The sequence below is a fragment of the Streptomyces sp. NPDC001678 genome (assembly GCF_042892945.1).
Taxonomy (GTDB): domain Bacteria; phylum Actinomycetota; class Actinomycetes; order Streptomycetales; family Streptomycetaceae; genus Streptomyces.
Window position 1 is genome coordinate 444,232 of the sequence record NZ_JBIAUP010000003.1, and the last position, 55,707, is coordinate 499,938.

The 55,707-nt window shown below is 72.5% G+C and carries 53 protein-coding genes and 1 tRNA gene (2 of these 54 cut by a window edge); 39 read left to right on the top strand and 15 right to left on the bottom strand.

What is annotated here, in order from left to right; all coding sequences use genetic code 11:
- Together dnaJ and ACFYZR_RS08800 are read left to right on the top strand one after the other, a co-directional pair.
- A protein-coding gene (gene dnaJ, locus ACFYZR_RS08795; RefSeq protein ID WP_391907031.1) for a molecular chaperone DnaJ crosses the window boundary here: on the top strand, positions 1-531 show its 3' end. 654 nt of this gene lie to the left of the window's left edge; the window shows 531 of its 1,185 coding nt (coding positions 655-1,185); the start codon falls outside the window, past its left edge; it ends in the stop codon at positions 529-531.
- 3 nt (positions 532-534) lie between these two features.
- Complete coding sequence (locus tag ACFYZR_RS08800; protein WP_391907034.1) at positions 535-996, top strand: heat shock protein transcriptional repressor HspR; 462 nt, start codon at positions 535-537, stop codon at positions 994-996.
- 61 nt (positions 997-1,057) lie between these two features.
- Here ACFYZR_RS08800 and ACFYZR_RS08805 read toward each other — a convergent pair whose 3' ends face one another.
- Positions 1,058-1,534, bottom strand: coding sequence for an ATP-binding protein (locus ACFYZR_RS08805; protein ID WP_391907037.1), 477 nt, complete (start codon positions 1,532-1,534; stop codon positions 1,058-1,060).
- Between the two features lie 231 nt (positions 1,535-1,765).
- Between ACFYZR_RS08805 and ACFYZR_RS08810 the strand changes: the two genes are divergently transcribed.
- Positions 1,766-2,617 carry a helix-turn-helix domain-containing protein gene (locus ACFYZR_RS08810; RefSeq protein WP_391907040.1) on the top strand — a complete coding sequence of 284 codons (852 nt, stop codon included), beginning with the start codon at positions 1,766-1,768 and terminating at the stop codon, positions 2,615-2,617.
- Positions 2,618-2,626: 9 nt separating this feature from the next.
- Positions 2,627-2,881: a DUF397 domain-containing protein gene (locus tag ACFYZR_RS08815; RefSeq protein ID WP_391907043.1), complete on the top strand. Its 255-nt coding sequence runs from the start codon at positions 2,627-2,629 to the stop codon at positions 2,879-2,881.
- Between the two features lie 613 nt (positions 2,882-3,494).
- Here the strand turns inward: ACFYZR_RS08815 and ACFYZR_RS08820 are convergent.
- Positions 3,495-4,877 (bottom strand): serine hydrolase domain-containing protein, encoded by a 1,383-nt coding sequence (locus ACFYZR_RS08820; protein ID WP_391907046.1) that lies wholly within the window; start codon positions 4,875-4,877, stop codon positions 3,495-3,497.
- Between the two features lie 86 nt (positions 4,878-4,963).
- Here ACFYZR_RS08820 and ACFYZR_RS08825 point away from each other — a divergent pair, with 86 nt between their 5' ends.
- The gene (locus ACFYZR_RS08825; protein WP_391907048.1) at positions 4,964-5,659 is read left to right on the top strand and encodes a TetR/AcrR family transcriptional regulator; all 696 of its coding nucleotides are present in this window, start codon (positions 4,964-4,966) and stop codon (positions 5,657-5,659) included.
- 72 nt (positions 5,660-5,731) lie between these two features.
- On the opposite strand, the gene ACFYZR_RS08830 is transcribed toward ACFYZR_RS08825, so the two are convergent.
- Both ACFYZR_RS08830 and ACFYZR_RS08835 read right to left on the bottom strand, forming a co-directional pair.
- The gene (locus ACFYZR_RS08830) at positions 5,732-6,136 is read right to left on the bottom strand and encodes a pyridoxamine 5'-phosphate oxidase family protein (protein ID WP_391907051.1); all 405 of its coding nucleotides are present in this window, start codon (positions 6,134-6,136) and stop codon (positions 5,732-5,734) included.
- Positions 6,137-6,198: 62 nt separating this feature from the next.
- On the bottom strand, positions 6,199-7,254 hold the full coding sequence (locus ACFYZR_RS08835) for a hypothetical protein (RefSeq protein WP_391907053.1): 1,056 nt from the start codon (positions 7,252-7,254) through the stop codon (positions 6,199-6,201).
- A gap of 218 nt (positions 7,255-7,472) precedes the next feature.
- Here ACFYZR_RS08835 and clpB point away from each other — a divergent pair, with 218 nt between their 5' ends.
- Both clpB and ACFYZR_RS08845 read left to right on the top strand, forming a co-directional pair.
- A complete protein-coding gene (gene clpB, locus ACFYZR_RS08840; protein ID WP_391907055.1) occupies positions 7,473-10,133 on the top strand; it encodes an ATP-dependent chaperone ClpB in 2,661 nt (886 codons plus the stop codon).
- 78 nt (positions 10,134-10,211) lie between these two features.
- Positions 10,212-10,745 (top strand): YbjN domain-containing protein, encoded by a 534-nt coding sequence (locus ACFYZR_RS08845; RefSeq protein WP_391907057.1) that lies wholly within the window; start codon positions 10,212-10,214, stop codon positions 10,743-10,745.
- A gap of 28 nt (positions 10,746-10,773) precedes the next feature.
- Here ACFYZR_RS08845 and ACFYZR_RS08850 read toward each other — a convergent pair whose 3' ends face one another.
- Complete coding sequence (locus tag ACFYZR_RS08850) at positions 10,774-12,000, bottom strand: hypothetical protein (protein ID WP_391907060.1); 1,227 nt, start codon at positions 11,998-12,000, stop codon at positions 10,774-10,776.
- 275 nt (positions 12,001-12,275) lie between these two features.
- On the opposite strand from ACFYZR_RS08850, the gene ACFYZR_RS08855 reads away from it, so the two are divergent.
- From ACFYZR_RS08855 to ACFYZR_RS08865, 3 genes are all read left to right on the top strand, one after another.
- A complete protein-coding gene (locus ACFYZR_RS08855; protein WP_391907335.1) occupies positions 12,276-13,469 on the top strand; it encodes an aminotransferase class I/II-fold pyridoxal phosphate-dependent enzyme in 1,194 nt (397 codons plus the stop codon).
- 368 nt (positions 13,470-13,837) lie between these two features.
- The gene (locus ACFYZR_RS08860; RefSeq protein ID WP_391907063.1) at positions 13,838-14,356 is read left to right on the top strand and encodes a DUF2617 family protein; all 519 of its coding nucleotides are present in this window, start codon (positions 13,838-13,840) and stop codon (positions 14,354-14,356) included.
- Between the two features lie 127 nt (positions 14,357-14,483).
- Entirely contained in the window at positions 14,484-16,043 is a 1,560-nt protein-coding gene (locus ACFYZR_RS08865; RefSeq protein ID WP_391907065.1) for a polyamine aminopropyltransferase, read from the top strand.
- 38 nt (positions 16,044-16,081) lie between these two features.
- On the opposite strand, the gene ACFYZR_RS08870 is transcribed toward ACFYZR_RS08865, so the two are convergent.
- Positions 16,082-16,993 (bottom strand): helix-turn-helix domain-containing protein, encoded by a 912-nt coding sequence (locus ACFYZR_RS08870; protein WP_391907068.1) that lies wholly within the window; start codon positions 16,991-16,993, stop codon positions 16,082-16,084.
- Between the two features lie 142 nt (positions 16,994-17,135).
- Between ACFYZR_RS08870 and ACFYZR_RS08875 the strand changes: the two genes are divergently transcribed.
- From ACFYZR_RS08875 to ACFYZR_RS08925, 11 genes are all read left to right on the top strand, one after another.
- The gene (locus tag ACFYZR_RS08875; RefSeq protein WP_391907070.1) at positions 17,136-17,786 is read left to right on the top strand and encodes an NAD(P)-dependent oxidoreductase; all 651 of its coding nucleotides are present in this window, start codon (positions 17,136-17,138) and stop codon (positions 17,784-17,786) included.
- A gap of 89 nt (positions 17,787-17,875) precedes the next feature.
- Positions 17,876-18,682, top strand: coding sequence for an SRPBCC domain-containing protein (locus tag ACFYZR_RS08880; RefSeq protein ID WP_391907072.1), 807 nt, complete (start codon positions 17,876-17,878; stop codon positions 18,680-18,682).
- Between the two features lie 136 nt (positions 18,683-18,818).
- On the top strand, positions 18,819-19,616 hold the full coding sequence (locus tag ACFYZR_RS08885) for an aldose 1-epimerase (RefSeq protein ID WP_391907075.1): 798 nt from the start codon (positions 18,819-18,821) through the stop codon (positions 19,614-19,616).
- Between the two features lie 10 nt (positions 19,617-19,626).
- Entirely contained in the window at positions 19,627-20,175 is a 549-nt protein-coding gene (pyrE, locus tag ACFYZR_RS08890) for an orotate phosphoribosyltransferase (RefSeq protein ID WP_391907078.1), read from the top strand.
- Positions 20,176-20,427: 252 nt separating this feature from the next.
- The gene (gene fbaA / locus ACFYZR_RS08895; RefSeq protein WP_391907081.1) at positions 20,428-21,450 is read left to right on the top strand and encodes a class II fructose-bisphosphate aldolase; all 1,023 of its coding nucleotides are present in this window, start codon (positions 20,428-20,430) and stop codon (positions 21,448-21,450) included.
- 120 nt (positions 21,451-21,570) lie between these two features.
- On the top strand, positions 21,571-23,130 hold the full coding sequence (locus tag ACFYZR_RS08900) for an MFS transporter (RefSeq protein WP_391907083.1): 1,560 nt from the start codon (positions 21,571-21,573) through the stop codon (positions 23,128-23,130).
- A gap of 48 nt (positions 23,131-23,178) precedes the next feature.
- The gene (locus tag ACFYZR_RS08905; RefSeq protein ID WP_391907086.1) at positions 23,179-23,592 is read left to right on the top strand and encodes a DUF3151 domain-containing protein; all 414 of its coding nucleotides are present in this window, start codon (positions 23,179-23,181) and stop codon (positions 23,590-23,592) included.
- A gap of 200 nt (positions 23,593-23,792) precedes the next feature.
- The gene (locus ACFYZR_RS08910; RefSeq protein WP_391907089.1) at positions 23,793-24,614 is read left to right on the top strand and encodes a tryptophan 2,3-dioxygenase family protein; all 822 of its coding nucleotides are present in this window, start codon (positions 23,793-23,795) and stop codon (positions 24,612-24,614) included.
- Positions 24,607-25,836: a kynureninase gene (gene kynU / locus ACFYZR_RS08915; protein WP_391907092.1), complete on the top strand. Its 1,230-nt coding sequence runs from the start codon at positions 24,607-24,609 to the stop codon at positions 25,834-25,836. Before ACFYZR_RS08910 ends, kynU begins: the two co-directional genes overlap by 8 nt.
- Positions 25,837-26,077: 241 nt before the next feature.
- Positions 26,078-27,340 carry a sensor histidine kinase gene (locus ACFYZR_RS08920; RefSeq protein WP_391907337.1) on the top strand — a complete coding sequence of 421 codons (1,263 nt, stop codon included), beginning with the start codon at positions 26,078-26,080 and terminating at the stop codon, positions 27,338-27,340.
- Positions 27,337-27,996 (top strand): response regulator, encoded by a 660-nt coding sequence (locus ACFYZR_RS08925; RefSeq protein ID WP_391907095.1) that lies wholly within the window; start codon positions 27,337-27,339, stop codon positions 27,994-27,996. The genes ACFYZR_RS08920 and ACFYZR_RS08925 overlap by 4 nt, the downstream gene beginning before the upstream one ends.
- Before the next feature lie 140 nt (positions 27,997-28,136).
- On the opposite strand, the gene ACFYZR_RS08930 is transcribed toward ACFYZR_RS08925, so the two are convergent.
- Positions 28,137-29,042: a diacylglycerol kinase gene (locus tag ACFYZR_RS08930; RefSeq protein WP_391907098.1), complete on the bottom strand. Its 906-nt coding sequence runs from the start codon at positions 29,040-29,042 to the stop codon at positions 28,137-28,139.
- A gap of 177 nt (positions 29,043-29,219) precedes the next feature.
- On the opposite strand from ACFYZR_RS08930, the gene ACFYZR_RS08935 reads away from it, so the two are divergent.
- From ACFYZR_RS08935 to ACFYZR_RS08970, 8 genes are all read left to right on the top strand, one after another.
- Positions 29,220-30,506 (top strand): adenylosuccinate synthase, encoded by a 1,287-nt coding sequence (locus ACFYZR_RS08935; protein ID WP_391907100.1) that lies wholly within the window; start codon positions 29,220-29,222, stop codon positions 30,504-30,506.
- Positions 30,507-30,608: 102 nt separating this feature from the next.
- Positions 30,609-31,472, top strand: a complete 864-nt coding sequence (locus ACFYZR_RS08940; RefSeq protein WP_391907103.1) for a helix-turn-helix domain-containing protein — start codon at positions 30,609-30,611, stop codon at positions 31,470-31,472.
- Between the two features lie 15 nt (positions 31,473-31,487).
- Positions 31,488-31,676: a DUF397 domain-containing protein gene (locus ACFYZR_RS08945; protein ID WP_391907104.1), complete on the top strand. Its 189-nt coding sequence runs from the start codon at positions 31,488-31,490 to the stop codon at positions 31,674-31,676.
- Between the two features lie 212 nt (positions 31,677-31,888).
- On the top strand, positions 31,889-32,299 hold the full coding sequence (locus ACFYZR_RS08950; protein ID WP_391907107.1) for a hypothetical protein: 411 nt from the start codon (positions 31,889-31,891) through the stop codon (positions 32,297-32,299).
- Positions 32,299-32,610 (top strand): hypothetical protein, encoded by a 312-nt coding sequence (locus tag ACFYZR_RS08955; protein WP_391907109.1) that lies wholly within the window; start codon positions 32,299-32,301, stop codon positions 32,608-32,610. Before ACFYZR_RS08950 ends, ACFYZR_RS08955 begins: the two co-directional genes overlap by 1 nt.
- A gap of 124 nt (positions 32,611-32,734) precedes the next feature.
- Positions 32,735-32,977, top strand: coding sequence for a type II toxin-antitoxin system HicB family antitoxin (locus ACFYZR_RS08960; RefSeq protein WP_189455760.1), 243 nt, complete (start codon positions 32,735-32,737; stop codon positions 32,975-32,977).
- Positions 32,977-33,192 carry a type II toxin-antitoxin system HicA family toxin gene (locus tag ACFYZR_RS08965; RefSeq protein WP_189455762.1) on the top strand — a complete coding sequence of 72 codons (216 nt, stop codon included), beginning with the start codon at positions 32,977-32,979 and terminating at the stop codon, positions 33,190-33,192. The genes ACFYZR_RS08960 and ACFYZR_RS08965 overlap by 1 nt, the downstream gene beginning before the upstream one ends.
- A gap of 251 nt (positions 33,193-33,443) precedes the next feature.
- Positions 33,444-34,025, top strand: coding sequence for a Uma2 family endonuclease (locus ACFYZR_RS08970; protein ID WP_391907113.1), 582 nt, complete (start codon positions 33,444-33,446; stop codon positions 34,023-34,025).
- Between the two features lie 27 nt (positions 34,026-34,052).
- Here ACFYZR_RS08970 and ACFYZR_RS08975 read toward each other — a convergent pair whose 3' ends face one another.
- Both ACFYZR_RS08975 and ACFYZR_RS08980 read right to left on the bottom strand, forming a co-directional pair.
- Positions 34,053-35,855, bottom strand: coding sequence for a protein kinase (locus tag ACFYZR_RS08975; RefSeq protein WP_391907116.1), 1,803 nt, complete (start codon positions 35,853-35,855; stop codon positions 34,053-34,055).
- Between the two features lie 171 nt (positions 35,856-36,026).
- Positions 36,027-36,230 carry a cold-shock protein gene (locus ACFYZR_RS08980; protein WP_391907119.1) on the bottom strand — a complete coding sequence of 68 codons (204 nt, stop codon included), beginning with the start codon at positions 36,228-36,230 and terminating at the stop codon, positions 36,027-36,029.
- 333 nt (positions 36,231-36,563) lie between these two features.
- On the opposite strand from ACFYZR_RS08980, the gene ACFYZR_RS08985 reads away from it, so the two are divergent.
- The 4 genes from ACFYZR_RS08985 (at position 36,564) to ACFYZR_RS09000 (ending at position 42,223) form a co-directional block, all read left to right on the top strand.
- Positions 36,564-37,919 carry an aspartate aminotransferase family protein gene (locus ACFYZR_RS08985; protein WP_391907122.1) on the top strand — a complete coding sequence of 452 codons (1,356 nt, stop codon included), beginning with the start codon at positions 36,564-36,566 and terminating at the stop codon, positions 37,917-37,919.
- 196 nt (positions 37,920-38,115) lie between these two features.
- Positions 38,116-38,790, top strand: coding sequence for a GntR family transcriptional regulator (locus ACFYZR_RS08990; RefSeq protein ID WP_391907125.1), 675 nt, complete (start codon positions 38,116-38,118; stop codon positions 38,788-38,790).
- Positions 38,791-38,934: 144 nt separating this feature from the next.
- The gene (locus ACFYZR_RS08995) at positions 38,935-41,421 is read left to right on the top strand and encodes a dolichyl-phosphate beta-glucosyltransferase (RefSeq protein WP_391907127.1); all 2,487 of its coding nucleotides are present in this window, start codon (positions 38,935-38,937) and stop codon (positions 41,419-41,421) included.
- A 151-nt stretch (positions 41,422-41,572) separates the two neighbouring features.
- The gene (locus tag ACFYZR_RS09000; protein ID WP_391907130.1) at positions 41,573-42,223 is read left to right on the top strand and encodes a hypothetical protein; all 651 of its coding nucleotides are present in this window, start codon (positions 41,573-41,575) and stop codon (positions 42,221-42,223) included.
- 114 nt (positions 42,224-42,337) lie between these two features.
- Here the strand turns inward: ACFYZR_RS09000 and ACFYZR_RS09005 are convergent, their stop codons facing one another.
- The gene (locus ACFYZR_RS09005) at positions 42,338-43,066 is read right to left on the bottom strand and encodes an SLATT domain-containing protein (protein ID WP_391907340.1); all 729 of its coding nucleotides are present in this window, start codon (positions 43,064-43,066) and stop codon (positions 42,338-42,340) included.
- A gap of 304 nt (positions 43,067-43,370) precedes the next feature.
- On the opposite strand from ACFYZR_RS09005, the gene purD reads away from it, so the two are divergent.
- The 6 genes from purD to ACFYZR_RS09035 all read left to right on the top strand — a co-directional run bounded on the left by purD (position 43,371) and on the right by ACFYZR_RS09035 (position 51,740).
- The gene (gene purD, locus ACFYZR_RS09010) at positions 43,371-44,618 is read left to right on the top strand and encodes a phosphoribosylamine--glycine ligase (protein ID WP_391907134.1); all 1,248 of its coding nucleotides are present in this window, start codon (positions 43,371-43,373) and stop codon (positions 44,616-44,618) included.
- A 320-nt stretch (positions 44,619-44,938) separates the two neighbouring features.
- A complete protein-coding gene (locus tag ACFYZR_RS09015; protein WP_391907137.1) occupies positions 44,939-46,615 on the top strand; it encodes a hypothetical protein in 1,677 nt (558 codons plus the stop codon).
- 179 nt (positions 46,616-46,794) lie between these two features.
- Positions 46,795-48,273 carry a N,N-dimethylformamidase beta subunit family domain-containing protein gene (locus tag ACFYZR_RS09020; protein ID WP_391907140.1) on the top strand — a complete coding sequence of 493 codons (1,479 nt, stop codon included), beginning with the start codon at positions 46,795-46,797 and terminating at the stop codon, positions 48,271-48,273.
- A gap of 69 nt (positions 48,274-48,342) precedes the next feature.
- Positions 48,343-49,245: a phosphoribosylaminoimidazolesuccinocarboxamide synthase gene (locus tag ACFYZR_RS09025; RefSeq protein WP_391907142.1), complete on the top strand. Its 903-nt coding sequence runs from the start codon at positions 48,343-48,345 to the stop codon at positions 49,243-49,245.
- Positions 49,246-49,656: 411 nt separating this feature from the next.
- Positions 49,657-50,355, top strand: a complete 699-nt coding sequence (locus tag ACFYZR_RS09030; RefSeq protein WP_391907145.1) for a response regulator transcription factor — start codon at positions 49,657-49,659, stop codon at positions 50,353-50,355.
- Positions 50,352-51,740: a sensor histidine kinase gene (locus ACFYZR_RS09035; RefSeq protein WP_391907148.1), complete on the top strand. Its 1,389-nt coding sequence runs from the start codon at positions 50,352-50,354 to the stop codon at positions 51,738-51,740. The genes ACFYZR_RS09030 and ACFYZR_RS09035 overlap by 4 nt, the downstream gene beginning before the upstream one ends.
- Positions 51,741-51,811: 71 nt before the next feature.
- On the opposite strand, the gene ACFYZR_RS09040 is transcribed toward ACFYZR_RS09035, so the two are convergent.
- The 5 genes from ACFYZR_RS09040 to ACFYZR_RS09060 form a co-directional block, all read right to left on the bottom strand.
- Positions 51,812-51,884: transfer RNA gene (locus ACFYZR_RS09040), tRNA-Gly, on the bottom strand.
- Positions 51,885-51,918: 34 nt separating this feature from the next.
- Positions 51,919-52,533: a response regulator gene (locus tag ACFYZR_RS09045; protein ID WP_391907150.1), complete on the bottom strand. Its 615-nt coding sequence runs from the start codon at positions 52,531-52,533 to the stop codon at positions 51,919-51,921.
- Complete coding sequence (locus ACFYZR_RS09050; RefSeq protein WP_391907152.1) at positions 52,530-53,843, bottom strand: sensor histidine kinase; 1,314 nt, start codon at positions 53,841-53,843, stop codon at positions 52,530-52,532. Before ACFYZR_RS09050 ends, ACFYZR_RS09045 begins: the two co-directional genes overlap by 4 nt.
- 40 nt (positions 53,844-53,883) lie before the next feature.
- A complete protein-coding gene (locus ACFYZR_RS09055; RefSeq protein WP_391907342.1) occupies positions 53,884-54,699 on the bottom strand; it encodes an ABC transporter permease in 816 nt (271 codons plus the stop codon).
- Positions 54,700-54,758: 59 nt separating this feature from the next.
- Positions 54,759-55,707 carry the 3' portion of an ABC transporter ATP-binding protein gene (locus ACFYZR_RS09060; protein WP_391907155.1) on the bottom strand. It continues 2 nt past the right edge of the window, so the window shows 949 of its 951 coding nt (coding positions 3-951); its start codon straddles the right edge of the window (only 1 of its three bases is visible, at position 55,707); its stop codon occupies positions 54,759-54,761.

Sequence of the window (55,707 nt, forward strand, 5' to 3'; positions counted from 1 at the left end):
CGCGGGCTCATCCCCGAGAACCCCTGCGACGTCTGCCACGGCAGCGGCCGGGCCAAGTCCTCCCGCACCATGCAGGTCCGCATCCCCGCCGGAGTCTCCGACGGGCAGCGGATCCGCCTGCGCGGCAAGGGCGCCCCGGGCGAGCGCGGCGGCCCCAACGGCGACCTCTACGTCGTCGTCCACGTCGGCACCCACCCGCTTTTCGGGCGCAAGGACGACAACCTCACCATCACCGTGCCCGTCACCTTCACGGAGGCGGCCCTCGGCGGCGAGGTACGGGTCCCCACCCTCGGCGGCCCGCCGGTCACCCTCAAGCTGCCCGCCGGCACGCCCAACGGCCGGACGATGCGCGCCCGCGGCAAGGGCGCGGTCCGCAAGGACGGCACCCGCGGCGACCTCCTGATCACCATCGAGGTCACCGTGCCCACCCAACTGAGCGACAAGGCCCGGGAAGCCCTGGAGACCTACCGCGAGGCCACGGTTGACGAGGACCCGCGCGCGGAGCTGTTCCAGGCCGCGAAGGGAGCGTGACCCATGGAAGGAATCGGCCGCCGACGCAATCCTTACGAGCTCACCGAGGAGTCGCCGGTCTACGTCATCTCCGTGGCGGCCCAGCTGTCGGGTCTCCACCCGCAGACCCTGCGGCAGTACGACCGCCTCGGCCTGGTCTCCCCCGACCGCACGGCCGGGCGCGGCCGCCGCTACTCGGCACGCGACATCGAGCTCCTGCGCACGGTGCAGCAGCTGAGCCAGGACGAGGGCATCAACCTGGCCGGCATCAAGCGCATCATCGAGCTGGAGAACCAGGTCGCCGCGCTGAGCGCCCGTGTTGCTGAGTTGCAGTCCGTCGTCGACGGCGCGGCGGCGGCGATGCAGCAGCGGGAGGCGCAGGTTCACGCGTCGTACCGGCGTGACCTGGTCCCGTACCAGGACGTCCAGCAGGCCAGCGCGCTGGTCGTGTGGCGTCCCAAGCGGGAGCAGAAGAAACACGGCTGATCTTTTCGGCTCGGCCCGCGGGCCCGTCACCCACGTTGTGGGTGACGGGCCCGTCGCGCGTTCATGGGGCCGCCGTCGCCCACGCGGCGGGCACCCTGTGGCTGATCTCGCACCAGACGGTCTTGGTCTCGTCGCCGTGGAGGTCGCGGTGGAGCGGGACGTAACCCCACCGGTCCGCGAGCGTCTGGAGGAGGCGGAGTCCACGGCCGTTGCTGTCGAACGGGCGCGGTGCCGGTTGGAGGGCGGGCGTTTTCGCGCACGTGTCCCGTACGGCGACCCGCAGGGTCCCCCACCGCGACCAGGCGAGCGTCAGCTCGGCGGTGCTGGTGGTGTGCACGATCGTGTTGGTCAGCATTTCTCCCGCCAACAGCTCGGTTCGGCCGATGAGTTCGCGTAGATCGTGGGCGATGAGGGTGGCCCGGATGGTCGTGCGGGCCACTTGGACGGCGCGGGGGGTGTGGGGGATGAGCAGGCGGTACTCGAACGGTTCGACGTCCGGGGCGGGGGATGGCTTCTGGGTAGGAAGGTGCAGCAGCATGTCGCCTCCTGCGGTGGGGTGTTGGCGGCCGGGCCGCCGGTGTCCTTGCCGCCGCGCCACTGCGTGGGCAGGGCAGGGCGGTGCGCTTCCGGGTGGCCGGATGTCGCCGCGTAGTGAGCGGCGGAGCACTCAACGTAGGGGCTAAGTTTGGCCCTGGGCAACCTGGTTGGGAAAGTTCGCCCGATGGGGGCGCGGCGTGCCACAGTGTCGCGAGAGCACGAGGAGAGGTTCATGCCACCGAGGACGAACCCCACTGCCCGCCAGGTGCGATTGGGGTCAGAGCTAAGGAAGTTGCGGGAGCGAGCCGGGGTTGCCGCGCGTGACGCCGCCCGAGTGGCTGGCGTGGATCAGGGCAAGATGTCGCTCTTCGAGTCCGGCCGTGCGGCGGTGAGCGAGGAGCGTCTGCGCAGACTGGTCGACCATTACGGTGTAGCGGATAGCGCGTTGGTGGATGCGCTGGTTGCCTTGGCGATCGAACGTGGACGTGGCTGGTGGGAAAAGTACCGCGGCGACGTCGGCCCCAATGTATTGGACCTGGCTGCGTTGGAGTGGCACTCGCGTGCAATGCAAAGCCTGCAGATCATGCATGTGCCGGGCATCTTGCAGTGCGAGTCCTACACCCGAGCCCTTTTTGTCTACTTGAGCTCGCACTACACGCCGGACAGGGTCAATGCCACGGTCAGATTCCGCATGCAACGGCGGAAGGTTTTGGACCGCGAAAACCCGCCCACATTCACGGCAATCATCCATGAGGCAGCGCTCCGTATGCGGGTAGGGGACCGCAAGGTCGCGAGAGAGCAGCTGGACCACGTGCTAAGCGAGGCCGAACGGCCCAATGTCACGATCCGTGTCGTCCCGTTCGAGGCGGAGCGCTTCGCGGGTATGGGCTACTCGATGCTCTACCTGGCTGCTGACGTTCCTCGGCTCGACACCGTCCAGGTCGATCACGTCCATGGAACCGTGTTTTTCGGAGCGGAAGAGGAGCTAGATCGCTACCGCAATCGCTGGCGGCAGGTGGAGGAGTCGGCGCTCAGCCCCGTGGAGACACGGGACTTTCTTCACCGCGTTGCAAGCGAGCTGTAGGGGTAGGTCATGAGTTGGACTGGATGGCAGAAATCGACCTTCTCGGGGACGGGCCCTGACAATGACTGCTTAGAGGTCGCTTCCGTACGCGCCTGGCGGAAGAGCTCGTTTTCTGGAGCTGGCCTCAACAACGAGTGCCTGGAGGTCGCGGCCGTAAGCGACGCCTTCGCCCTGCGCGAGAGCGACGAGCCCGGCACGGTCATAGCGACCGGACCGGCCTCGTTCGCGGCACTCATACGCACCGTAAAGGCGCCCCGCGCCTGACACCCCCCTTGGGGGGCTGGGGGCGGAGCCCCCAGTTACGGGAAGGGGCGGGGTGGGGGAGAAAACCTTGCCCACCCCGCCACGCGCGCGGATACGAACCGTTCCCGCGCCGCTGCGCGGCTTGGGCGGCGGAGGCGCAGCGGGCTGCGCCCTCGGGCCCGCCCGCTGCGCGGGCGGAAGGGCGGGCGCGGCATCCATCGGTCGCCCGGAAGGCGCGCGGGCAGCGAGCCTCACCGCTGCGCGGATCGGGGGCCCGGCTAGCCGTAAGACAGCACGATCCCGCACCCGAAGGGCCCCAAATCGCCCACCCGAAGAGGGATTTCGCTGCCGCACGCACCCTTGGGGCCCATGGGGCGGAAGAAACGCGACCAGGCCCCGCCGATGCGCCGATGCGCCGATGCACGATCCCGCTGTCTCACGGCGCCAGACTCGGCGCCGCTGCCCGGTTCACCCCGCTATGCCGCCCCCGCGACATGCCTCCGCTGCGCTCCGGCAGCGCAACGTCGTCTGCGGGTGCGTCGTGGCTGGTCGCGCAGTTCCCCACGCCCCTTCGGGGCGCCCGCCGGGCGCCCCCGCCGGCGCCCGGCGCGTACCGGGAGGAGGGGGGAGTCCCCTACCCCCGCCCGAAGAGCCGCCCCGCAAGGTCGACCCCGACAACGACCCCGCCCGCGTCCCGCGTGAAGAAACCGCGCTGCCCCTCCAAACCACCCTCCGTGATGACGTATTCGTCGCCGTCGCCCGGCAGGAGGCCCATCGCGACCGCCGGGTAGTCCGGCGGCATCTCCATGTCCGACGCCGCGCGGATCTCCGGCTTGATGCCGACCGCCAGCGTGAGGCGGGAGCCGTCGGTGGCGATGTCGAGATCCATCGCGTCGTTCTCGTAGTGGCCGACGACCTCCCACGCCCGCGCCTCGTCGTACGGCAGCGGCTCGGGGGCGTGCTCGACGAGGCCGAGGTGGTGCTCCAGGGCCCAGCGCACGGCGGTCTGGTTGAAGACGTAGCCGTCGGGGCCGGCGTTGGAGAGGGCGACGACGGCGAAGTCCCGTTCGGGCACGATGAGGAGCTCTGCGAACTGGCCGTTGCCCGAGCCGCCGTGGCCGATCGTGCGGACGCCGTCGACCTCGCGCAGGAACCAGCCGATGCCGATGCCGTCGCCGAGGGTGCTGCCGCGCAGGGCGATCGTCTCCTGCCGCATGCGTCCCAGTGCGTCCGTGGACAGGACGCCGTCCCCGGTGCCGAGGTGGAAGCGGGCCCAGCGCAGGAGGTCGCTCACCGAGGACGCGGCGCCGCCCCCGGGGTTGTTGGCGCGGTCGCCGGGGCGGAAGGCCTTCCAGGGGCTCGCGGACCGGATCGTCCCGTCCTCGCCGCGGTTGTGGCCCACCGCGAAGCGCCGGATCATCACGTCGTCCGGTTCGAAGAAGGTGTTCGCGAGCCCGAGCGGTTCGAGGACGAGCGAGGCGACGGCCTTCTCGAACGGCAGGCCCGTGACGGCCTCGACGACCCGGCCGGCCAGGTTGTAGCCGGCCTGGCTGTACGAGGCGCGGGCGCCGAGCGGCGCGATGAGGGGCAGGTCGGTCATCCTCGCCACGTACGAGGACAGGGAGCCGTCACCCTCGCCGTTGTCGAGCAGGGCCCAGTCGAGCCCTCCGGTGTGGTTGAGGAGGTTCATCACGGTGATGTCCTCCGCCGTCCGCTCGTCGGCGAGCCGGAGCTCGGGGACGTAGCGGCGCACCGGCGCGGCCAGGTCGACCTTGCCCTCCTCGGCGAGGCGGGTCAGCGCGGTCGCCGTGAAGGTCTTGGTGACCGAGGCCAGGTGGAAGAGCGTCTTCTCGTCGACCGGCAGCGGGTTCTCCAGGCTCGTCACGCCGTAGGAGGCGCAGCTCTCCCGCCCGTCCACCAGGACGCCCACGGCCACGCCGGGGACGCCCAGCTCCCGGGCCGTCGTCTGGACGAAATCGGACAGCTTCTCCTGCGACACCTGCGACACCTGCGACATCGCTTCCCCCTCGCTCCGCTTTCTTGAACTAAGTGCAAGTGGAGCGTAGAGCAGGTCCTGTACTTAGTTCAAGTAGGGTGATGGTCATGCCTCGGAACACCCTGACCGCAGACCAGATCGTCCGCGCCGCCATCGCCCTGCTGGACGAGGAGGGGCTGGACGGTCTCAACATGCGCAGCCTGGGCGCACGCCTCGGCTCGGCCCCCACGGCGATCTACTGGCACATCAAGACCAAGGACGAACTGGTCCGGCTCGCGGCCGACGCGGTCTGGCACGAGGTGGCGCTGCCGGACCTCGACGCCGACGCCGCCGACGCCGGCGACTGGCGTACGGCCGCCACCGCCATGGCCACCGGCATGCACGCGATGCTCACCCGGCATCCGTGGCTCGGGCAGGCGTTCGGCAGCCATCTTCTCTACGGGCGCGGCAAGGCCCGTTACGACGACCGCAGCCTCGCCCTCTACGAGAAGGCGGGATTCCCTCCCGCCGACGCGGACCGGGCGGCCGCCACCGTGTTCCTCTTCGTGCTCGGCAGCGCCCTCGGGCCCGCCTCGGAGGTCTCGCTGAAGCGGCGGCTGGGCGGCAAGGACGGTGACGCGGAACAGCAGCTGGCCGACGCCATGGCGCGGGCCGCCGAGGTCGCCATGGACTTCCCCCGCCTGCGGGAGCGCCTCGGCACCGCCGCCGCCACCGGCTATGCCGCCGCGCCGGACGACACGTTCGCGTTCGGCCTGCGGGCCGTCCTCGACGGGTTCGCGGCCCGGCTCGCCGACGGCAGCTGAAATCTTCTTCCCGGTGCCTGTTCCGGGGGAGGGTGGCGCTGCCTTACGGCTAGGCCGCGCCGACCCCGGCCGCTACCCCCGCCCCAGCGCCCGCGTGACCGCGATCTCGATGACCACCCGGTCGGGGTTCGGGCGCGGCACGCGCTCGTACCGTTCCGCGTAGCGGCGTACCGCGTCGGCGACGACGTCGGCCTCGGTGCGGACGACGGCGCGGCCTTCGAGCGTGGCCCAGCGCTTGCCCTGGTGCTGGGACACGGCGACCCGGGCGCCCCCGGGGCCCGCGGCCTGGACGTTGGCGACCTTGCGGCCGCTCTTGTCGCAGATGACCCGGGCGATCCGCGCCTCGGGGTCGTATGTGACGCCGACGGGCACGACGTGCGGGGAGCCGTCGGGGCGCAGGGTGGTGAGGGTGCAGACGTGCCGCTCGCGCCAGAAGGCGAGGTAAGCGGGGTCGGGGTCGCGGAGGTCGATCGCCATGGCGGCCAGGGTAGACCCGGGCGGCGCGGGCCGTGGGGACCAGGCCCGAGCCGCCCGAGGGCTCACGCGCCGGGCGTGTAGGGGATGGTCATCGAGAACTTCGACTCCGCCCCGGCCGCGTTGACCGCCGTGACGGCGTAGTAGTAGGTGGCCCCGGGGGCGGGGCCGTCGCCGTAGGAGTTGTTCGTCAGGAGCTCGGGGTTGAGCTTGGTCGAGTTCTCCATGGTCATGTCGCGGGAGAGCGACCGGTAGACGTTGTAACCCACGATGCGCGGTTCGCCGGCGGGCGGATCGATCGGCGCCCAGCTGAAGCCGATCCTCGTCTTCCCCTCGTGGCCCCCCATCCAGACCGGGGCCGGGGGCGGGGTGCCCCGGTTGATCGGGCCGGGGGTGTAGTCCGGCTTGACGGACTCGGAGAAGGGGGAGAGGGCCGGCGCGACGGCGACGACCGCGTAGTAGTAGTCCTCGTTCCCTTCGCCCGTCAGTTCGATGTCGTCGGACCGTCCGCCGGCTTCGTGGACGAGCTCGGCGCCGGTCTCGAGGCGGACCGGCGCGGTCTTGGAGCGGTAGATCATCCAGTGGTCGGGGCGGTCGCCCACCTCGGGCTGGGTCCACTCCATGTGCAGGAGGCTGCCCTTGAGCGTGGCGCTGACGTCGACCGGGGCCGCGTGCCAGGGGCGGACGACGTCGACCGGCGTGGAGCGGCGGGTCTCGCGGCCGTCCTTGCCGACGGTCGTGACGGCGTAGCTGTAGTGGACGCCGCCCGATTCGATCTCGGTCGTGTCCGTGTAGGAGGGGGAGGCCGCCTTGTCCACGGTTCCGAGCATCCGGGCCGCGTCGGGGCCGTCGCCCGTGCGCCAGCGGTAGACCCGGTAGCCCGTGGTGGCGGCGTCCGTGTCCGCCTGCCAGGTGAGCTGGAAGCCCTGCTTCCAGTTCACGTACTCGGCCTTGAGGCCCTTCGGCGCCGCCGGAGCGGAAGCCGTCGCGACGGCCGCGACGGGCGCCGCCTGCGCGGCGGTCGCGAGGACGGCCGGCGTCGCGGCCGTCGTGGCGAGGACGAGCGCGGTGCCGATGGCCGCGCGGCTCGAGGGGCGCGATCCCCCGTGGAATCGGAACATGGTGAAAGTCCCTGTTGTGAGAACGGTTGGCGCCGTTTGGTGGGGGGAACGCCGTAAACGATCTTGGCACAGCTCCACCAGGAAAGGGGAATGGCTGTACTTTTCGGGCGTGAGGGCTGCGCGGGCAAGGTTGAGTGGAATAGACTCAACTTATTGCATGTTCCGGCAGGCAAGACCTGCGAGCATCAAGACCCGAGCACGAGGAGGAGCCCGTCACCGTGGACGCCGAGCTGACGAACAAGAGCCGGGAGGCGCTGAGCGCCGCTAATGACCGCGCCGTGTCGGCCGGGCACGCCGACCTGACGCCGGCCCACCTCCTGCTGGCCCTGCTGGCCGGCCAGGAGAACGAGAACGTGATGGATCTCCTCGCCGCCGTCGAGGCCGACGCCGCCGCGCTGCGCGGCGGGGCCGAGCGGCTGCTGGCGGGGCTGCCGAGCGTTCAGGGGTCGACCGTGGCGCCGCCGCAGCCGGACCGGGAGCTGATGGCCGTCCTCGCGGACGCGGCGGACCGCGCCCGTGACCTGGGCGACGAGTACGTCTCGACCGAGCATCTGCTGATCGGCCTCGCCGCGCGCGGCGGCCGCAGCGGTGAGCTGCTGGACCAGCAGGGCGCTTCCGCCAAGAAGCTGCTGGAGGCGTTCGAGGCCGCCCGTGGCGGCCGGCGGGTGACGACTCCCGACCCGGAGGGCACGTACAAGGCGCTGGAGAAGTTCGGCACGGACTTCACGGCCGCCGCGCGTGACGGCAAGCTCGACCCCGTCATCGGCCGGGACCACGAGATCCGGCGCGTGGTGCAGGTGCTCTCGCGGCGGACGAAGAACAACCCCGTGCTCATCGGTGAGCCCGGCGTCGGCAAGACGGCCGTCGTCGAGGGGCTCGCGCAGCGGATAGTGAAGGGTGACGTCCCCGAGTCGCTGAAGAACAAGCGGCTGGTCGCGCTCGACCTGGGCGCGATGGTCGCGGGCGCGAAGTACCGGGGTGAGTTCGAGGAGCGGCTGAAGACGGTCCTGGCCGAGATCAAGGCGAGCGACGGCCAGATCATCACGTTCATCGACGAGCTCCACACGGTCGTGGGCGCCGGCGCCGGCGGGGACTCCGCCATGGACGCGGGCAACATGCTCAAGCCCATGCTGGCGCGCGGCGAGCTGCGCATGGTCGGCGCGACGACGCTGGACGAGTACCGGGAGCGGATCGAGAAGGACCCCGCGCTGGAGCGCCGCTTCCAGCAGGTGCTGGTGGCCGAGCCGTCCGTCGAGGACACCATCGCCATCCTGCGCGGCCTCAAGGGCCGTTACGAGGCGCACCACAAGGTGCAGATCGCCGACTCCGCGCTGGTCGCCGCCGCCACGCTCTCCGACCGGTACATCACCTCCCGCTTCCTGCCCGACAAGGCCATCGACCTGGTCGACGAGGCCGCGTCCCGGCTGCGCATGGAGATCGACTCCTCGCCCGTGGAGATCGACGAGCTCCAGCGCGCCGTCGACCGGCTGAAGATGGAGGAGCTGGCCCTGCGCAACGAGTCCGACGAGGCCAGCAAGGAGCGCCTGGCCAAGCTCCGCCGCGACCTCGCCGACAAGGAGGAGGAGCTGCGCGGGCTGACCGCCCGCTGGGAGAAGGAGAAGCAGTCCCTCAACCGCGTCGGTGAGCTCAAGGAGCGCCTGGACGATCTGCGGGTGCAGGCCGAGCGCGCCCAGCGCGACGGCGACTTCGACGCCGCCTCCAAGCTGCTCTACGGGGAGATCCCGGCCGTCGAGCGCGAGCTGGAGGAGGCCGCGAAGGCCGAGGTGGAGGCCGAGCAGGAGGCCGCCGCCAAGGACCTCATGGTCAAGGAGGACGTCGGCCCGGACGACATCGCCGACGTCGTCGCCTCCTGGACCGGCATCCCCGCCGGCCGGCTGCTGGAGGGCGAGACGCAGAAGCTGCTGCGGATGGAGGAGGAGCTGGGCAAGCGGCTGATCGGCCAGGCCGAGGCCGTACGCGCCGTCTCCGACGCCGTGCGGCGCTCGCGGGCCGGGATCGCCGACCCCGACCGGCCCACCGGCTCGTTCCTCTTCCTCGGCCCCACCGGCGTCGGCAAGACCGAGCTGGCCAAGGCGCTCGCCGACTTCCTCTTCGACGACGAGCGGGCGATGGTCCGCATCGACATGAGCGAGTACGGCGAGAAGCACTCCGTGGCCCGCCTGGTCGGCGCGCCCCCCGGCTACGTCGGCTACGAGGAGGGCGGCCAGCTCACCGAGGCCGTGCGCCGCCGCCCGTACACGGTGGTGCTGCTGGACGAGGTGGAGAAGGCCCACCACGAGGTCTTCGACATCCTGCTCCAGGTCCTGGACGACGGCCGGCTCACCGACGGCCAGGGCCGGACGGTGGACTTCCGCAACACCATCCTCATCCTCACCTCCAACCTCGGCTCGGCCTTCCTGATGGACCCGCTGCTGAAGGAGGAGCAGAAGAAGGAGAAGGTGCTGGAGACCGTCCGCGCCTCCTTCCGCCCCGAATTCCTCAACCGGCTCGACGACACCGTCGTCTTCCACCCGCTGGGCACCGATCAGCTGGAGCGGATCGCCCGCATCCAGATCGGCCACCTCCAGCGCCGCCTCACCGACCGCCGGCTCACCCTGGACGTCAGCGAGGCCGCCCTGCGCTGGCTCGCCTGGCTCGGCCACGCGCCGGAAGCGGAAGGCGCCGCCCAGCCGGACCTCGCCTACGGCGCCCGGCCGCTGCGCCGGCTGGTCCAGACGGCCATCGGCGACCGCCTCGCCCGCGCGATCCTCTCCGGGGAGGTACGGGACGGCGACACGGTCCGCGTCGACGTGGCGGACGGGGCGGAGGAGCTTACCGTTTCGCCCGTTCGGGAAGAGGCGTCCGAGAAGACGCCATGACATCCGGCGGGGCGGGGCTACCAGGCCCCGCCCACGATGGGGGAGTATGGCGGGAGACCGTACGAAGGGAAGCAAACGGTGAGCATCGACCCGTCCTCGATTCCGAATTTCGGGAACCAGCCCGAGCCGCAGCCTGAGGCGGGCCCGACCGGCCCCGTCATCCCGGATCAGGACCTGATCAAGCAGCTCCTGGAGCAGATGGAGCTCAAGTACGTCGTGGACGACGAGGGTGACCTCGCCGCGCCGTGGGAGCAGTTCCGGACGTACTTCATGTTCCGGGGCGAGGAGGAGCAGCAGGTCTTCTCCGTGCGCACGTTCTACGACCGTCCGCACGACATCGAGGACAAGGGCAAGCTCCTCGAGGCCATCGACGACTGGAACCGCCGCACGCTGTGGCCGAAGGTCTACACCCACACCCACGACGACGGCACCGTCCGTCTGATCGGTGAGGCGCAGATGCTGATCGGCGTCGGTGTGGCCCTGGAGCACTTCGTCTCCAGCACGGTCAGCTGGGTGCGCGCCTCGATCGAGTTCGACAAGTGGCTCGTCGAGCAGCTGGGCCTGGAGGCCGACGCGGAGTCGGGCGACGACAAGCCGGACGACGAGGCCTGAGCCTGTCGCGTCAGCGCCGTCACAGCGGCTACATCGGGACCCTGGCCACGGTCAGCAGATAGGTCCCGTAGAGGAACGAGAGCCCGGCCAGCGCGCCGATCGTCACGACGACGGTGCGCGGCCGGGCTCTCGCCATCGCCACGGCGGCCGGCAGCAGCAGCGGGAAGGCCGGCAGCAGGAACCGCGGCTTGGAGGCGAAGTAGCTGGAGCCGCCGACCGCGATGACGGCCAGCACCAGCACGTACACCAGCAGTGCGGCGGGCGGCCGGTCCAGGGCCAGGAAGACCAGGGCGACGAGGGCGACGGCGAGTGCCGCCAGGGTGACGTAGTACGCCATGGAGTCCCTGCCGGTGAACAGGTGCCGGGTGAAGAGGAACGCGTCGCGCCCGAAGTCGAAGCGCGAGCCCCACAGCCGCTGCACCCTGAAATAGCCCAGCGGCCCGCCCCCGGAGCGGAAGCCGGCCCAGACGACATAGCCCGCCCAGCCCAGCGGCGCCATGGCCGTGCCCGCCCAGATCCGCCGGTTCCGGCGGGCGTCCGGATCGCGCCACAGGGCGCCGGCGGCGGCCACGGCGATCGCGGCGGCCACGGCGATCGCGTTGGGCCGGGAGAGCCCGGCGAGCAGCGCCAGCGCCCCGGCCCAGACCCAGCGCCGGGTGCACAGGGCGTAGAGCGACCAGGCGGCCAGCGCGGTCATCAGCGACTCGGTGTACGCCATGGTCTGCACGATCGCGTGCGGCAGCAGTCCCCAGAGCACCACCAGCACGGTCCCCACACGGCGGCCGTGCAGTCGCTCGCCGACCGCGTAGACGCCCCAGGCGGCGGCCCCGGCGGCCGTCCACGCCACCAGCAGACCGGCCGTGACGACGGTGACCGGCAGCACGGCCACGACGCCCCGGACCAGCCCGGGGTAGAGGGGGAAGAAGGCCAGGTCGTTGTAGAAGACGCCCTTGGTGGTGGGCGAGGGGACGACCAGGCCGTAGCCGTGGCGGGCGATGCCCGCGTACCAGATGCCGTCCCAGAGGTGGCCGAGCAGGGTGCGCGGGTGCTTGCCGATCCACCAGGCCCACGAGGCCATCACCGTCATGCCGGTCAGCCGGGCGGCGGCGTAGAGCCCGAGCGCGGGCAGGGCCCGGCGCAGCGCCGCGCGCACACGGTCGGTACGGCCGGGACGGCGGCGGCCCTGGGGGGCGCGGCGCGGTTCGGGGGCCCGGACGGGCACTGCGTCGCGGTGGACGGCGGGGCCGGCGGACACGGGGTACCTCCGGTGCGGGACGGGACGGTCGAGGCATACCGACCATGCGGCGGCATACCGACCATGCGGCGCGGCCCTCGCGCGCGCGACCGGGAAACGCCCGTAAGCGGTGTGCCTTCCACCCGCTCGGGCGCACCCCGGAGTGTCGGCGTGCCGGGGGCCGCGCGGTGTGCTGGGCGGTCCGGTGTGCTGGGCGGCGCCGCGTGCCCCGCCTATCGTGATCTCGATCGTCCGGACCGGAATGACCCGATGGGACAACGGGAGTGGGGATGAGCATGGACACCAGGGAGACGGGCTGGCGCCCGGCGGAGCGGGTGCGGGGCATGGGGGAGTCGGTCTTCACGGAGATGACCGAGCTGGCGCGGCGGACCGGGGCGGTCAACCTGGGCCAGGGCGTGCCCGAGCTGGACGGCCCCCGCCCGCTGCTGGAGGAGGTCGCGGCGGCGGTGCTGGCGGGCGCCAACCAGTACCCGCCCGCCTACGGTTTCCCCGCGCTGCGCGAGGCCGTCGCCGGGCACCAGCGGCGGCGGTACGGGCTGGAGTACGCGCCGCAGGGCGAGGTGCTGGTGACCACCGGTGCCACGGAGGCGATCGCGGCGGCGCTGATGGCGCTGTGCGATCCGGGTGACGAGGTCCTCGCCTTCGACCCCTGCTACGACGCCTATCCGGCGGCGGCCCGCTTCGCCGGGGCCCGGCTGGTGCCGGTGCCGCTGGCCGAGGAGACCGACGGGGAGGGGCGGCCCGGCTTCGCGCTGGACCTGGACGCGCTGCGGGCCGCCGTCACCGGCCGTACCCGTGTCCTGATGCTCAACACCCCGCACAATCCCACCGGGAAGGTGTTCACGGCGGCGGAGCTGACGGCGATCGCGGAGCTCTGCCGGGAGCGCGATCTGACGGTGGTGACGGACGAGGTCTACGAGCACCTGGTCTACGACGACGCGACGCACCGGACGATCGCCGCCCTGCCGGGGATGCGGGAGCGGACCCTGACCATCTCCTCGGCGGGCAAGACCTTCAACGTCACGGGGTGGAAGGTCGGCTGGGTGTGCGGCCCGGCCCGGCTGGTGGCGGCGGTGGCTGCGGCGAAACAATTCCTCACCTATGCGTCCGGCACGCCCTATCAGGAGGCGCTCGCGCGGGCATTGGGGGGCGTGGAGGAGTGGGCGGGGGAGCTCCGGCGGACTCTGCGCCGTAACCGGGATCTGCTGAGCGAGGGGCTCACCCGGGCCGGTCTGCGCCCCTATCGCGCGGAGGCGGGCTATTTCCTCCAGGCGGACATCCGCGCGTGGGGGCACGCGGACGGCGTGCGATTCTGCCGTGAACTGCCGCTGCGCGCCGGGGTGGTGGCGATTCCCACCTCCGCCTTCCACCTCGCTCCGGACGCCCCCTCCCATCTGGTGCGTTTCTCCTTCTGCCGACAAGAGAAGTCCGTGGTCGAGGCCGTGGAGAAGCTGATCGCCGCCGCCTGATCGGGAGATTTGCAAGGGGCTCATGCCCAGCCGCATATGCGTCCGGCGGGTTTTCCGTATCCGCCGGACGCCGATGTGTTGAACTTATGTGCGCCGGTCTGTTGAACATTTGAACTGCACGGCCCTCGGGTGGATGGAAAGTTGCAGATGATGGGTAAAACCGCTGTGGGCGCCGCTCATTCGTGATTCCCTCTCAATCAGAGCCACGTTGAGACAATCCCCCGGAATCCCCGGCACACCGGAATGGCCCCTGCCGGTACCGGTCCGCGGGACCTCGAATGTGGGCATGAGCCGGCGCCTCGATCAGGAATCTGGTCCTCCTCGGGGCGGGCCGGCCCACCCTCCACTGCCGCTCGCGGAGCCGACCCATGCTCACCACCCTCAAGACCACCTACACCGATACCCGCGCCGCCGATCTCGCCTGGTGTCTGGGGAAGGACCCCCTGCCCGCGCTGGCGGTGCTCGATCTGCAACTCGACGGCTCGGCGGTGCAGTTGCGCCTGCTGGGCGCCTCCCACCAGGTCATACTCGAGGAGGAGGACGGAGTCTGCTCGGAGACGGTCGCCTGCATACCCGGCAGCCAGACCCCGCTGCCCCTGGGCGTCGCCAAGCGCGTGGGCGCGTGGGAGTACGAGTTCGCGGCACGGGTGGAGACCCTCTCACGATGTTCGTTCGCGGGCCGCGCCCAGGAGCTCCTGGCGCTGGTCGCCGAACACCCCCAAGGGCTGGCCGGAACGTTTCCCGGTGATCCCCACGCCTTCACGGCCCTGCTCGCCCAGCGCCGCGACGGCCAGATCGGCTGGCGCACCTGGCACGCGTACCCCCAGGAGGGGCGGCTGGTGGCCACCCGGACCCGGGTGGGCGTGCGGATGACCGCCCCCCTGTGAGAGACGACCGCCCCTCTGTGGGAGATGACCGCCCCTCTGCGGGAGCCGCTCGAGAGTCGCCCAGGCGCGTGAATTTAAACCCGTGTGGGTGACAAGGGGGTCCTGGTTCGTGACGTAGCGTTACCGCATGGTCCTCCACCGCCCGGTACCGGCGCGGCTGCCCGTACCGGCCGGGCTCGGCCGTCTCGCCGTGCTGACCACGGTCTTCGTCTGCGCCGCCTGCGGGCTGGTCTATGAGCTGGAGCTGGTCGCCCTCGCCTCCTACCTCCTCGGCGACTCCGTCACCCAGGCGTCCGTCGTGCTGTCGGTCATGGTCTTCGCCATGGGCATCGGCTCGCTGCTCGCCAAGCGGCTGCGCGCCCGCCCGGCGCTCGGCTTCGCCGTCGTCGAGGCGGTCCTCGCGCTGACCGGCGGCCTCTCCGCCATGGCGCTCTACGCCTGCTTCGCCTGGTACGGACAGGCCCGGCTCGCCCTGGTGGGCTTCTCGCTCACGATCGGGGTGCTCATCGGCGCCGAGGTGCCGCTGCTGATGACGCTCATCCAGCGCATCCGCCGCCAGGACGCGGGCTGCGCGGTCGCCGATCTCTTCGCCGCCGACTATGTGGGCGCCCTGGTCGGCGGGCTCGCCTTCCCCTTCCTTCTGCTGCCCGTGCTGGGCCAGTTGACGGGCGCCCTGGTCACCGGCGCGGTCAACGCCGTGGCGGGCGGGGCGCTGGTGCTCTGGCTCTTCCGGCGCGATCTGTCGCCGCGGGCCCGCTGGGCGCTGCTCACCGCCAATGGCCTGGTGCTGGTGGTGCTGGCGGCGGGCTCGGTGCTCACCGGCCCCTTCGAGCGGGCCGCCCGGCAGGCCGTCTACGGCGCGGATGTGCGGGTCGCGGTGCGCTCGGGGGTCCAGGAGGTCGTGCTGGCCGGCGGGGACGGCGACGGGCGGCCGCTCTCCCTCTTCCTCGACGGCCGGCTGAAGGTCAGCGGGGGTGACGAATCCCGCTATCACGAGGCGCTCGTCCACCCCGCCATGGCCGGGGAGCACCGCCGGGTCCTCGTCCTCGGCGGCGGCGACGGCCTCGCCGCGCGCGAGGTGCTGCGCTACGCCGACGTCCGCTCCGTGACCGTCGTCGAGCTCGACCCCGAGGTGCTGCGGCTGGCCCGGACCGACCCCGGCCTCGCCGCCCTCAACCGCCGGGCGTACCGCGATCCACGGGTGCGGGTGGTGACCGCCGACGCCTTCGACTGGCTGCGCGAGGGCGGGTCTGCCGCAGGCCCGTACGACGTGGTGATCTCCGATCTGCCCGACCCCGGGCTCACGCCCAGCACCAAGCTCTACTCCCAGGAGTTCTACGGGCTGGTGACGCGCGTCCTCGCCCCGGGCGGCCGAATAGCCGTGCACGGGGGAGACCTCGACGCCCGGCCGCATGTCTTCTGGACCGTCGACGCGACGCTGCGGTCCGTGGGGCTGCGCACCGCGCCCTATCGCGCGGCCGTCCCCCAGGGGCGCGGGGCGCCCGAGCGGGACTGGGGGTTCCTGCTGGCCGCGCGGGCGCCGGTACGGCTGGCGCTGGCCGAGGCCCGGCCGCCCCTGCCGTCCCTCACCCCGGAGACGCTGCGTGCCGAGGGCCTGGCGGCCGAGCGCCGCAAGGAGGTGGGCGCGCTGCCGTCGACGCTGATGCACCCGCGCTACGCGGGCTGACCGCTTACGCCGGCTGACCGCTTACGCCGGCTGATCGCTTACGCGGGCTGACCGCGCAGGGCCGTCCGGAAGGCGCCGGGGGTGTCTCCCGCGCGCTGCTGGAAGAACTTGGAGAAATTGGCGGCGTCGGCGAAACCGAGCCGTTCGGCGATCCGCGCGGCGGGCAGCTCGCTGTGCGCCAGCAGCCGTTTGGCCTCCAGCATCACCCTGCGGTCGACGAACTCCTTCGCCCCGACCCCCGCCGCCGCCAGGGTGGCCCGGGACAGGGTGCGGGGCGCGTAGCCCAGGGCCCGGGCGTAGTCGGCCACCCGGCGATGCGCGGCGAAGTCGCGTTCCACGGCGGCGCGGAAACGCATAAAGGCGTCCCCGGGGGCGGGCAGGCCGCTCACGGGAGCGGAGGCGTGCGTCAGCCGCAGCACCAGCACCGAGAACAGATGCCGCAGCACCTCCGTGCGGACGGCGGAGGCCAGCCGCTCGCCGGTGCGGTAGTCCGTCGCCAGGTGGCGCACGGCGCAGAAGACGGCCTCCCGGTCCTCGCCCCCCGGCCGCCACAGCACCGGCCCGAACGGATCGTCCGCCGCCTCGGAGACCGCCGTGCCCGGAGGAATGAAACCCGGCTGGACGAGGACAACCGTGCCCTCGATCGCGTCGACGTCGCCGAACTGCTGGACCTGACCGGGGCGCACCCACAGCACCGAGCCCGCGTCGAGGGTGTGGGTGCGGAAGTCGACGGTGTGGACGGCGGAGCCGGCGTCGACGGCGACGATCTGGTGGAAGTCCAGCCGCTGCGGCCTGTGCAGCAGCCCCTCGGCGGCCCGCTCGCGCAGCTCGGCCACGGTCATCACCTCCAGCCCGGGCGGGGCGCCGGGCGGGGGCTCATAGGCGAGCTCCAGGATGCCGCCGTCGCTCTCGACGGACGCGCATGGGGCAGTGTGTCGCTTTTTCACCATGGGAAGACGCGAGCCTACCTGGCCGGGTGGGGCAGTCGCTCCTAGCGTGGTCATTGCGCACCACTCGTACGCACCACTGGTACGCACCCCCACACATCCACGTCACCACACGTCCTTGAACCGTGCGACAGGAGACACCCCCATGGCGAAGATCGCCCTCTTCGGAGCCACCGGCACCATCGGCAGCCGCGTCCTGCGCGAGGCACTGGACCGCGGCCACCAGGTCACAGCCGTCGTCCGCGACCCCGCCAAGCTCACCGAGCAGCACCCGAACCTCACCGTCACCACCGGTGACATCCTCGACCCGGCCTCGGTCGCCGCGGCGGCGGAGGGCCAGGACGTCGTCGTCAGCGCCGTCGGCGGCGGCGACGGCCCCGGCCACGTCGCCACCATCGAGCCCGCGGCGAAGTCGCTGGTCGCCGGCCTGCGCACGCTCGGCGACAAGGCCCCCCGGCTGATCACGGTCGGTGGCGCGGGCTCGCTGCGCACCCCGGACGGCAAGCAGGTCTGGGACGCGGAGGGGCTGCCGGAGTTCCTGCTCCAGATCATGCACGCGCACGGCGACGCGCTGGACTTCTACCGCACGGTCTCCGACGTCCGCTGGACCAATGTCTCCCCGGCCGCCCTGATCGAGCCCGGCGAGCGCTCGGGCACCTACCGCACCGCGCTGGACGACCTCGTCGTGGACGCGGAGGGCAAGAGCCGGATCTCCGCCGAGGACTACGCGGTGGCGCTCATCGACGAGATCGAGACGCCGAAGCACGTCGGAGAGCGCTTCACCGTCGGAGTCTGACCGTCTTCTGACGGAAAGTTCGATCGGATTCGACTCGGATTCGACCGGGGCGGGCCTGGTGCGGGGCCCGATGGGTAGGCTCGCTAGCTATGGAGCATGAGGTGTTCGTTCCGTTTCCCGTCGGTGCGGTGCGGCGGGTCCTCTCCGACCCCGCGCGCGTCGCCCGCTGTGTCCCTGGCCTCCAGCAGGACGCCTCGTCCGGCGCCGCCCTCACCGGGCGGCTCCGGCTGCGCATCGGCGGATCCACGATCACCTACCGGGGTGAGATGCGGCTGACCGAGCGGGACGGCTCGTACGAGCTCTCCGGCGAGGGCACCGAGGCCCGGGGCTCCGGCACGGTGACGCTCGCGCTGAGCGCCCAGCCGGAGGAGGCCCCCGGGGGCACCCGGCTGAGCTGCACGGGAACGGTCGGCGGCGCGGGCCGGCTCGCGGAGTTCGACACGAAGACCGCCGAGTCGGTGGCGCGGCGGCTGCTCGACCGCTTCGGCGCGGCGCTGGCGGAGGAGTTGCGGGAGGACGCGGCGGACGCGGCGGAGGTGTCGGCGGTTTCGGCGCCCGCGCCCGCGCCGACACCTCCGACACCGGTGTCGGACGGTGACGCCGAGTCCGACGGCGACGGCGACGGCGAGGAGGACGGGCCGCTCGGCGGGGCGGCTGGCTTCGAGGACGACGTCCTCGACGGCGAGCCCCCGGCGGAGGCGGCGCATGCCCGCCGCACGATGATCGGTCGCAGTGCGGAGGAGGTCGACCACGCGCCGCCGCGTGGGCGCTACGCGCCCGTTCCGGCGCCGGAAGCTGCCACCAGCACTGCGGTGCTGCGGTGGGCCGCGCCGGCCGCCGCGATCGCCCTCGCGGGGGCGGTGGTGGTGACGCGCGCGCTGCGCCGTAGGCGCTGACGCGCCGGGTGCCCCCGGTGGGCGCTGAGCGCTGTTGCCGGGTGCGGGCCGGTTTGTGCCCACCCGTTCCGCCCCAGCGGAACGATTGCCCACAAACCGGCAGGTCGGCGCAAGCCCCAGGCCCTAGGGTCAAGGCGTGAGCGAAAACGTAACGTTGGCGGCCGGTGCCGCCGAAGTGACCGTGGACCCGGGCAATGGATGCCGGCTCGCCGGCCTCAGGATCGGCGGAGTCGAACTGCTCCGCCAAGGCCCCCGCTATGGCGCCTTCCCCATGGTCCCGTGGTGCGGCCGCATCGCGCTCGGCCGCTTCCGCGACGGTGGCGAGATCCACCAGATGCCCATCAACTCCGCCCCGCACGCCATCCACGGCACCGGCCGGGACACCGCCTGGCGCACCGTCCGCGCCGATGACGGCTCCGCCGCGTTCACCTACGACCTCGCCGACCCCTGGCCGTACAGCGGCCGGGTCACCCAACTGGTGGAGCTGACGGAGGAATCCCTCACCCTCACCATGGGCGTCGAGACCTATGACGACTCCTTCCCGGCGCAGGCCGGCTGGCACCCCTGGTTCCTGCGGAACCTCGGGGTGGGCAAGGACGTGGAGATCGGCTTCCAGCCGTCCTGGCAGGAGGAGCGCGGCGACGACCACCTCCCCACCGGACGCCGGATCGATCCCCGGCCCGGCCCCTGGGACGACTGCTTCGGGATGCCCGACGGCGTCGACGTCACCCTCACCTGGCCCGGTGCCCTGGAGCTGAAGGTCACCAGCCGCGCCGAGTGGGTCGTGGTCTACGACGAGCAGACCGAAGCGGTGTGCGTGGAGCCGCAGTCCGGCCCGCCCAACGGGCTGAACACCCACCCCCGCCTCGTCACCCCGATCGACCCCCTGGAGATCGCCACGACCTGGACCTGGCGGTCCCTGGGCCTGGCCTAAGCTCATGGACATGAGCGAAGCGCGCGAGGCACTGCTGGGCCAGATCAAGGACAAGGCCGTGATCCACGGCAAGGTCACCCTCTCCTCCGGCATGGAGGCCGACTACTACATCGACCTGCGCCGGGTCACCCTGGACGGCACGGCCGCGCCGCTGGTCGGGCAGGTCATGCTCGACACGACGGCCGACCTGGAGTTCGACGCCGTGGGCGGTCTGACCATGGGCGCCGACCCGGTGGCGACCGCGATGCTGCACGCCGCCGCGGCGCGCGGGAAGTCGCTGGACGCCTTCGTCGTGCGCAAGGCCGCCAAGGCCCACGGTCTCCAGCGCCGTATCGAGGGCGCCGAGGTCAAGGGCCGCCGTGTCCTGGTGGTCGAGGACACCTCCACCACCGGTGGCTCGCCGCTCACGGCCGTCGAGGCCGTGCGCGAGGCCGGTGGCGAGGTCGTCGCGGTCGCCACGATCGTGGACCGGGCGACCGGTGCCGCCGAGAAGATCAGCGAGACCGCTGGCGTCCCCTACGTCTACGCCTACTCCCTGGACGAGCTCGGCCTGGCCTGACCTACTGGGTCCGGCCTATAGGCCTGACCTGCTGCTTCTCGGGAATTCGCGCGAAAGTGCGAACCCGTGCGGCCCTGAAGGGCGCGGTGTTTCACGTGAAACACCGCGCCCTTCGGTTATTCCGTTCAAGATCCGTGACCATCACCATGTGGAGCAATTTCGGGAGTCTGGGAAGATGGGTTCGACGATGACCGTCGCCCCCTAGGTCAGGGCCCGTTTAGCCCGTACCCGCACATCACAAGGAGCGGACAGATGCCCATCGCAACCCCCGAGGTCTACAACGAGATGCTCGACCGGGCGAAGGCAGGCAAGTTCGCCTACCCGGCCATCAATGTGACCTCGACGCAGACTCTGCACGCCGCTCTGCGCGGCTTCGCCGAGGCGGAGAGCGATGGCATCATCCAGATCTCCACCGGTGGTGCGGAATTCCTGGGTGGCCAGTACAGCAAGGACATGGTCTCGGGCGCCGTCGCCCTCGCCGAGTTCGCGCACGTCGTCGCCAAGAAGTACCCGGTGAACATCGCGCTGCACACCGACCACTGCCCGAAGGACAAGCTGGACGGCTATGTCCGTCCGCTGCTCGCGATCTCCCAGGAGCGCGTCGCCGCCGGTCAGAACCCGCTCTTCCAGTCCCACATGTGGGACGGCTCCGCCGAGAAGCTCGACGAGAACCTGGCCATCGCCAAGGAGCTCCTCGCCGAGGCCGTGAAGGCGAAGATCATCCTTGAGGTCGAGATCACCCCGACCGGTGGCGAGGAGGACGGCGTCTCCCACGAGATCAACGACGACCTCTACACCACCGTCGCCGACGTCGAGCGCACCGCCGAGGCCCTGGGCCTGGGCGAGAAGGGCCGCTACCTGCTGGCCGCCTCCTTCGGCAACGTCCACGGCGTCTACAAGCCGGGCAACGTCGTCCTCCGCCCCGAGCTGCTCCGTGAGCTCCAGGACGGCATCGCCGCCAAGCACGGCAAGGCCGACCCGTTCGACTTCGTCTTCCACGGCGGCTCCGGCTCCACCGAGGAGGAGATCCGCACCGCGCTGGAGAACGGCGTCGTGAAGATGAACCTCGACACCGACACCCAGTACGCCTTCACCCGCCCGGTGGCGGCCCACATGTTCAAGAACTACGACGGCGTCCTGAAGGTCGACGGCGAGGTCGGCGACAAGAAGACCTACGACCCGCGCACCTGGGGCAAGCTCGCCGAGGCGAGCATGGCCGCGCGCGTCACCAAGGCCTGCGCCGACCTGCGCTCCACCGGCACCAAGCTGAAGTAACCCACCACGGGTCAGGGGCCCGGCGCGGTCCGCGAAAGCGGACCGCGCCGGGCCCTTTCGCATGCCCCGTCGCACATGCCTCGTATGGCCGACCCGGCCCGGGCGAGAGATGATCCGGACATGAGCGACTCCGCACGGGACCCCGGGCGGGTGTCCCCCCAGCCGGAGGAGCCGGCGGCCGGCCCGGGCGCCGGGCCGCCCGGCACCGCCGCCGTCCGCCTCGGCACCCCCACCGGCCGGTGGGTCGTGCTGACGACCGTCCTCGGCTCGGGCATGGCGCTGCTCGACAGCACCGTCGTCAATGTCGCCCTGCCCCACATCGGCCGGGACCTGGGCGCCGACCTCGCCGCCCTCCAGTGGACGGTCAACGCCTACATGCTCACCCTCGCCGGGCTGATCCTCCTCGGCGGTTCGCTGGGCGACCGCTACGGCCGCCGCCGGGTGTTCGTGATCGGCGTGGTGTGGTTCGCCCTGGCCTCGCTGCTGTGCGGCATCGCGCCCGACGCCGGGGTGCTCATCGCCGCCCGGGCCCTCCAGGGCGTCGGCGGCGCGCTGCTCACCCCGGGCTCGCTCGCGGTGCTCCAGGCGGTCTTCCACCCCGACGACCGGGCGGCGGCGGTGGGCGCCTGGTCGGGGCTGGGCGGGGTCGCCGCGGCCGTCGGCCCGTTCGTCGGCGGCTGGCTGGTGGACGGGCCCGGCTGGCGCTGGGTGTTCCTGATCAACCTCCCGCCCGCCGCCGTGTGCGTCCTCGTCGCCCGGCGGCACGTCCCCGAGACCAGGGATCCCACGGCCCGCGGCCGCTTCGACGCCGCCGGTGCCGCGCTGGGCGCCCTCACCCTCGCCGCCGTGACCTACGCGCTGATCGCCGCCCCCGACAAGGGCCTCTCGGCCTGGGTGATCGTCCCCGCGGTCGCGGGTGTCCTGCTGGGGGCGGCCTTCATCCGGGTCGAGCGGCGCCGGCCCGATCCGATGCTGCCGCTGGAGATCTTCCGCGTCCGGCTGTTCTCGTCCGTCAACGTCGTCACGTTCTTCGTCTACGCGGCCTTCAGCGGCTTCTTCTTCCTCTCCGTCCTCCAGCTCCAGGTCGTCGTCGGCTGGTCCGCCCTGGAGGCCGGTACGGCCCTGCTGCCCACGACCGTGCTGATGCTGCTGCTGTCCTCCCGCTCGGGCCGAATAGCCCAGCGCGTCGGGCCGCGCGTCCCGCTCACGGTCGGGCCGCTGCTGTGCGCGGTGGGGATGCTGCTGATGACGCGCGTCGGGCACGGCGCCTCCTACTGGCGGGACGTGCTGCCCCCGCTCGTCGTCCTCGGCCTGGGCATGGTCACGCTGGTCGCGCCGCTCACCGCCACGGTCCTGGCCTCCGTCGACGTGGCCCGGGCCGGGCTGGCCAGCGGCATCAACAACGCCGCCGCCCGGGCCGCCGGACTGATCGCCGTGGCCGCGCTGCCGCTGGCGGCGGGCATGGGACCGGACGCCTACCGGGACCCGGCGGCCTTCTCCGGCGCGTTCGACCTGGCCATGGTCTACTGCGCCGGAGCGCTGGTCATCGGCGCCGGACTCGCCTGGTGGACGATCCGCGAACCGAAGGCGGCGTCCTGCCACCCGGAGTGCGCCTTCCACTGCGGGGTGACGGCACCGCCGCTGGACCCGGGGGACGCCGCCGGGAACGCGAACCGATGACCCCTGGGGAGCTCCGGCACCCCGTACGGCTGCGGCAGACTGGGCCCCATGTCCATTCACGAGAACCTGCTCGGGGGACCGCCCCCGACCCATCTGCCCGACGACCCCGAGCCGCGCGAGCTCCTCGCCTCCGGCGCGGCCCCCGCCGAGGTCGCCGCCAAGTACCCGGCGTCCTCGCTGGCCTGGGCACAGCTCGCCGACGACGCGTTCGAGGCCGGCCGGACCGTCGAGTCGTACGCCTACGCCCGCACCGGCTACCACCGCGGCCTCGACGCGCTGCGCCGCAACGGCTGGAAGGGCCACGGCCCGGTGCCCTTCGAGCACGAGCCCAACCGCGGCTTCCTGCGCGCCCTCCACGCCCTCGCCCGCGCCGCCCAGGCGATCGGCGAGCAGGAGGAGTACGAGCGGTGCAGCACGTTCCTCCGCGACAGCTCCCCGACGGCGGCCAGCACCCTCGGCTGACGTCCGGCTGACGTCCCGGGCGTCCCCGGTACCCTGCCGGCACCCTGTCGGCGCCCCGTCGCGAACCGGCCCGGCACCGTCCACGGCTCTTGCCGTGGGCGGTGTCCGCGACGCAAGATGCGCACAGGGGACCGGAGCTCCGATGCCGACGGGAAGGGGCGGACCGCTACCCGGGAGCACGCTGCCGAGGAGAGTCCGCGATGTCCCACGCCCCCATAGCCCCCACCCTCGAGTTCGAGGGCACGACCCCGTACGAGGCCTACGTCCGCGCCGAGGTCCTCACGAACCTTCAGAAGCCGCTCTCCAGCGACCCCGGCGAGATGGTCTTCCTCGTCACCACCCAGGTCATGGAGCTGTGGTTCACGGTCGTCGTCCACGAGTGGGAGACCGCCGCCCGCGCCCTGCGCGAGGACGAACTGCCCGTCGCGATGGCCGCGCTCAAGCGGTCCACGTACGAGCTGGCGGCGCTCAACTCCTCCTGGGAGCCGCTCGCCCATCTGACGCCCACCCAGTTCAACTCCTACCGCTCCGCGCTGGGCGAGGCGTCCGGCTTCCAGTCGGCGACCTACCGCCGCCTGGAGTTCCTGCTCGGCGAGAAGTCCCCCGCGATGCTCGTCCCCTACCGGGGCGCGCCGCGCGTCCACGCGGAGCTGGAGAAGGCCCTCCACGCGCCCGGCCTCTACGACGAGGCGCTGGGCTGGCTGGCCCGGCGCGGCCACGCGATACCCGCCGCCGTCCTCGACCGGGACCTCGCCGCGCGCTACACGGCCGACCCGGCCGTCGAGGACGTCTGGCACCGCGTCTACGCGGGCGACCAGGGCACCGACGAGTGCCGGCTCGGCGAGGCCCTCACCGAGGTCGCGGAGCTGGTGTGGCGCTGGCGCAACGACCACCTCGTCGCCACGAGACGGGCGATGGGCGCCAAGGTGGGCTCGGGCGGCTCGGCCGGGGTCGCCTGGCTGGAGAAGCGCGCCGGTAAGCACGTCTTCCCCGAACTGTGGACGGCGCGAAGCCGTGTCTGACGACACCACGGGTTTACGCGCCGAGGCGGCCGCCCTCGACGCCGCCGACGCGCTGCGCGCCAAGCGCGCGGAGTTCGTCCTCGACGACGACACCGTCTACCTCGACGGCAACTCCCTCGGCGCCCTCCCGCGCGCCGTCCCCGCCCGCCTGGCCGACGTCGTCGGGCGCGAGTGGGGGCGGCTGCGCATCCGGTCGTGGCGCGAGTCCGGCTGGTGGACCGCGCCCGAGCGGGTCGGCGACCGCATCGGGCGGCTCGTCGGGGCCGCGCCCGGCCGGATCGTCGTGGGCGACTCCACGAGCGTCAACGTCTTCAAGGCCGTCGTCGCCGCCGTCCGCATGGGGGAGGGCGCGGGGTCCGGGGGCCGGGCCAGGGACGAGATCCTCGTCGACGCGGCCACCTTCCCCACGGACGGCTACATCGCCGCCTCCGCGGCCCGGCTGACCGGCTGCCGGATCCGGGCCGTCCCCGTCGGCGACCTCGCCGCCGCGGCCGGCCCCCGCACCGCCGTGGCCCTCGTCAACCACGTCGACTACCGCACCGGCCGCCTCCACGACCTGCCCGCCCTCACGGCCGCCGTCCACGCCACCGGGGCGCGGATCGTCTGGGACCTGTGCCACAGCGCGGGCGCGCTGCCCGTCGGCCTGGACGCCCACGGCGTGGACCTCGCCGTCGGCTGCACGTACAAGTACCTCAACGGCGGCCCCGGGGCGCCCGCCTTCCTCTACGTCCGGCGCGACCTCCAGCCCCGCTTCGACTCCCCGCTGCCCGGCTGGAACTCCCACGCCGACCCCTTCGGCATGGCCCCCGACCACACCCCGGCCGGCGGCGCGCAGCGCGGCCGCGTCGGCACCCCGGACATCCTCTCCCTGCTCGCGCTGGAGGCGGCCCTGGACGTCTGGGAGGGCGTCGACCTCACGGCCGTACGGGCGAAGAGCCTCGCCCTCACCGACTTCTTCCTGCGCTGCGTGGAGGCGTACGTACCGGCCGGCCGGGCCGTGTCCGTCACCCCCGTCGCGCACGCGGAACGGGGCAGCCAGGTGGCCCTGAGGACCGCCCGGGCCGAGACCGCCGCGAGCACCATGACCGAGCTCGTCCGGCGCGGCGTGGTCGGCGACCACCGCCCCCCGGACCTGCTGCGCTTCGGCTTCACCCCGCTGTACACGACCTTCGCGGAGACGGAACGGGCGGCGCGGGTGCTCGCCGAGGTGCTGGGGGAGTGAGCCCCGGTCCCGCCCTTTCACCGTTTCCCGGGGCTCCGCCCCGGACCCCGGGGGGCTGGGGGCTGCCCCCAGGAAACGGTGAAAGGGCGGGACCGGGGCCTCTCCGCCCCGTCGCGGCGGCGCGTGTAGTACTTGAGACGGACCCCCGGAGATCCGCTGACAAGCGGACGACGTCTCCGCTCCGGTTGCCTACGGTTGATGTGTGACCAAGACGCATGACACGAACGGCCTGCGCAGCGAGATGCGCCTCCTGGAGAGCGCCACCGACGAGATACGCAAGGACCTGTTCACCGACGCCTTCGCCTTCCGGCCGCTGCCGCCGCTCGGCGAGGGGAACGTGCTGGTCCGCAGGGCCCCCTGGGGCCTGGGCCGCTCCACGCGCTGGCTGCCGCACGCGTTGGTCATCGCCTTCACGGCGCTGGTCGCGCTGGGCACCCTGGCCGAGCGGCCGAGCATGTCCGGCCTGGTCCTCGCGCTGTTCGTGGCCGTCCCGCTGGTGACCACGCTGCTGCGGCCCGTCGGCGCCTGGTGGCTGTCGATCGGCGCGATCTTCGTCACCGCCGTGCTCCTCGGCGGCGGGCTGTGGACCCCCGGCGGCCTCGTCTCCCACCTCGCCGTCATGGTGCTCGTCACCCTCCGCACCCGCCCCCGGCTGGCCGCCGAGATGTGGCTGATCACCGGGGCCTTCCAGGTGTTCGTGTCCGTCGTCCACGGCACCGGCATCCACAACGACGTCCTCGAGATCTCCATGTTCTACGGCGTGGTGCTCTTCGTCACCGCCGCCGTCCGCGCCATGCGCGAGTCCAAGCAGCAGGTCGCCGAGCAGGTCGCCGTCACCCAGGTCGAGCGGTCGCGGCGGACCGTGCTGGAGGAGCGCACCACCATCGCCCGCGAGCTCCACGACGTCGTCGCCCACCACATGTCCGTGGTCGCCATCCAGGCCGAGGCCGCGCCCTACCGCGTCCAGGACACCCCGCCCGAGCTGGCCGCCGCCTTCGCCACCATCCGTGAGAACGCCGTGGCCGCCCTCACCGAGCTGCGCCGCGTCCTCGGCGTCGTACGGTCCGAGAACCCGGACGCCTTCGCCGCCCCCGAGGCCCCGCAGCCCACCCTCGCCGACCTCGACGGGCTGCTGGCCAACGTCCGCTCCGCCGGGCTCACCGTCGAGAAGGCGACGACCGGCGCCGTCCGGCCGCTGCCGCAGGGCGTGGAGCTGTCCGCGTACCGCATCGTCCAGGAGGCGCTCAGCAACGTCCTGCGCCACGCGCCCGGCGCCACGGCCCGCATCGAGCTCTCCTACGTCCTCGGCGGGCTCGGCCTGCGGATCGTCAACGGCCGCCCCGACCGTCTCGCCAAGCCCTCCCCGGGCGCCGGCCACGGCGTCCTCGGCATGCGCGAGCGCGTCACGATGCTCGGCGGCGAGATGACGGCGGAGCCCATGGACGACGGTGGCTTCGAGGTCGTCGCCTTCCTTCCCGTCGCACCGGGCGAGGCCGCCGCATGACCATCCGGGTGCTGATCGTCGACGACCAGATGATGGTCCGCGAGGGCTTCTCCGTCCTGCTGGGCGCCCAGCCCGACATCGAGGTGATCGGGGAGGCCGTGGACGGCCTCGACGCCGTCCGCAAGGTCGCCGAGCTGCGACCGGACGTGGTGCTGATGGACATCCGCATGCCCGGGATGAACGGGCTGGAGGCGACCCGCGAGATCGTCGCCGCCGACGCGGGCGCGAAGGTGCTGGTGCTCACCACCTTCGACCTGGACGAGTACGTCTACCAGGCGCTGCGCTCCGGGGCGAGCGGCTTCCTGCTGAAGGACGCCTCCGCGCGCCAGCTCGCCGACGGCGTGCGCGTCGTCGCCGACGGCGAGGCGCTGCTGGCGCCCACGGTCACCAAGCGGCTGATCCAGGAGTTCTCCCGTCTGGGTACCCCCAAGACCCCCACGCCGGAGCGCGTCGGCGACCTCACGGAGCGCGAGACGGAGGTGCTGGTGCTGGTAGCCCAGGGGCGCTCGAACGCGGAGATCGCGGAGCATCTGGTGGTGGCGGAGTCGACGGTGAAGACCCACGTCAGCCGGATCCTGGTGAAGCTCGGGCTGCGGGACCGGACGCAGGCGGCGGTCTTCGCGTACGAGGCGGGCCTGGTCCGGCCGGGCGGGTGATCCCGGGCGGGGCCCCGCCGCGACGGTGATCGGCCCCCACCGGCGAGGTCGGCGGTGCCTGACCAGCGGGAACGGTGCGGCCCGGTGGGCCGGTTTGTGCCCACCCGTTCCGCCCTGCGGAACGATTGCCCACAAACGGGTCACTCCCGCGGCAGCGTCAGCCCCCACGCGTCCCCGACCGCCGTCCACGTCCGGGTCCGTACCGGCCCCCGGACGCGGTTGTCGGCGCGGTAGCGGAAGTCCGGGCCGGAGACCGTGACCGTGCGGGCCAGGACCCGCAGCGGGGCGCCCGCCGGGTCGCCGGCGTGGACGACGACCTCGGCCAGGCCGTCCACGGCCGCCACCGCGACCCGCCCGACCGGCCGGTCCAGATCGGCCAGGACCTCCCCGTCCGCCTCCACCCGCAGCCGCGTCGCCGAGGGCAGCGGATGCCGCCCCGCCGCCGGCCCGGACAGCAGCGTCAGGGCCGTACGGGCGGTCCGGGCGGCCGGCGTCCACCACGACTGGTGCCCGCCGGGGCCCCCGTCCGGGCCGCTGCCGGGCGCGGGGACCGCCGCCCCCGCCGACGGGCTCCGGTCGTCCGCCCGGCCCGCCCGTACGGCCCCCGCGGGCGCCCAGAGGCCGCCCAGGACGACGCCGTCGCTCTCGTCGGCCAGCAGGCCCAGCCGCCGCTCCGCGCCGTCCAGCACCGCCCTGGCGGCCGCCACGGTCCCCAGGGGCACGCCCAGCACCCGGGCCACCGACACCGCGGGGAGCGCCCCGACGGGTACCCACGCCAGCGGGGCGTCCGCCAACTCGCGGCGGCGGTGGAGCAGGCCCACAATTCGCAGCAGGGCCCGGTCGTCGCCGATCACGACGATCCGCCGCCGTCCGCGCCGGGCGACGGCCCGCGCCACCTCCTCCGGACCGCCCGGGAGACAGATTTTGGCCACCGCTCCGGCGCACAGCACATCCCTCGCGATCCGCGTGGACTCGCCGTCCACACGCCTGGCGACCGGGTCGATGACGACGAGCAGCTGCGCTCCGCTCGGGTCTGGAGCCGACACCTTCGTCCTTCCTCAGGTAATCTCTCGGTGCAAGAGCCCCTGTCGCTGTTGCGCCAGGGGCTTCGTCTATCCGGGGCACCGGTTCGACGGCTCTAGCGGTGGTGAACGCCCGTATCACGCGGGCGGCAGGCCACCTGTGCACGTTGGACATGCCCCGCCCGGAAGGGGTGTACGCCTGTGCCCGCACTTGTGCTGCTCGGTGCTCAGTGGGGTGACGAGGGCAAGGGAAAGGCCACCGACCTCCTCGGTGGATCCGTCGACTACGTGGTGCGCTACCAAGGTGGCAACAACGCCGGCCACACGGTCGTCGTGGGTGACCAGAAATACGCGCTCCACCTTCTCCCTTCCGGAATCCTCTCGCCGGGGTGCACCCCGGTCATCGGCAACGGCGTCGTCGTCGACCCGGCTGTCCTGCTCTCCGAGCTGAGCGGGCTGAACGAGCGCGGCGTCGACACGTCCAAGCTGCTGATCAGCGGTAACGCGCACCTGATCACGCCCTACAACGTCACTCTCGACAAGGTGGGCGAGCGCTTCCTCGGCAAGCGCAAGATCGGCACCACCGGCCGGGGCATCGGCCCGACCTACGCCGACAAGATCAACCGCGTGGGCATCCGGGTTCAGGACCTCTACGACGAGTCGATCCTGACCCAGAAGGTCGAGGCGGCCCTGGAGCTGAAGAACCAGCTCCTGGCGAAGCTCTACAACCGCCGCGCCATCGACCCGGCGAAGATCGTCGACGGTCTGCTGGACTACGCCGACCAGATCAAGCCCTTCGTGGCCGACACCACGCTGGTCCTGAACAACGCCATCGACGAGGGCAAGGTCGTCCTCTTCGAGGGCGGCCAGGGCACGCTGCTCGACGTCGACCACGGCACGTACCCCTTCGTCACCTCCTCGAACCCGACCGCGGGCGGCGCCTGCACGGGCGCGGGCGTGGGTCCGACGAAGATCAACCGCGTGATCGGCATCCTGAAGGCGTACACCACGCGCGTCGGCGCCGGCCCGTTCCCGACCGAGCTGTTCGACAAGGACGGCGAGGCGCTGCGCACCATCGGCGGCGAGCGCGGTGTCACCACCGGCCGTGACCGCCGCTGCGGCTGGTTCGACGCGGTCATCGCCCGCTACGCCACCCGCGTCAACGGCCTGACGGACTTCTTCCTCACCAAGCTCGACGTGCTCACCGGCTGGGAGCAGATCCCGGTCTGCGTCGCGTACGAGATCGACGGCAAGCGCGTCGAGGAGCTGCCCTACAGCCAGACCGACTTCCACCACGCGAAGCCGATCTACGAGATGCTGCCGGGCTGGACCGAGGACATCTCCAAGGCCAAGACCTTCTCCGACCTGCCGAAGAACGCCCAGGCGTACGTCAAGGCGCTGGAGGAGATGTCGGGCGCGCCGATCTCCGCGATCGGCGTCGGCCCGGGCCGCGACGAGACGATCGAGATCAACTCGTTCCTGTCGTAAGCGGCGCGATTGCGTGACGGCGCCCCGGCGGTCATCGACCGCCGGGGCGCCGTCGTTTGTGCCACAGTGTGCGGTCGACACTGTGGTGCGAGGGGGAGCGTGATGTCGGTCAGGAAGCCCCCGACCGAGCGGCAGCGGCGGTTGGGTGTGGAACTCCGCAAAATGCGCGAGCGGGTCGGTCTGTCGCTCGTCGAAGCGGCGGTGTTGCACCGCACCGACAAGACCACCATCAGCAACACGGAGTCGGGTCGTTTCGGCGTGAGTGCCGACCGGGTACGTGTTTGGGCGGGCAACTACTCTTGCCCGGATCACGAGTACGTCGACGCGCTCGCGGAGATGGCCAAGGAGCGCCGCGCCGCGAACAAAAACTGGTGGGACGAGTACCGGGGCGTGCTCGCCGCCACGGCTCTGGATCTTGCGGAGATGGAGTATTACGCGGTCGGGTTGCGTGGTGTGCAGATCACGCATGTGCCGGGCCTGCTCCAGACCGAGGACTACACGCGTGCCGTCTTCCAGGAGGCTGTGCCGTCGCTGGCGCCGGATGATCTGGACCGCAAGATCGCCTTCCGGATGAAGCGTCACGGTGTGCTGGAGCTGCCGCGCCCACCTGAGTGCGTCTTCCTCATCCATGAGGCGGCCTTGCGGATGAGGTTCGGTTCCAACGCTGTGATCAAGGCCCAGTTGGGCTATTTGCTGGAGCAGTCGACGCGCGAGCACGTGGTCATCCGCGTTGTTCCGTTCGCCGCTGGGAGCTACCCGAGTTCCGGTAGCTCCTCGACGCTTTACGTGCAGGGGCCGGTTCCGCAGCTCGACACAGTGCAGATCGATGTCCCAACCGGGTCGACTTTTCTCCACTCGGAGACGCATCTTGCGAACTACCGCACGGTCGTGGAACGGATGCGGCAACTCGCTATGAGCCCGCGATCGTCGCGGGACTTCATTCGTTCCGCGATGCGTGGGCTATGAGGGCGTGAGGGATACATGGGTATACGGTGGCGCAAGTCCTCATTCTCGGAGATGGGTGACAACTGCCTGGAAATCGCCGCGAGTTGGGGCGAGGTTCTTGTGCGTGAGAGTGATGATCCGCGCGTGGTTCTCAGTACCACCCCGGCCGCTCTCCGGGCCCTCCTGGTGGTAGTCGCGAACGAGAAGTTCGGTCGTTCTGCTTAGGTTCTCGTTTGATGGAAGGTTTCTGCAGGGCGTGGGCATGGTTGGCATATGCCATTTACGCGGTCTCGACGTACAAACGTTGATAGCTGATGAGCGTTGGCGCTACGGTCTCAACTCCGCCCGTGGCCCGCGAGGTTGTGGCGCGGAAACAAAGGGCCCCGGCGGCGTGTCCGCGCCCCGGGGCTTGGCCAACGCCGCATAGGAGCGTCAGCATGCCCAACCGTATCGGGCTCGTCCTGCAACGAACACTCTCCCTCGTCCTGAACCTGCTGTTCCCGGCCACGGGAGCGCGCCGCCGCGCTGCCGCGGCGCCGTACGGCTCGTGCCGCACCGGTACCGGAACCGCCCGCCCCGCCGCGCGGCACGTCCGCACCACATCCGGCCTCTGCCTCCTCGTCCGCGCCCTCACACCGCCACCGCTGCCCGGGGCGCCGGACCGGTGTGCCGCCCGCGCCGACCTCACCCCCTTCTTCCACCCCTACCGCCTCACCCATGAGCAGCGCCGGCGCCGTACCGCCCTCGCGCTCGCGCTCGACGGCATCGACATCGGCCCCTGGGCCATCCACGGTCACCGCATCGGCACCCCCGCCGTCGCGCTCGCTCCCCGGGCGGTGGCCGCGTGATGATCACCCCGAACCCCGTCCCGCTGCCCCCGCTTCCGCCACTCCCTCCGCGCCACGGGCTGCGGGTCAGCCGGGTCCCCGGCAAGCCCGTCCGCCGTGAGGCCGACGGCGGCATCGTCGTCCCCCTGTGGCTGGAGCATCACGGCCGGTTCCACGCCGATCTCGTCCTCCGGCTCTCCGCCGCCGAGGCGGAGCACCTGCACGCGCAGCTCTGCCGCGCCCTCGACGGCGCGCCCGTGACGACGTCCGCCGACCGCACGCCGGACTGCCGGAAGGACGGCGGGGGCAGCGGGGGAACGCACCAGCCGTAGGCCGCCCGCCCGGCCTCGCGCTCCGGCGCGGGGCCGGGGCCCTTGCCACTCGGGCCGACGGCCGCGCCGGCGCCGCCCATAGACTCGACGGCGGATACGAGCCCCACCTCAACGGGAGACCGCAATGCCCGAACAGCGCGTCACGTTCCACATCCTCTACACGCCGGACGAAGGCGGTTACAACGCTCTGGAGCCGGTCACCGGCACGACGAGCTGGGGCAGCGACCTCGCCGAGGCAAAGGCGATGATCAGTGAGGCTCTCGAGCTGTACTTCGCCGAGGTTTCTCGCGAGGACGCGGAAGAAATCGCCGCCCGGCAGGCCGGTTCCTGGTCCGGCGATGTCGATGTGACGGTGAGTGCCGCCTGATGCCGCCGCTCCCACAGATCTCATCCGAGCGGCTTATCAAGGCCCTGGAACAGCTTGGCTTCACACGCCGGGCCGGCAAGGGCTCGCACACCGTCATGCGGCGCGGCAGCGTTGTGTGCGTCGTGCCGCACCGCAGCCCGGTTCCCAAGGGCACGCTCGCGAATGTGTTGCGACAGGCGGGCGTCACACCGGAGCAACTCACGGAGGCCATGTGACCCAGAGGTATCCGGTCCCGTCCTCGGGCCTGTAGCGCCCCCTCCCGCACCACGGACCGACAGCAACACCGGCACGTCGGCACCAGGGAGGGGCGTGGGCGCATGGTTGTCGGTCCGTCCGTCCGCTCGGCCCCGTGCCCCGTGCGGGGCCGAGCCCCAAGCCGTCACCCGTCCGGGGGAGCGGCAGGAAAAGGGAGCCGGTGCCTGTCAAAGGTCGGCAAGGCTGGCCTTCGCCTGGAAGGGAGTGCAACATGACGGTTATGGCCGAGCGCACGTCGCACATGCTGGTGGAGGAATTCGAGCAGATCGCCTCCGCCGCGCCCGAGACCGTCACGTTGGAGTTCATCAACGGACGGATCGAGGAGAAGCCGGTGGCCGACGGGGATCACGACGCGATCATCATGTGGCTGCTCAGGCGCTGCATGCAGGTGCGCCCCGAGCTCGATCTCTACACCACCCGCGGACTGAAGGTCGGGAAATACCGCAAGGGCAGGGCCCGCCCGGACGGCGCGCTCGTGCCCGTGGATCACTTCGCCGGGCACGGCGAGTGGGCGGACCCCGACGGCGTGCTGATGACCGTCGAGGTCACCTCGTACGACGGGGACACCGACCGCCGCGACCGGCAGGAGAAGCCGGCCGCCTACGCTGCCGCCGGCATCCCCGTCCACGTTCTGGTCGACCGCGACGCCGGTGTCGTGGCCGTACACACCAACCCTGACCCGGAACGCGGATACCTCGACATCCACCGTGCCCCCTTCGGAGAGCAGGTCGCTCTTCCCGGCCCGGTGAACATCACGCTCGATACGGAGCCGTTGAAGAACTACATCCGCTGACGCCCCGCGTCTCCTACGACCGAGCGTTCAGCCCGTCCTGCTGTAGACCAGCGACGCGTCCTTGGTGCCGGAGTCGGTGAAGTCGCGCCGCATCCGCCCGTCCGGGAGCAGGGTCAGGTCGGACGAGGATCCGGGCTGGCAGGCGGACGCGGGGTTCGCGTGGGTGACGGACGACGGGCCCAGGCGCAGGGAGCCGCCGCCCCCGCCGGACACGGTCGCCCGCCACTGGCAGGTGTAGGCGGTGCCGTCGGAGAGGGTGCCGCGGCCGTCGATGGTGGCGCCGGCCCCCGCGACGGTGATGGTCCGGTAGTTGGCGCCCGCGCCGCTGTCGAAGGTGGTCTGCCAGGTGCCGGAGTACCCCGGATACTCCCCGGCCCGGGTGGGGTCCTGGGTGGTCGGGGCGACGGTGGGCGGCGTCACGGGGTCCGTCCTGGGCGGGGTGGTCCGCGCGGAGGGCGAATCGGGCGAAGCGGGACCGGGTGCCGGTGCGGAGGCCGATGTGCCGGAGCCCGTGGCCTTGTTGTCGCCGTTGTCGCGGTTGAGCACGTACACCAGCCCGCCGCCCGTCAGCAGCCCGGCGGCCACGACGAGGGCCACCAGGTACGGCGTCTTCGAGGAGGGCTGCGTCTGCGGCCCGACCTGCACGGTCGGGTGGTGGTACGGGCCGTTGTACGGGCCCGGCTGGGGCATTCCCGGTTGCGGCGTCCCCGGCTGCGGCGTCCCCGGTATGTGGGGCGGCAGCGGCTGGTGGTGGGGGTACGGGCCGCCCGGCGCGGTGAGCGTGGGCGGGTCCGGCTGCCGGGCGCCCGGGGGCGGTCCGGCGATGGTGGGCGGCTCGGCCGCCGGGGGTATGGGCTCGGCGACCGTGGCGGGATGGCCGGTGGCCGGACGCGCCGGTTCCTCGGCCTCCTCCACCTCCAGGAGGCTGATCGCGTGCCGGCCCAGCTGGGCGACGAGGCCGCCGGGCAGCCAGGGCTCGGCGGACCGCAGGTCCTCCAGGGTGTCCTGGACGCCGGTGCGCTCCAGGACCTCCGCGGGGCTCGGCCGGTCGGCGGGCTCCTTGGCGAGGCACGCCTCGATCAGCTGCCGCAGCCCGTCCGGCACCTCGGTGAGGTCCGGCTGCTCGTGGACGATCCGGTACATCACGGAGTGCACGGCGCTGTCGGCCGCGCCGAAGGGCATCCGGCCGCCGGCCGCGTACGCCAGCACCGAGCCGAGGCCGAAGACGTCGCTCGCGGGGGTGATCGTGTCACCGCGCACCTGCTCGGGCGACATGAAGCCGGGGGAGCCGACGGTCGCGCCGGTACGGGTGAGGCCGGCGCCGGTGACGGTCTCCAGGGCCCGGGCGATGCCGAAGTCGATGACGCGGGGCCCGTCGAGGGTGATCAGCACGTTCGACGGCTTGAGGTCGCGGTGGACGATCCCGGCGGCGTGCACCGACTGGAGGGCGCGGGCGAGCCCCGCGCCGAGAATCCTGACGGACCGCTCCGGCAGCGGCCCGAAGTCATGGCCGACGACCCGGCCCAGCGAGGGCCCGGCGATATAGCCGGTGGCCACCCAGGGCACGGTCGCTTCCGTCTCCGCGTCCAGCACGGGCGCGGTCCACTCGCCGCCGACCCGCTGTGCCGAGCGCACCTCCTGGGCGAACCGGCGGCGGAACTCCTCCTGACCCGCCAGCTCCGGGCGGACCACTTTCACCGCGACCGTGCGGCCACGGCCGGAACGGGCGAGATAGACCCGGCCCATCCCGCCCTCGCCCAGCCGGCCCAGTAGTCGGTACGAGCCGAGCGTGCGCGGATCCTCCGGCGACAGACCTTCGATGCCGTCCATGCCGGCACTCCTTCCCCCATGTTCCACGGCGGAGAATAGCGGCACGGCAAAGGGCCGGGTATCCGCACGGCGAAATCACCGATACCCGGCCCTGAACGGGGGCGCGCGATCCTGCCGGACGCGCCGGTCGGACGTCGCTCCGGCGCCGGCCCGACTTCGGCCCGACTTCGGTCAGGAGGGGATGATGTTCTCCGCCTGCGGGCCCTTCTGGCCCTGGGTGATGTCGAAGGTGACCTTCTGCCCCTGCTGGAGCTCCCGATAACCCTGGGTGGAGATGTTGGAGTAGTGGGCGAAGACGTCGGTGCCGCCGCCGTCCTGCTGGATGAAGCCGAAGCCCTTTTCCGAGTTGAACCACTTCACGGTGCCGGTAGCCAAACTGATCGATCTCCTTAATGGGGGCGCCCTGCGGAATTCCGTACTCCGAAGGCTCCGGGAAAAACGCAAGTGCGCCCGAGATCACGGACCTTCAGGCGCACATGACAAATGGGACCAATACTGCAACCGCGAAAGACCGTAGCAGGAGGAAACCGCCGAATGCGGATTTCCCGCACGGCGATTTGCGGGGGTGTCCACCGGCCGGACGGCCCACTCGGCACTGTGTCCACGGGGGCGCCCGGCGGCCGACACAGTGCCGGTACCCGGGCCCGGCCCGGGTACCTAGGCTCGGCCCGACAGCGCCTGCCGATCAACCGATCAGAGGTCACGCCCGTGAGCACCCAGCCCGTTCCCACCGACGCCGCGGCGGTCAAGGCCGCCGACCGCGCCCATGTCTTCCACTCCTGGTCCGCGCAGGGCCTCATCGACCCGCCGGCCGTGGCCGGTGCCGAGGGCTCGTACTTCTGGGACTTCGACGGCAACCGCTACCTCGACTTCTCCTCCCAGCTCGTCAACACCAACATCGGCCATCAACACCCCAAGGTCGTCGCCGCGATCCAGGAGCAGGCCGGCCGGCTGTGCACGATCGCGCCGGGCTTCGCCGTGGACGTACGCTCCGAGGCCGCGCGGCTGATCGCCGGGCGGACCCCCGGCGACCTCGACAAGATCTTCTTCACCAACGGCGGCGCGGAGGCGGTCGAGAACGCCGTCCGGATGGCCCGGCTGCACACCGGCCGCCCCAAGGTGCTCAGTGCCTACCGCTCGTACCACGGCGCCACGGCCGCCGCGATCAACCTCACCGGTGACCCGCGCCGTTGGCCCTCCGACACGGCCTCGGCCGGTGTGGTGCGCTTCTGGGGACCGTTCCGCTACCGCTCGCCGTTCCACGCGGAGAACGAGGAGCAGGAGTGCGAGCGCGCGCTGCGGCACCTGGAGGACACCATCGCCTTCGAGGGCCCGGGCACGATCGCCGCGATCATCCTGGAGACCGTGCCCGGCACCGCGGGGATCATGGTCCCGCCGCCCGGCTACCTCCCGGGCGTCCGGGCGCTGTGCGACCGGTACGGCATCGTCATGATCCTCGACGAGGTCATGGCCGGCTTCGGGCGGACGGGCCGCTGGTTCGCCGCCGACCACTTCGGGGTCGTCCCCGATCTGCTGACCTTCGCCAAGGGCGTCAACTCCGGCTACGTCCCGCTCGGCGGCGTCGCCATCTCGGCGGGGATCGCCGCCACCTTCGAGCAACGGCCCTACCCGGGCGGTCTCACCTACTCCGGCCACCCGCTGGCCTGCGCCTCCGCCGTGGCGACGATCAACGCGATGGCGGAGGAGGGGATCGTCGAGAACGCGGCGCGTATCGGCGAGGACGTCCTCGGCCCCGGCCTGCGCGAGCTCGCCGAGCGCCACCCGTCCGTCGGCGACGTCCGCGGCCTCGGCGTCTTCTGGGCCGTCGAACTCGTCCGCGACCGCCGCACCCGCGAGCCGCTGGTGCCGTACGCGGCGGCGGGCGAGGCGAACGCGCCGATGGCGGCCGTCACGGCGGCGATCAAGGCGGCGGGCCTCTGGCCGTTCGTGAACATGAACCGGGTGCACGTGGTGCCGCCGTGCACCATCACGGACGAGGAGGCGAAGCGGGGTCTGGCGGCCCTGGACGAGGCCCTCGCGGTCGCGGACCGGTACGCGGCCTGACCGGCGGTACGGCCCCGCCCGGCTCCCCGGGCGGGGCCGTACCGCCGGTACCCACTCCCACAGCACGCGCACAGCATCAGGTACCGTTCACCGTCCCGTGCGCACGGTCATATCGCCCGACGTCGGCCCTCGCCTATGGTTGCGAGGGCCGTTCGCATGCCAGGCGTGCGGCCACGGAAAGGGAGACGAAGGACCAATGCCAGGCAGCGAGGCTGTCAAGCGCACGACGCTGCGCTCACAGATCGCCGAAGCCCTGCGCGACGAGGTCATCGCGGGGCGGCTCCCGTCGGGGCGGCAGTTCACCGTCAAGGAGATCGCCGAACAGTACGGGGTCTCGGCCACCCCTGTCCGCGAGGCGCTGCTCGACCTCTGCTCGCAGGGCCTGCTCGACGTCGAGCTGCACAGGGGCTACCGGGTGCGCGAGTTCTCGCACGCCGACTTCCGCGACATGATCGAGGCCCGCACGCTCGTCGTCGAGGGCATGTTCCGGCGCTCCGTCGAGCAGGCGCTGGACACGGCCACCCCGGAGGCGCTGGCCTCCGTGCGCCGCCGGGCCGACGAGGCGGCGCGGGCCGCCCTCGCGGGCGATCTCGACATCCTCATCGGCTACGACCTCCGCTTCTGGCGGGAGATGGCCGGACTCGTAGGAAACCCCTATATATCCGACTTCCTGGACCGGCTCCGGGTGCAGAGCTGGATCTTCACCGTCCCCCTGCTGCGCCACCTCGGCGACCTCCGGGGGCGACTGTGGCACCGCCACGCCGAGCTGGCGGAGGCCATCGCCTGCCGGGACGTCGAGCGGGCCCAGCGGATCGTCGCCGCGTACAACCGGCACACCCTGGAGCTGATCGAGGCCCTGAACCAGGGGTGATTCCCGCCACTGAATCGTCCGTGTTCAAGGCGTAGGGCGGGTATATCCCATAGGTCCGGCAATTCCGTTCGACAGCTGATCGATGCATTACGCATAGAGTCGGGATCCGCTCGCAGTCGTCGACACAACGGAATGTGATGCGCAATGAAGATGACGCCGGTCCCGCCCGCCGCGGCCGACGAGGAGGACGGGGGCGCCATCGGACTGTCGGTGATCGTCCCGGCGTACAACGAGGAGGACCGGCTCGCGCCCACGCTCAAGGCGGTCCGCGCCCATCTCGACGACGGCCCCGGCCCGGTCGCGTGGGAACTGATCGTCGTCGACGACGGCTCGACCGACGCCACGGCGGCCGTCGCCCGGGCCGCCGCCGACGAGGACCCCCGCATCCGTCTGCTGCGCACGCCCGCCAACCGGGGCAAGGGCCACGCCGTACGCACCGGCGTCCTCGCCTCGCGCGGCCGCCGCGTCCTGATAACCGACGCCGACCTGGCCACGCCCATCGAGGAACTGGCGCTCCTGGAGCGCCGGATGGACGAGGGCGCCACCGCCGCCGTGGGCTCCCGCGCCCTGCCCGGCTCCCGGATAGCCGTCCGGCAGCACGCGCTGCGCGAGGCCATGGGCCGGATCGGCGCCCGGCTGATCCGCGCCACCGCCGTCCCCGGCATCCGCGACACCCAGTGCGGCTTCAAGCTCTTCGACGGCGACAAGGTCCGCACCGCCTTCTCCCGCTCCCGGCTGGACGGCTGGTCCTACGACTTCGAGATACTGCGGTACTTCCACCGGCAGGACTGGGAGGTCGCCGAGGTTCCCGTGCGCTGGGCCCACCAGCCCGGCTCCAAGGTCCGGCCCCTCGCCTACCCGCGTGTCCTCGCCGACCTCGTGCGCGTCCGCTGGCTCGCGCGCGGCCGGACGGGCGGCCCGGCGCGGATCGCGATACCCGCGCTCTTCCTCCTCCTGAGCCTCCTCCTCTACGCCGGGCTGTGGAGCGACCCGGCCGGCCGCTATCTGATCGACTCGGACCAGGACCAGCAGCAGTGGGAATGGTTCTTCGCGGTCACCGCCGACAACATCGCGCATCTGCGCAATCCGCTCTTCAGCGATCTCCAGAACTTCCCGCTCGGCGTCAACCTCATGGCGAACACCGCCATGCTGGGACTGTCGATCCCCCTCGCACCGCTCACCTTGGCCTTCGGCCCCCAGATCACCTGGGCCGTCGTCCTCACGGGCGGGCTCACGGCGACGGCCTGCGCCTGGTACTGGCTGCTGGCCAGGCGCTTCACCCGCTCCCGCTGGGCGGCCGCGCTCGGCGGCGGCTTCTGCGCCTTCGCACCACCGATGATCTCGCACGGCAACGCCCACCCCAACTTCGTGGTGCTGTTCATGATGCCGCTGATCGTCGACCGGCTGCTGCGGCTCTGCGAGGGCAGGAGAACCACGCGCGACGGCGTCGTCCTCGGCCTCTTCCTCGCCTACCAGGTCTTCATCGGCGAGGAGGCCCTGCTGCTGGCCGCCACCGGCCTCCTCCTCTTCGCCCTCGGCTACGCGGCCGCCTCCCCCCATGTGGCGGCGGCCGTCGTCCGGCCCTTGCTGCGCGGCCTCGGCATCGCCGCCCTCGTCTGCGTACCGCTGGTGATCGGCCCCCTGGTCTGGCAGTTCTTCGGGCCGCAGAGCTACCACAGCGTGCGCCACGGACAGGTGGGCAACAACCCCATGGCGTTCCTGGAGTTCGCCACCCGCTCCCTGGCCGGGGACGAACAGCACGCCGCCGCGCTCTCCCTCGGCCGGACCGAGGAGAACGCCTTCCTCGGCTGGCCGCTGGTCGTCCTGACCGTCGCCCTCGTCGTCCACCTCCGGTCCCGGCCGGCCGTCCGCGCCCTCGGCTTCACCGCGCTGGCCGCCGCCGTCCTCTCCCTCGGCCAGAACATCCCGCTGCTGGGCACGGACAAGACGCTGCCCGGACCGTGGCGGCTGATGGCGGACGCGCCCCTCTTCGAATCGGTCATCGAGGCCCGGATGGCGATGGTCTGCGTCCCGGCCGTCGGCATCCTCCTCGCCCTCGCCTGCGACCGGCTCGCCGAACGGCACGCGCGCAACGAACGAGAGAGCTCCCGCCGGGTCATCGGCTGGGCCGCCCTCGCCGCCGTCCTCCTGCCGCTGCTGCCGACCCCCTACCGCACCGTGGAGCGCGACCCGGCGCCCGCGTTCTTCGCCGACGGCACCTGGCGGGAGCACGTCCGCGACGGGCACACGCTGGTGCCCGTACCGGTGCCCGACCCCAAGGACACCGCCGCCCTCGGCTGGCAGATCGACGCCGGCCTCGGCTTCCCGCTCCCCGGCGGCTACTTCATGGGGCCCTGGGGGCCCGACCGGACCGGCATCTACGGCCCCCAGTTCCGGGCCACCGCCGACCTGCTGCACAAGGTCCAGGAGACCGGCCGGGTGCCCGGCATCGGCGAGCAGCAGCGCCGGGCGTTCCGGCAGGACCTCGCCTTCTGGCACGCCGACGCGCTCGTCCTGCCCGACCGGCGGAAACACGCCGGCGAGCTGCGGACGGCCGTCACCCGGCTGACGGGCGAGGAGCCCCGCTGGATCGGCGGCACATGGGTGTGGGACGTACGCCTGGACCGTTGACCGTCGACCCCGGGGGGTGAAGCCGGCCGGAAGCCAAGCGGATTCGGCGCGTCTACGTCTGCCGGCCCGGTATGACAACCGGCTGAGCGGCACTACTCTGGCCCGACCACCCGACCATCGGACGGGAAGGCGATGACGAGAGTGAGCTCACGTGGCCTGTGACCTGTGGCTGGTGCCCCTAGTCGACGTGCTCTGCCACAGCCCCGACAACCCCTTCGCCGACGAGATCGCCGCCTACGACAAGGCACTCGGCGAGGCGGGGCTGCCCCCGGTGCCCGTCTTCGGCTATATGCCGGGCCTCTCCGGGGACGTGGCACCCGTCGCGGGCTTCGACTACGACGCCCTGCACTTCCTGCGCCGCGCCCATCTGCTGAACCTCTGTGGCCTCGCCGTCACTCCGGTGGATGAACTCGGCGGCGACTACGAGCAGTTGCTGGAGATGTTCGAGAGCACGGCGCAGCAGTCGCATCTGGTCTGGCACTACGACCACGCGGGGGCGTACGTGCCGGTGGACTTCCCGCGTCCGCTGTCCAACGACGAACTCCTCGAAGGCGGCGGGCCGCTGGGATCCAGCCACGGCCTGCTGCGCGAACTCCACTCCGTGGCACCGGTCCTGGGCATCGACCCCGACAACCCGCCGGCCCCGCCGGCGGCGCCCGACCACCCCACGACCCTGGAGGAACGCGCGGCCCCGGGCCCCCACGACGACAGCCCGTTCGCCCGGGAACGCCACGTCTGGCTGGGCCTCCACGCGGCGGCGACGCGGAGTCTGGGGCAGGGGTCGATGATCGTCTTCAGTTAGACGGACAGCCTCTCCGGCGCTTGAGGAGCGGGGTCTGGGGCAGAGCCCCAGGAAACGGTGAAAGGGCGGGACCGGGGCCTCAACCCCCACCCCGCCCCCACCGGGCGGCGCCCGTTACCGAGGCGACTCGGGCGGCCGCTGCCGCGGCATATTGGGCCGCGTATGCGGCGGCAGGGGGAACCGCCCCACGGGCCCGGAGCCCTCCCCGCGAGGACCCCACGCCACCAACGACTGCGTCAGCAACGGCGCCGGCCCCGCCCGGAACTCCACCATCCAGTCCGCCGTCTCGGCCCGGACGAGCTCCGAGACGTCCTCGGAGAACCGCCGCAGCACGGTCAGACAGCGCTCGGCCGCCTCGCTCGCCGTGCCCTCCGTCGGCCCGAGCACCTCGCGCACGCACTCCGACGCCCAGTCGAACTGGAGCACCTCCAGCCGCCGCTGCACCGCCTGCGCCGTGGCCACGCCCCGCATCCACCCGGACGTCAGCCCGAAGTACCGGTCGCAGGCCACACAGGCCACCGCGCCCAGCAGCGCCAGGAACGCCCACGCGGAGCCGGTGCGCAGCACCTTGGTGAGCTCCAGCAGCGGCAGGGCCGCGCCCACGACCGCGCAGCACGCCGCCGCCAGGCGCAGCCCGCGCGCCCAGCGGCGTTTCCACGCCCGGTCGGTGAGGTACCAGTCGGCGAGGTTCAGCGCGCCCCCCTCGACCCATCTGTAGAGCTCGTCCAGTCGCTCGGCGGGCTCTCCCCAGTCCCCGAGCGGGAACGTCCGGCCGCGCAGGTCGCCCCGGTGCTGCCCTGCTGGGGGGTTCCCCTGCTCCCGCGGGAGCCCCTCGGGCTGCATCTCAGGCTGGCTCACCCTGCACTCCCTCTCCGCCGTGTGCCGTCGTGTGCCGTGATCGCAGCCTCCTTCCTACCGCCGAACGGTTGGCGTTGGGCGCAGGATCCAGCCTTTTCCGTCCGTAAGTGCGCCGACATCAGGTATAGGAGGCGAGGGACTCTCACCCGAAAGAGTGCACGCCGGGCGAGGCGTGGACGCCGAACGGGCGGCGAAACGTTCTGACGAGAGGTTCCTGCGAGAGGTTCCTGCGAGTGCGGTCGGCACCCCGAGTCGTAGTGATCCACAATCGAGGCAATAGGGTGAGGGTGTGAAGGTCCTCGTCATCGGCGGCGGCGCCCGCGAACACGCCCTGTGCCGCTCCCTGTCCCTCGACCCCGACGTCACCGCGCTGCACTGCGCCCCCGGCAACGCCGGGATCGCCGAGGTCGCCGAGACGCACCCCGTGGACGCGCTGGACGGCGCGGCCGTCGCGGAGCTCGCCGCGTCGCTGCGCGCCGACCTCGTGGTCATCGGCCCGGAGGCGCCGCTGGTCGCGGGGGTCGCGGACACCCTGCGCGAGCGCGGTTTCCCGGTCTTCGGCCCCTCGGCCGAGGCCGCCCGGCTGGAGGGCTCCAAGGCCTTCGCCAAGGACGTCATGGCCTCGGCGAACGTGCCCACCGCCCGTGCCTACGTCTGCGGCACCCCCGAGGAGATCGACGAGGCGCTGGACGCCTTCGGTCCCCCGTACGTGGTCAAGGACGACGGGCTGGCGGCCGGCAAGGGCGTCGTCGTCACCTCTGACCTGGCCGCCGCCCGTGAGCACGCGCTGGCCTGCGGCCGCGTGGTCATCGAGGAGTACCTGGACGGCCCCGAGGTCTCCCTCTTCGCGATCACCGACGGCGAGACCGTGCTGCCCCTGACGCCCGCCCAGGACTTCAAGCGGGCCCTGGACGGCGACGAGGGCCCGAACACCGGCGGCATGGGCGCTTACTCCCCGCTGCCGTGGGCCGCTCCCAAGCTGGTCGACGAGGTCATGGAGAGCGTCCTGCAGCCCACCGTGGACGAGCTGCGCCGCCGGGGCACGCCGTTCTCCGGGCTGCTCTACGCGGGGCTGGCGATCACCTCGCGCGGGGTGCGGGTCATCGAGTTCAACGCGCGCTTCGGCGACCCGGAGACCCAGGTCGTCCTGGCCCGGCTGAAGACCCCGCTGGCCAGCGTCCTGCTGAACGCGGCCACCGGCAACCTGGCCGCCGAGCCGCCGCTGAACTGGAGCGACGACGCGGCCGTGACCGTCGTCATCGCCTCGCACAACTACCCCGGCACCCCGCGCACGGGTGACCCGATCGAGGGACTGGCGGAGGCCGCCGAGGTCGACAAGGCGCATGTCCTCCACGCGGGTACCCGCCTGGACGAGGACGGGCGCGTCGTGAGCGCGGGCGGCCGGGTGCTGTCCGTCACGGCCACGGGCGAGGACCTGGCCACCGCGCGGACCCGCGCCTACGAGGCCGTATCCCGCATCCGGCTGGACGGCTCCCACCACCGCACGGACATCGCGGAGAAGGCCGCGACGTCCTGACACCGTCCTGTCGCGTCCTGTCGCCGGTCTGACGACCGGCGGCGGAGCGGCAGAGGAACGACCACGGAGAGCGGGCGGAGAAAACGGGCGGAAACGGTCCGCCCGCCCGTGCCGCCCCCGCCCAAAGCCATTCCATCGGGTGAGCGCTTGCCCAAGCGGCTGACGCACGCCCCACCCCCAACTAGGGTGCGGCGCAGGCCGGCTGCCGCGTGGCTGACTCGGCGGCCCGACCGGCCCACCGGCATTGCGATGTCAGAGGCCGGTGCCACAGTGGGGGAGGTAAGCAACGCACCTCGGCAGAGCACTACCGGCAACTGGGGGTGATCGGTCTCGTGGCAGGTCCCGAAGCAGGCGCGCCGACCGCGCGCGCCAGAGCCCTCGCAGTGCTGCGGGTGCGCGGCACGGCGCTGGCCGTGGCCTTGTTGCCGGCGGCGGCCGCCGTGGTGCTGGCGGTCGGCTCCGCGACGGGGCACATTCCCGACGGCTCCGTGCCGGCGGCCGTCCGTCCGGCCGTCACCGCCGTCGCCGTGCTGGCCCTGGCGCTGGCCGCGATGGTGGCCGTCGTGGTGGCCCGGGCCCGTCCGGCCCTGAGCCCCACGGTCCCGATCCCCGAGGAGACGGCCCCGGATCTCTACCGGCTGGTGCGCGACCTCGCCGACCGGCTGGACGTCCCGGCGCCCTCCGCGATAGCCCTCACGCCCGACTGCGACAGCTGGCTGGAGGACCGAACGCACCCGGCGCACAGCCCCCCGCGCGGGTTCGCGCTGATGAGGGCGCGGACGGTGGCCGCGCCGGTCCTGGTGATCGGCTCGCCGTTCCTGTGGTGGATGCGGGTCGCCGAGCTGCGCGCTCTGCTGGCGCCGGTCGTCGCGGGCACGGGACCCGCCGCCCATCCCGACATAGCCGCCGCCCGCCGGTTCGTCCGGGGGCTGGACGCCGCCGTCGCCGTCGCGTCGGGCAGGCCTTCCCTCGCCTTCGTCGGCTGGGTGGCCCGGCTGCTGCTGCGGTCCTGCCGCGAGCACGCGGCCGAGATGGAGCGCGGGGTGGCCGCGGCCGCCTCCGAGCGCGCCCAGGCGGTCGACTACGGCCTGCGCATCGTCGCCCAGGAGCAGGTCGGCCTCGCCTACGCCGGCTGGGACCGGCTGCTCAACAGGGTGGCCCTGCCCGCCTGGCGGATGGGCCGCTGGCCCTCCCGGCTGGACGCGGGCGTGGTCTCCGCGCTCACCGAGCTCTCCCGCCGCGACCGGCTGGCCGAGGGCTTCGCCTCCCGGCTGGGCGAGCGCCCCGCCTGCGACCTCCTGGAGGAGCCCGGGCTGATCGACGAGGCCGCCTCCCTGCTGGCCGCCCGGCTCTTCCACGGCGGCCCGGCCGAGCCCGGCCCCGGCTGGACGCCCGTCGCCTGGGGCCAGTACCCGGAGGAGGTCGTCGACCGCACCTGGCGCCTGGAGGCCGCCCGGCTGCACCGCGTCCTGGAGGACATCGCCGCCCGCGGCGCCGCCCCCGGCGAGGCCGCGCCGGCCGTCCCGCCCGGCCCGGACGTGCCGCCCGGCGCGCCCACGGTCGCCCGCGTCCTGGAGCGGCTCGGCGGCCCGGGCGGCAGCGGCATCGGCGAGGAGCTGGAGCTGCGGCTGAGCGCCGAGGTGGCGCGGGACGCCGCCCGCGAGGAGGCCGCCGCCCGGCGCGGCGCCTTCGGCACGGTGGCCGGCTCCTGGGCCGGCGGCCTCGCCCCGCTGTTCCCCCTCCAGCCGCCGCGCAGCGGCCGCGAGCTCCTCGCCGACCACGTGACCGCCATGGTGTGCTGCGCCGCCGTGGACACCGCCGGGGCCGCCCCCGGCCTGGACTGGCTGGACGGCCCCGCCCTGCTCGTCGGCGGCACCCGCCGGGCCGGTCTGCCCCGTACGGTCCTGACCCTGATCGAGGACGGCGACGCCGAGCCGCTGCGGGCCTGGCTCGGCGAGGTCGGGGTCCGGATGGAGAAGCCCGTCAGGCTGATGTGAGGAGGGCCCGGGCCGTACCCGGGTGACCCTCCGTGAGGACGTTACGCAGCGTAGAGGCCGAGCCATCACTTCCGGGGAATTTCCCGACGAACGGTGACGGTCCGGTTGCGTCATGTGATCTGCTGGGAATCTGCTGGGAATCCGAAAAGGTATCCGGAGGCCCAGGGGAGGGAGCGCACATGGGGATGGACCAGATCCGTCGCTGGGAGTCCGGGGCACTCGCGCACGCCGTCTCGGACCCTTTCGGGCAGGGCCCGCTGCCCTGGCTGCGCGGCGGCGAGTTCTATTTCGACGGCACCGGGAAGATCATCCCCTGGTACGTCGACCCGGTGACCACCACGGCCGGCTCGCGGGTGCCGCCGCCCCGCAGGCCCGGCCCCCGGGCGGCCGACGACGTCCGCTGCCAGATCAAGGGCTTCGCCACCGCCAGCGCCGTCGCCCCCGGCGAGGCCGTCGACTTCCGGATCACCGTGGATCCGCCGCAGCAGTTCGCCGTCGACGTCTACCGCATCGGCCACTACGGAGGCGTCGGCGCCGCCAAGATCACCACCAGCCCCCGGCTGTCGGGCATCGTCCAGCCCCCGCCGCTCACCGTCGACCGCACGGTCTCCTGCCACCACTGGTGGCTCTCCTGGCGGCTGCAGATCCCGTCCTTCTGGAGCACCGGCGCGTACGTCGCCGTGCTCACCACCGCCGACGGCTACCGCAGCCACATCCCCTTCACCGTTCGCGACGGCAACCCCTCGGATCTGCTGCTGGTCCTCCCCGACGTCACCTGGCAGGCCTACAACCTCTACCCGGAGGACGGCCGCACCGGCGCCAGCCTCTACCACGCCTGGGACGAGGAAGGCCGGCTCCTCGGCGAGGGCGCCGCCGCCACCACGGTCTCCTTCGACCGCCCCTTCGCGGGCGCCGGCCTGCCCCTGCACGTGGGCCACGCCTACGACTTCATCCGCTGGGCCGAGCGCTACGGCTACGACCTCGCCTACGCCGAGACCCGCGATCTCCACACGGGACGAATCGATCCGGCACGCTACCGGGGCGTCGTCTTCCCCGGCCACGACGAGTACTGGTCGGCCGAGATGCGCCGCACCGTCGAGAACGCCCGCGACTGCGGCACGTCCCTGGTCTTCCTCTCCGCCAACACCATGTACTGGCAGGTCGAGCTCGCCCCCTCGCCCGCCGGCCCCCACCAGCTGCTCACCTGCCGCAAACGCCGCGGCCCCGGCCGCTCCGCCCTCTGGCGCGACATGTCACCCCCCGAGCAGCAACTGCTCGGCATCCAGTACGCGGGCCGCGTCCCCGAGCCCGCCCCGATGGTCGTGCGCAACGCCGGCCACTGGCTCTGGGAGGCCACCGGCGCCGGCGAGGGCGACGAGCTGCCCGGCCTCGTCGCCGGCGAGGCCGACCGCTACTTCCCCCGTACGGCCCTGCCCGAGCACACCCGTCGCATCCTCCTCACCCACTCGCCCTACCTGGACGGCGAGGGCGTCAAGCGCCACCAGGAGACCTCGCTCTACCGGGCCCCCAGCGGCGCCCTCGTCTTCGCCTCCGGCACCTTCGCCTGGTCGCCCGCCCTCGACCGCCCCGGCCACACGGACGCCCGCGTCCAACGGGCCACGGCCAATCTCCTGGACCGCATCTGCAAACGAGCCTGACCCCTCCCGGTCGTCCGCCGGTGCCGTACGGCAGAATCAAGGTGTTTGGACAAACCACCAGGAGGCCGTGTGTCCGGATTCGTCGAGAAGCCCAAACCCGTCGAGGTGCCGGGGCTGACGCACCTCCACACGGGCAAGGTCCGCGACCTCTACCGTGACGGGGCGGGCCGGCTGGTGATGGTCGCCAGCGACCGCATGTCCGCCTACGACTGGGTGCTGCCCACCGAGATCCCCGACAAGGGCCGCATCCTCACCAAGCTCTCCCTGTGGTGGTTCGACCGCCTGGCCGACCTGGTGCCCCACCACGTCCTCTCCACGGACCTCCCGGACGGCGCCCCCGCCGACTGGGCCGGCCGCACCCTGATCTGCCGCTCCCTGGACATGGTCCCCGTCGAGTGCGTGGCCCGCGGCTACCTCACCGGCTCCGGCCTCGCCGAGTACCGTGAGACCCGCACCGTCTGCGGCCTCGCCCTCCCCGAGGGCCTGGGCGACGGCTCCGAGCTGCCCTCCCCGATCTTCACCCCCGCCACCAAGGCGGAGGTCGGCGAGCACGACGAGAACGTCTCCTACGAGGAGGTCGCCCGCCAGGTCGGCGCCGAGACGGCGGCCGTCCTGCGCCAGACGACGCTCGCCGTCTACGGCCGCGCGCGCGACATCGCCCGTGACCGGGGCATCGTCCTGGCCGACACGAAGTTCGAGTTCGGCTTCGACGAGCACCGCGAGCTCGTCCTCGCCGACGAGGTCCTCACCCCGGACTCCTCCCGCTTCTGGCCCGCCGAGACCTGGTCCCCGGGCCGCGCCCAGCCCTCCTTCGACAAGCAGTACGTCCGCGACTGGCTGTCCTCCCCGGCCTCCGACTGGGACCGCACGGACGAACTCCCGCCGCCCCCCCTGCCGGAGAACGTGGTGGACCGGACGCGCGAGAAGTACATGGAGGCGTACGAGCGGCTGACCGGCACGAAGTGGGTGTGACGGCGGCGGTCGCCTGAGCGGTGTTGCGCGCCGTCGCGGGCGGGGCGGCTGATTCGGCACCGCCGGGCCGGTACGTCGTGGCCGAGCGCCGTCGCGGCGGGGGAAGACCCCCCAACCCCGCCCTTCCACCGTTCCCCGGGGTGCGCCCGGCCCCGCCCGGGGGGGCTTCGCCCCGGACCGGGTTTCCCCGGGCGGGGGCGGTAGCCCCTCGCCCACGCCGGGGGGCCGGGGGCTTGCCCCCGGTTACGGGAAGGGGCGGGACCGGGGCCTTCTCCCCGCCGCGACGGCGATCAGCCCCCACCGGGGAGCCCGGCGGTGCCGAACCCGCCCCGCCCCTAAGAGCCCTCTCAGACAGCGCATGCCATCGTGGGGGAGCACAAGATCCCGTACGTACCCCGCCGGAGGCACGCCGTGTCCGAGCCGACGTCCGTCCTCGTCGTCGACGACGACCCCGACGTCCGGGCCGCCGTCGCCGACGGCCTGACCGTGGAGGGCTACGAGGTAAGGGCGGTCGCCGACGGCCTGGAGGCGCTCTCCGCCGTCGCCGCCGCCCCGCCGGGGGCCATCGTGCTCGACCTCGCCATGCCCGTCCTCGACGGCCTCGCCGTCTGCCGCCGCCTCCGCGAGCTCGGCGACCGCACCCCCGTCCTCGTCCTGACCGCCCGCGACGCCGTCTCCGACCGCGTCGCCGGCCTGGACGCCGGGGCCGACGACTACCTCGTCAAACCGTTCGCCCTCGACGAGCTCCTGGCCCGCCTCCGGGCCCTGCTGCGCCGGGCCACCCCGGCGTCCGGCACCGCCGACGCCCCGCCGGAGCTGGCCTTCGCCGACCTCACCGTCGACCCCTTCACCCGCACCGGTGAACGCGCCGGGATCGCCCTGGAGTTCACCCGCACCGAATTCGCGCTGCTGGAAGTCTTCCTGCGGCACCCCGGGCAGGTGCTGCCGCGCGAGGTGATCCAGGAACGGGTGTGGGGCGCCGACTTCGGGCCGGAGTCCAACTCCCTCGCCGTCTACATCGGCTACCTGCGCCGCAAACTGGAGGCCGGCGGCGCCTCCCGCCTCGTCCACACCGTGCACGGCGTCGGCTACCGGCTGGCAGAACAATGATCACCCTCCGTCGCCGCCCCCTGCGCGCCCGCCTCGCCCTCGTCACCTCCGCCGCCGTCGCGCTCGTCGCGCTCGGCGTCCTGGGCGCGGCCTACGTCGTCATCCGCTACGAACTCGTCCGCCAGCTCGACATCCAGCTCAAGCAGCAGGCCGGACTGATCTCCCAGCAGACCCGCGGCGGCGCCGACAGCGGCGTCCTGTACGACCAGTGCGCCTGGCGCGCCGCCCCCGCCTGCGCCCAGGTCGTCCGCGCCGACCCCGCAGCCCCCGGCCAGCAGGGCCTCGCGCTGCCCGTCACCGGGGCCACTCGCCGCGTCGCCGCCGGCACCCTCGGCGCGTACTACAGCGACATCGTCCACGACGGCCGGCCCATGCGGATGCTGACCACACCCCTGCAGGGTCGCGAGGGCCGCGCCCTGCAAGTGGCCACCCGCTCCGACGTCGTCGACCAGGGCGCGAGCCAGGCCGGCCGGTACCTCGGCGCGGTCGGCGGCGTCGGGGTGCTGCTCGCCGCGGCGCTCGGCTATGTGGTCTCACGGACCTCGCTGCGGCCCGTGACCCGGCTCACGGCCACCGCCGAACGCATCGCCACGACCCGCGACCCCGCCCACCGCATCGAACTGCCCCCGCACGAAGCGGGTCGCGAGGACGAGATCACCCGCCTCGCGGCCAGCTTCAACACCATGCTCGGCGAACTGGAGGAGGCCGTCGCCGCCCAGCGCCGCCTCGTGGCCGACGCCTCCCACGAACTGCGCACCCCGCTCACCGCGCTGCGCACCAACGCCGAGCTCCTCGCCCGTGCCGAGCGGCTCTCGCCCGCACAGCGGGAGCGGGCGGCCGAGGCCCTGGGCCGGCAGATGCGCGAGGTGACCGGCATGGTCAACGACCTCATCGAGCTCGCCCGCGACGAGGAGCCGCGCCCGCTCGTCGAACAGGTCCGCCTCGACCTCCTCGCCGAACGCTGCGCGGCCGTCGCGCGCGGCCACTGGCCGGGCGCGGTCTTCACGACGGACCTCGCCGAGGCCACGGCCTGGGGCGTACCGGCCCGGCTGGCCCGGCTGCTGTCCAACCTGCTCGACAACGCCGCCAAGTTCAGCCCGGCGGGAGCGGTGGTCGAGACACGGCTGGTCCGCGCCGCCGACGGCGCCGTCGACCTCACCGTCCGCGACCACGGGCCCGGGATCTCCGCCGAGGACCTGCCCCATGTCTTCGACCGCTTCTACCGCTCCCGGCAGGCCCGCGCCCTGCCCGGCTCCGGCCTCGGGCTCGCCATGGCCCGCCAGATCGCCCGCGCCCACGGCGCCGAGCTCACCGCCGAACGCCCCGACGGCGGTGGCGCCCGCTTCCGGCTGCGTTTTCCTCCCACGGCGGGGGAGCAGCCCTGAGCGGAACGCTGTGAGAACGAGGCGAGAACGCCGAAGGCCCGGTCGGATTCCGACCGGGCCTTCGTTCTCTGAGCGGACGACGAGACTCGAACTCGCGACATCCACCTTGGCAAGGTGGTGCTCTACCAACTGAGCTACGTCCGCATTCGCCCCGCGCTCTCGTGCGGTGCGGACACCACTATAGCCAACCTTGAGCGCGTGCGATGCGCGCCGCCGCGTGACGGTTCTCCGCACCCAGCTTCGCGGTGGCCGAGGAGAGGTAGTTCCGGACCGTTCCCTGGGTCAGCGAGGCCCGCTCGGCGATCTCCGCTATGGGGGCGCCCTCCTCGGCCAGTTCCAGCAGTTCCGCCTCGCGGGCGGTGAGCGGGGAGTCGCCCGCGCTGATCGCGTCGGCCGCCAATTCCGGGTCCACATAACGGCTTCCGCCGTGCACGGTCCGGATGATCTCGGCGAGCCGCCGGGCCGATACCGTCTTCGGCACGAACCCGCGCACCCCCGCCTCCAGGGCCCGCTTCAGGTGCCCGGGACGGCCGTGACCGGTGACGATCATGGTGCGGCAGCCGGGCAGTTCGGTCCGCAGGGATGTGGCGACCATCACACCGTCAGGTCCCGGCATCTGGAGATCCAGTACCGCGACGTCGGGCCGGTGGGCGCGGGCCATCGCCAGGGCCTCGGTCCCGGACGCGGCCTCGGCCACGACCTGGAGATCGTCCTCCAGCCCGAGCAGCGCGGCCAGCGCGCCACGGATCAGGTGCTCGTCGTCGGCGAGCATCACGCGGATCGGCCCGGTCATGCGTCCGTCCCTTCGGGAACTTCGGGAACTTCGGGAACTTCGGGAACGAGGACCACGACGTCGTGGTCCGGCGGCGCCGGGCGCAGCGGTACCCGCGCCGTCAGCAGAAACGTCCCGTTCCCCCCGTGCTCGTACGTCAGCGTGCCCCCGAGCACCGCCAGCCGCTCCCGCAGCCCAGCCAGCCCCGAACCGCTACCGCTACCGCTGCCGCTGCCGGAGCCCGTCCGCACCCCGTCGTTCTCCACCGTCAGCACCGCCCGCCCCTCGGCCCCCTCGACCCACCGCAGCCGCAGCGCACAGCGCCCCGCGTCCGAGTGCCGGAGCACGTTCGTCGTGGCCTCGCGGACGACCCAGGCGAGCGTCGACTGGACCGCCGGCGACAGATCGTCGGCGGCCCTGGCGTCGATGCGGCACTCGATGCCGGCGGCGGTCAGGATCCCCCGCGCACCCGCCAGTTCGGTGTGGAGATCGGCCTCGCGGTAGCCACGGACGACCTCGCGCAGCTCGCGCTGCGACTCCTGCGCGATGCGCTGCACCTCGGCCATCTGGTCCACGGCCGCGTCCGAGCCGCGCCGCGCCAGCTGCACGGCGAGCTCGCTCTTGAGCGCGACCGCCGCGAGGTTCCGGCCGAGCACGTCGTGCATGTCGCGCGAGAAGCGCAGCCGCTCCTCGACGACCGCGAGCCGCGCCTGCACCTCACGGGCCGAGTCGACCTCCCACATGATGGAGAGCATCCACCCCGAGACGCGCGCGATCAGCATGACCCACCCGGTGAGGAACAGCCCCCCGAAGACCATGCCGACCAGCGCCGGGAACGGGAGGCCCACCACGGCGAACGGCACCAGCGCGACGAGCGAGCCCGCCGCGCACAGCGCCCAGTAGACGCGCTTGCGCACGATCAGGCAGAGGGCGCCGAGCGGCGCTATCGCCAGCCCCATGAGCATGGTGGACACGTTCCGCGCGAGCTCCTTGCTGCCGTGCGTCGCGATCAGCGCCAGCAGACAGAGCGCCACCGCCAGCAGGACGAAGGAGACCACCAGCCGCGCCCGCAGGACGGTCTCCCGGCCGAGATAGCGGTCGAGGGCGCGGCGCAGCAGACCCACTCCGGCCGTGGCCTGCACGATCGCCACCACGAGCAGGGCCGCTCCCAGGCCCAGCCCCCGCCGGTCCGGTCCGGCGGCCAGGCCCAGCATCGCCAGGCCGTCGATCACGATGAACAACCAGGGGCACGCGTACAGCGCGCCGCGCATGTACATGTCGATCTGCTGGATCTTGCTGTGGTCGCGGAACTTCCGCACCCGGCTGATCACGCGCCCCACCCCCCTGGTCGTTCCTGGTCGTTCTCGCAGTTCAGCGCCGGGGTTCCCAGCGGAACCACCGTCGTACAGCAAACACCGCGAGCGCCGTCCAGACGAGAGCGGCCCCCAGATGACCGAGGGTCCCGGCCAGGTCCGCGCCGCCGAGCCAGCCGTCGCGCATCAGCTGGACGACCGGGGTCAGGGGCAGCAGCTCGCAGAGCCGCGCGAGCCCGTCCGGCAGCCCCTCCAGCGGAAAGAACATCCCCGAGCCGAGCATCGAGACCATCGTCATCGGCATCGCCGCGAGCTGGGCGCTCTCCGGCGTCTTGGCGAAGGCCGTGGACGCGGCGGCCAGTGGCGTCAGCACGGCCAGGCCCAGCAGCACACCCGCCACCAGCAGTTCCGGGCGCGCCGGCAGCCGCATGTGCAGCCATGCCGCGCCCGCCGCCACCAGCAGGACGCACTGGGCGACGGCGATGGCCAGCGAGGGCAGCGCCGTGCCCGCGAGGATCTCCGCGTCGCCGGCCTCGCCCGTCCGCAGCCGCTTGAGGACCAGTTCCTCGCGCCGGGCGGTGAAGACGCTCATGAGGTTGTAGTAGACGACGAAGAGCAGGACGTACCCGAAGGCGCCCGTCATCGTCGCCTCCTTCAGGGACATCCCGGTGCCGCTCAGGTCGAGGCCCTTGGTCGCCGTGCTCATCGCGTAGACCATGAGCACGGGCATCAGCAGGACGGTGTAGAGCGCCATCCTGTTGCGGCCCAGGAGCGTGAGCTCCGCGCGGCCCAGGGCCAGGGCCCGTCCCGTCACGGTCGTCGCGCCCGCCGGGACCCCCGTACCCCGCGCACCCGCCGTCCGTGCGTCCTTCATCCGCGCGTCCTTCATCTGCTCGGCCTTCGCCCGCGCGTCCCCCGTCGTGTCCGTCGTCATCACTCGCCCCTCTCCGACGTCGCGGCCCCGGCGATCGCCAGGAACGCCTCCTCCAGCGAGGCGGTCCGCGCGTCCAGCCCCTCCAGCTCGACGTCCTTCTCCCGGGCCCACAGCAGCAGCCCGGTCAGCGTCCGCTGCAGCTCGGCCGTCTGGAGCTCCACCCGGCCGCCGGTCTCCTCGTGCCGCAGCACCCCCAGCGCGGCCAGCGGCGGCAGATCGCCCACGAACCAGCCCGTCGGCATCGCGAAGCGGATGCGCGCCGGATGGGCGCCGATCACCTGGCCCGGTGTGCCGGTGGTCACGATCCGCCCGTCCCGCATGATCGCCAGCCGGTCGGCCAGCGACTCCGCCTCCTCCAGGTAGTGGGTGGTGAGCAGCACCGTCGTGCCCTCCTCGCGCAGCCGCCGCACCAACTCCCAGGTGGTGTGCCGCGCCTCGGGGTCCAGTCCGGTCGTCGGCTCGTCGAGGAAGAGCACCTCGGGCCGTCCCAGCAGGGCCAGCGCCAGATCGAGCCGCCGGCGTTCGCCGCCGGAGAGCTGTTTGACCCGTACGTCCCGGCGCGGGCCGAGCCCCACGAGATCCAGGGCCTCCCCGGCGGGCCGCGCCCCGGTCGTACAGCCCGCCCACATCCGTACCGTCTCGGCGGCGCTCAGATCGGAGGGGAAGCCGCCTTCCTGGAGCATCACCCCGATCCGGGGCCGCACCAGGCGGCGTTCCGCGTACGGGTCGTGGCCCAGCACCCGCACCGTGCCCCCGGTCGGCCGGGCCAGGCCCTCCAGCAGTTCGACCGTGGAGGTCTTGCCCGCGCCGTTCGTCCCCAGCAGCGCGAACAACTCCCCGCGCCGCACGGTGAAGGACACGTCCCGCACCGCCTCGAACCCCTTGTCCCCCTGCTCGCCGTATCTGCGGCGCAGCTCCGAGACCTCGATCACACCGTCCCCGACATCC

Coding starts and splice junctions, on each gene's coding strand:
- ACFYZR_RS08825 (WP_391907048.1), top strand. CDS start 4,964: ATGCCTCGGAACACCCTGACCGCAGACCAGATCGTCCGCGCCGCCATC.
- ACFYZR_RS08965 (WP_189455762.1), top strand. CDS start 32,977: ATGCCGCCGCTCCCACAGATCTCATCCGAGCGGCTTATCAAGGCCCTG.
- ACFYZR_RS08800 (WP_391907034.1), top strand. CDS start 535: ATGGAAGGAATCGGCCGCCGACGCAATCCTTACGAGCTCACCGAGGAG.
- ACFYZR_RS08970 (WP_391907113.1), top strand. CDS start 33,444: ATGACGGTTATGGCCGAGCGCACGTCGCACATGCTGGTGGAGGAATTC.
- ACFYZR_RS08955 (WP_391907109.1), top strand. CDS start 32,299: ATGATCACCCCGAACCCCGTCCCGCTGCCCCCGCTTCCGCCACTCCCT.
- ACFYZR_RS09055 (WP_391907342.1), bottom strand. CDS start 54,699: ATGAAGGACGCACGGACGGCGGGTGCGCGGGGTACGGGGGTCCCGGCG.
- ACFYZR_RS08950 (WP_391907107.1), top strand. CDS start 31,889: ATGCCCAACCGTATCGGGCTCGTCCTGCAACGAACACTCTCCCTCGTC.
- ACFYZR_RS09005 (WP_391907340.1), bottom strand. CDS start 43,066: ATGCAGCCCGAGGGGCTCCCGCGGGAGCAGGGGAACCCCCCAGCAGGG.
- ACFYZR_RS08975 (WP_391907116.1), bottom strand. CDS start 35,855: ATGGACGGCATCGAAGGTCTGTCGCCGGAGGATCCGCGCACGCTCGGC.
- ACFYZR_RS08880 (WP_391907072.1), top strand. CDS start 17,876: ATGGAGCATGAGGTGTTCGTTCCGTTTCCCGTCGGTGCGGTGCGGCGG.
- ACFYZR_RS08865 (WP_391907065.1), top strand. CDS start 14,484: ATGGTCCTCCACCGCCCGGTACCGGCGCGGCTGCCCGTACCGGCCGGG.
- ACFYZR_RS08810 (WP_391907040.1), top strand. CDS start 1,766: ATGCCACCGAGGACGAACCCCACTGCCCGCCAGGTGCGATTGGGGTCA.
- ACFYZR_RS09035 (WP_391907148.1), top strand. CDS start 50,352: ATGATCACCCTCCGTCGCCGCCCCCTGCGCGCCCGCCTCGCCCTCGTC.
- ACFYZR_RS09045 (WP_391907150.1), bottom strand. CDS start 52,533: ATGACCGGGCCGATCCGCGTGATGCTCGCCGACGACGAGCACCTGATC.
- ACFYZR_RS08835 (WP_391907053.1), bottom strand. CDS start 7,254: ATGTTCCGATTCCACGGGGGATCGCGCCCCTCGAGCCGCGCGGCCATC.
- ACFYZR_RS08820 (WP_391907046.1), bottom strand. CDS start 4,877: ATGTCGCAGGTGTCGCAGGTGTCGCAGGAGAAGCTGTCCGATTTCGTC.
- ACFYZR_RS08805 (WP_391907037.1), bottom strand. CDS start 1,534: ATGCTGCTGCACCTTCCTACCCAGAAGCCATCCCCCGCCCCGGACGTC.
- fbaA (WP_391907081.1), top strand. CDS start 20,428: ATGCCCATCGCAACCCCCGAGGTCTACAACGAGATGCTCGACCGGGCG.
- ACFYZR_RS09020 (WP_391907140.1), top strand. CDS start 46,795: ATGGGGATGGACCAGATCCGTCGCTGGGAGTCCGGGGCACTCGCGCAC.
- ACFYZR_RS08995 (WP_391907127.1), top strand. CDS start 38,935: ATGAAGATGACGCCGGTCCCGCCCGCCGCGGCCGACGAGGAGGACGGG.
- ACFYZR_RS08855 (WP_391907335.1), top strand. CDS start 12,276: ATGGACACCAGGGAGACGGGCTGGCGCCCGGCGGAGCGGGTGCGGGGC.
- ACFYZR_RS08815 (WP_391907043.1), top strand. CDS start 2,627: ATGAGTTGGACTGGATGGCAGAAATCGACCTTCTCGGGGACGGGCCCT.
- ACFYZR_RS08925 (WP_391907095.1), top strand. CDS start 27,337: ATGACCATCCGGGTGCTGATCGTCGACGACCAGATGATGGTCCGCGAG.
- ACFYZR_RS08900 (WP_391907083.1), top strand. CDS start 21,571: ATGAGCGACTCCGCACGGGACCCCGGGCGGGTGTCCCCCCAGCCGGAG.
- ACFYZR_RS08940 (WP_391907103.1), top strand. CDS start 30,609: ATGTCGGTCAGGAAGCCCCCGACCGAGCGGCAGCGGCGGTTGGGTGTG.
- ACFYZR_RS08905 (WP_391907086.1), top strand. CDS start 23,179: ATGTCCATTCACGAGAACCTGCTCGGGGGACCGCCCCCGACCCATCTG.
- ACFYZR_RS08990 (WP_391907125.1), top strand. CDS start 38,116: ATGCCAGGCAGCGAGGCTGTCAAGCGCACGACGCTGCGCTCACAGATC.
- ACFYZR_RS08870 (WP_391907068.1), bottom strand. CDS start 16,993: ATGGTGAAAAAGCGACACACTGCCCCATGCGCGTCCGTCGAGAGCGAC.
- ACFYZR_RS08830 (WP_391907051.1), bottom strand. CDS start 6,136: ATGGCGATCGACCTCCGCGACCCCGACCCCGCTTACCTCGCCTTCTGG.
- ACFYZR_RS08860 (WP_391907063.1), top strand. CDS start 13,838: ATGCTCACCACCCTCAAGACCACCTACACCGATACCCGCGCCGCCGAT.
- ACFYZR_RS08920 (WP_391907337.1), top strand. CDS start 26,078: ATGCGCCTCCTGGAGAGCGCCACCGACGAGATACGCAAGGACCTGTTC.
- ACFYZR_RS08960 (WP_189455760.1), top strand. CDS start 32,735: ATGCCCGAACAGCGCGTCACGTTCCACATCCTCTACACGCCGGACGAA.
- ACFYZR_RS08945 (WP_391907104.1), top strand. CDS start 31,488: ATGGGTATACGGTGGCGCAAGTCCTCATTCTCGGAGATGGGTGACAAC.
- pyrE (WP_391907078.1), top strand. CDS start 19,627: ATGAGCGAAGCGCGCGAGGCACTGCTGGGCCAGATCAAGGACAAGGCC.
- ACFYZR_RS08910 (WP_391907089.1), top strand. CDS start 23,793: ATGTCCCACGCCCCCATAGCCCCCACCCTCGAGTTCGAGGGCACGACC.
- ACFYZR_RS08875 (WP_391907070.1), top strand. CDS start 17,136: ATGGCGAAGATCGCCCTCTTCGGAGCCACCGGCACCATCGGCAGCCGC.